Source organism: Shewanella sp. FJAT-52076, from assembly GCF_019457455.1.
Taxonomy (GTDB): domain Bacteria; phylum Pseudomonadota; class Gammaproteobacteria; order Enterobacterales; family Shewanellaceae; genus Shewanella; species Shewanella zhangzhouensis.
This window is the reverse complement of record NZ_CP080415.1, coordinates 470,172-527,842: the sequence shown is the minus strand read 5'-3', so window position 1 is coordinate 527,842 and position 57,671 is coordinate 470,172. Positions and strand designations below refer to the sequence as shown.

At 55.5% G+C, this 57,671-nt stretch carries 50 protein-coding genes (2 of these 50 cut by a window edge); 23 read left to right on the top strand and 27 right to left on the bottom strand.

Translation table 11 applies throughout. From position 1 onward, the window contains the following. The 5 genes from K0H79_RS02320 to hslU form a co-directional block, all read left to right on the top strand. Nucleotides 1–1,595, top strand: partial view of a hypothetical protein gene (locus tag K0H79_RS02320; protein ID WP_220077172.1) — the 3' portion only. Its footprint begins 253 nt before the window's first position; only the last 1,595 of its 1,848 coding nucleotides appear in the window; the start codon falls outside the window, past its left edge; the stop codon is at nucleotides 1,593–1,595. A gap of 498 nt (nucleotides 1,596–2,093) precedes the next feature. Further along, entirely contained in the window at nucleotides 2,094–3,839 is a 1,746-nt protein-coding gene (gene argS, locus K0H79_RS02315; protein WP_220077171.1) for an arginine--tRNA ligase, read from the top strand. A 3-nt stretch (nucleotides 3,840–3,842) separates the two neighbouring features. After that, nucleotides 3,843–4,400 (top strand): SPOR domain-containing protein, encoded by a 558-nt coding sequence (locus K0H79_RS02310; protein WP_220066546.1) that lies wholly within the window; start codon nucleotides 3,843–3,845, stop codon nucleotides 4,398–4,400. 230 nt (nucleotides 4,401–4,630) lie between these two features. Beyond that, complete coding sequence (gene hslV, locus K0H79_RS02305; RefSeq protein ID WP_011758561.1) at nucleotides 4,631–5,155, top strand: ATP-dependent protease subunit HslV; 525 nt, start codon at nucleotides 4,631–4,633, stop codon at nucleotides 5,153–5,155. A gap of 9 nt (nucleotides 5,156–5,164) precedes the next feature. After that, a complete protein-coding gene (gene hslU, locus K0H79_RS02300) occupies nucleotides 5,165–6,490 on the top strand; it encodes an HslU--HslV peptidase ATPase subunit (RefSeq protein WP_220077170.1) in 1,326 nt (441 codons plus the stop codon). Nucleotides 6,491–6,653: 163 nt separating this feature from the next. On the opposite strand, the gene K0H79_RS02295 is transcribed toward hslU, so the two are convergent. From K0H79_RS02295 to K0H79_RS02280, 4 genes are all read right to left on the bottom strand, one after another. Then, nucleotides 6,654–10,109: a S8 family serine peptidase gene (locus K0H79_RS02295; RefSeq protein WP_220077169.1), complete on the bottom strand. Its 3,456-nt coding sequence runs from the start codon at nucleotides 10,107–10,109 to the stop codon at nucleotides 6,654–6,656. 227 nt (nucleotides 10,110–10,336) lie between these two features. Continuing rightward, a complete protein-coding gene (locus K0H79_RS02290; RefSeq protein WP_220077168.1) occupies nucleotides 10,337–12,610 on the bottom strand; it encodes a tetratricopeptide repeat protein in 2,274 nt (757 codons plus the stop codon). Between the two features lies 1 nt (nucleotide 12,611). Next, complete coding sequence (locus tag K0H79_RS02285; RefSeq protein ID WP_220077167.1) at nucleotides 12,612–13,325, bottom strand: response regulator transcription factor; 714 nt, start codon at nucleotides 13,323–13,325, stop codon at nucleotides 12,612–12,614. 109 nt (nucleotides 13,326–13,434) lie between these two features. After that, nucleotides 13,435–14,004, bottom strand: a complete 570-nt coding sequence (locus K0H79_RS02280) for a hypothetical protein (protein WP_220077166.1) — start codon at nucleotides 14,002–14,004, stop codon at nucleotides 13,435–13,437. A 226-nt stretch (nucleotides 14,005–14,230) separates the two neighbouring features. Here K0H79_RS02280 and K0H79_RS02275 point away from each other — a divergent pair, with 226 nt between their 5' ends. After that, the gene (locus K0H79_RS02275) at nucleotides 14,231–14,812 is read left to right on the top strand and encodes a histidine phosphatase family protein (protein ID WP_220077165.1); all 582 of its coding nucleotides are present in this window, start codon (nucleotides 14,231–14,233) and stop codon (nucleotides 14,810–14,812) included. Between the two features lie 133 nt (nucleotides 14,813–14,945). Then, entirely contained in the window at nucleotides 14,946–16,238 is a 1,293-nt protein-coding gene (locus K0H79_RS02270; protein ID WP_220077164.1) for an amidohydrolase family protein, read from the top strand. A gap of 17 nt (nucleotides 16,239–16,255) precedes the next feature. On the opposite strand, the gene K0H79_RS02265 is transcribed toward K0H79_RS02270, so the two are convergent. The 4 genes from K0H79_RS02265 to K0H79_RS02250 form a co-directional block, all read right to left on the bottom strand. Continuing rightward, nucleotides 16,256–16,507: a hypothetical protein gene (locus K0H79_RS02265; protein WP_220077163.1), complete on the bottom strand. Its 252-nt coding sequence runs from the start codon at nucleotides 16,505–16,507 to the stop codon at nucleotides 16,256–16,258. Between the two features lie 16 nt (nucleotides 16,508–16,523). Beyond that, entirely contained in the window at nucleotides 16,524–17,435 is a 912-nt protein-coding gene (locus K0H79_RS02260; protein ID WP_220066537.1) for a sensor domain-containing diguanylate cyclase, read from the bottom strand. A 246-nt stretch (nucleotides 17,436–17,681) separates the two neighbouring features. Next, a complete protein-coding gene (locus K0H79_RS02255) occupies nucleotides 17,682–18,029 on the bottom strand; it encodes a DP-EP family protein (RefSeq protein ID WP_220077162.1) in 348 nt (115 codons plus the stop codon). A 132-nt stretch (nucleotides 18,030–18,161) separates the two neighbouring features. Continuing rightward, nucleotides 18,162–21,386 carry a winged helix-turn-helix domain-containing protein gene (locus K0H79_RS02250; protein WP_220077161.1) on the bottom strand — a complete coding sequence of 1,075 codons (3,225 nt, stop codon included), beginning with the start codon at nucleotides 21,384–21,386 and terminating at the stop codon, nucleotides 18,162–18,164. A 118-nt stretch (nucleotides 21,387–21,504) separates the two neighbouring features. On the opposite strand from K0H79_RS02250, the gene K0H79_RS02245 reads away from it, so the two are divergent. Both K0H79_RS02245 and K0H79_RS02240 read left to right on the top strand, forming a co-directional pair. Next, the gene (locus K0H79_RS02245) at nucleotides 21,505–21,885 is read left to right on the top strand and encodes a gamma-butyrobetaine hydroxylase-like domain-containing protein (protein WP_011758549.1); all 381 of its coding nucleotides are present in this window, start codon (nucleotides 21,505–21,507) and stop codon (nucleotides 21,883–21,885) included. Between the two features lie 273 nt (nucleotides 21,886–22,158). Further along, nucleotides 22,159–24,486, top strand: a complete 2,328-nt coding sequence (locus K0H79_RS02240; protein ID WP_220077160.1) for a M4 family metallopeptidase — start codon at nucleotides 22,159–22,161, stop codon at nucleotides 24,484–24,486. 51 nt (nucleotides 24,487–24,537) lie between these two features. Here the strand turns inward: K0H79_RS02240 and K0H79_RS02235 are convergent, their stop codons facing one another. Continuing rightward, the gene (locus K0H79_RS02235; protein WP_220077159.1) at nucleotides 24,538–25,080 is read right to left on the bottom strand and encodes a hypothetical protein; all 543 of its coding nucleotides are present in this window, start codon (nucleotides 25,078–25,080) and stop codon (nucleotides 24,538–24,540) included. A gap of 97 nt (nucleotides 25,081–25,177) precedes the next feature. Here K0H79_RS02235 and ubiD point away from each other — a divergent pair, with 97 nt between their 5' ends. From ubiD to K0H79_RS02220, 3 genes are all read left to right on the top strand, one after another. After that, on the top strand, nucleotides 25,178–26,659 hold the full coding sequence (gene ubiD / locus K0H79_RS02230) for a 4-hydroxy-3-polyprenylbenzoate decarboxylase (protein ID WP_220077158.1): 1,482 nt from the start codon (nucleotides 25,178–25,180) through the stop codon (nucleotides 26,657–26,659). Between the two features lie 121 nt (nucleotides 26,660–26,780). Next, nucleotides 26,781–27,479, top strand: coding sequence for an NAD(P)H-flavin reductase (gene fre / locus K0H79_RS02225; RefSeq protein WP_220077157.1), 699 nt, complete (start codon nucleotides 26,781–26,783; stop codon nucleotides 27,477–27,479). Between the two features lie 106 nt (nucleotides 27,480–27,585). Next, the gene (locus K0H79_RS02220; RefSeq protein ID WP_220077156.1) at nucleotides 27,586–28,356 is read left to right on the top strand and encodes an ABC transporter substrate-binding protein; all 771 of its coding nucleotides are present in this window, start codon (nucleotides 27,586–27,588) and stop codon (nucleotides 28,354–28,356) included. 12 nt (nucleotides 28,357–28,368) lie between these two features. Here K0H79_RS02220 and K0H79_RS02215 read toward each other — a convergent pair whose 3' ends face one another. Then, nucleotides 28,369–28,659 (bottom strand): helix-hairpin-helix domain-containing protein, encoded by a 291-nt coding sequence (locus K0H79_RS02215; protein WP_220077155.1) that lies wholly within the window; start codon nucleotides 28,657–28,659, stop codon nucleotides 28,369–28,371. 94 nt (nucleotides 28,660–28,753) lie between these two features. On the opposite strand from K0H79_RS02215, the gene K0H79_RS02210 reads away from it, so the two are divergent. Further along, nucleotides 28,754–29,332, top strand: a complete 579-nt coding sequence (locus K0H79_RS02210; RefSeq protein WP_220077154.1) for a nucleoside triphosphate pyrophosphohydrolase family protein — start codon at nucleotides 28,754–28,756, stop codon at nucleotides 29,330–29,332. 133 nt (nucleotides 29,333–29,465) lie between these two features. Then, entirely contained in the window at nucleotides 29,466–30,530 is a 1,065-nt protein-coding gene (gene torT, locus K0H79_RS02205) for a TMAO reductase system periplasmic protein TorT (protein WP_220077153.1), read from the top strand. Here the strand turns inward: torT and ubiA are convergent. Together ubiA and uvrD are read right to left on the bottom strand one after the other, a co-directional pair. Beyond that, the gene (gene ubiA, locus K0H79_RS02200; RefSeq protein WP_408733366.1) at nucleotides 30,481–31,353 is read right to left on the bottom strand and encodes a 4-hydroxybenzoate octaprenyltransferase; all 873 of its coding nucleotides are present in this window, start codon (nucleotides 31,351–31,353) and stop codon (nucleotides 30,481–30,483) included. The two genes, torT and ubiA, sit on opposite strands and share 50 nt — an antisense overlap. A 79-nt stretch (nucleotides 31,354–31,432) precedes the next feature. After that, nucleotides 31,433–33,598, bottom strand: a complete 2,166-nt coding sequence (gene uvrD, locus K0H79_RS02195; RefSeq protein ID WP_220066526.1) for a DNA helicase II — start codon at nucleotides 33,596–33,598, stop codon at nucleotides 31,433–31,435. Nucleotides 33,599–33,747: 149 nt separating this feature from the next. Here uvrD and K0H79_RS02190 point away from each other — a divergent pair, with 149 nt between their 5' ends. Next, nucleotides 33,748–34,641, top strand: coding sequence for a winged helix-turn-helix domain-containing protein (locus K0H79_RS02190; RefSeq protein WP_220077152.1), 894 nt, complete (start codon nucleotides 33,748–33,750; stop codon nucleotides 34,639–34,641). Nucleotides 34,642–35,002: 361 nt separating this feature from the next. Here K0H79_RS02190 and K0H79_RS02185 read toward each other — a convergent pair whose 3' ends face one another. From K0H79_RS02185 to K0H79_RS02170, 4 genes are all read right to left on the bottom strand, one after another. Continuing rightward, a complete protein-coding gene (locus K0H79_RS02185; protein ID WP_258405457.1) occupies nucleotides 35,003–35,977 on the bottom strand; it encodes a homocysteine S-methyltransferase family protein in 975 nt (324 codons plus the stop codon). 316 nt (nucleotides 35,978–36,293) lie between these two features. Next, entirely contained in the window at nucleotides 36,294–37,226 is a 933-nt protein-coding gene (locus tag K0H79_RS02180) for an SPFH domain-containing protein (RefSeq protein ID WP_220066524.1), read from the bottom strand. A 12-nt stretch (nucleotides 37,227–37,238) separates the two neighbouring features. After that, nucleotides 37,239–38,153 carry a slipin family protein gene (locus K0H79_RS02175; protein ID WP_220066523.1) on the bottom strand — a complete coding sequence of 305 codons (915 nt, stop codon included), beginning with the start codon at nucleotides 38,151–38,153 and terminating at the stop codon, nucleotides 37,239–37,241. 18 nt (nucleotides 38,154–38,171) lie between these two features. Then, the gene (locus K0H79_RS02170) at nucleotides 38,172–38,639 is read right to left on the bottom strand and encodes an NfeD family protein (protein WP_220066522.1); all 468 of its coding nucleotides are present in this window, start codon (nucleotides 38,637–38,639) and stop codon (nucleotides 38,172–38,174) included. A gap of 396 nt (nucleotides 38,640–39,035) precedes the next feature. Here K0H79_RS02170 and K0H79_RS02160 point away from each other — a divergent pair, with 396 nt between their 5' ends. Then, a complete protein-coding gene (locus K0H79_RS02160; protein ID WP_011758533.1) occupies nucleotides 39,036–39,788 on the top strand; it encodes an outer membrane protein OmpK in 753 nt (250 codons plus the stop codon). Nucleotides 39,789–39,846: 58 nt separating this feature from the next. On the opposite strand, the gene udp is transcribed toward K0H79_RS02160, so the two are convergent. Then, nucleotides 39,847–40,605 (bottom strand): uridine phosphorylase, encoded by a 759-nt coding sequence (udp, locus tag K0H79_RS02155; RefSeq protein ID WP_011758532.1) that lies wholly within the window; start codon nucleotides 40,603–40,605, stop codon nucleotides 39,847–39,849. Nucleotides 40,606–41,042: 437 nt separating this feature from the next. Between udp and K0H79_RS02150 the strand changes: the two genes are divergently transcribed. After that, entirely contained in the window at nucleotides 41,043–41,258 is a 216-nt protein-coding gene (locus tag K0H79_RS02150) for a YdcH family protein (protein WP_011758531.1), read from the top strand. Nucleotides 41,259–41,343: 85 nt separating this feature from the next. On the opposite strand, the gene K0H79_RS02145 is transcribed toward K0H79_RS02150, so the two are convergent. Further along, nucleotides 41,344–42,519, bottom strand: a complete 1,176-nt coding sequence (locus K0H79_RS02145) for a type III PLP-dependent enzyme (RefSeq protein WP_220066521.1) — start codon at nucleotides 42,517–42,519, stop codon at nucleotides 41,344–41,346. A gap of 306 nt (nucleotides 42,520–42,825) precedes the next feature. On the opposite strand from K0H79_RS02145, the gene ygiD reads away from it, so the two are divergent. Both ygiD and K0H79_RS02135 read left to right on the top strand, forming a co-directional pair. Continuing rightward, the gene (gene ygiD, locus K0H79_RS02140; protein ID WP_220077151.1) at nucleotides 42,826–43,599 is read left to right on the top strand and encodes a 4,5-DOPA dioxygenase extradiol; all 774 of its coding nucleotides are present in this window, start codon (nucleotides 42,826–42,828) and stop codon (nucleotides 43,597–43,599) included. Between the two features lie 141 nt (nucleotides 43,600–43,740). After that, a complete protein-coding gene (locus tag K0H79_RS02135; protein ID WP_220066519.1) occupies nucleotides 43,741–44,589 on the top strand; it encodes a mechanosensitive ion channel family protein in 849 nt (282 codons plus the stop codon). Between the two features lie 27 nt (nucleotides 44,590–44,616). On the opposite strand, the gene K0H79_RS02130 is transcribed toward K0H79_RS02135, so the two are convergent. Then, nucleotides 44,617–45,501: a radical SAM protein gene (locus tag K0H79_RS02130; RefSeq protein ID WP_220077150.1), complete on the bottom strand. Its 885-nt coding sequence runs from the start codon at nucleotides 45,499–45,501 to the stop codon at nucleotides 44,617–44,619. 127 nt (nucleotides 45,502–45,628) lie between these two features. Between K0H79_RS02130 and K0H79_RS02125 the strand changes: the two genes are divergently transcribed. Further along, the gene (locus K0H79_RS02125; RefSeq protein WP_220066517.1) at nucleotides 45,629–45,883 is read left to right on the top strand and encodes a hypothetical protein; all 255 of its coding nucleotides are present in this window, start codon (nucleotides 45,629–45,631) and stop codon (nucleotides 45,881–45,883) included. Between the two features lie 96 nt (nucleotides 45,884–45,979). Here K0H79_RS02125 and K0H79_RS02120 read toward each other — a convergent pair whose 3' ends face one another. From K0H79_RS02120 to K0H79_RS02105, 4 genes are all read right to left on the bottom strand, one after another. Continuing rightward, complete coding sequence (locus K0H79_RS02120; protein ID WP_011758525.1) at nucleotides 45,980–46,297, bottom strand: putative quinol monooxygenase; 318 nt, start codon at nucleotides 46,295–46,297, stop codon at nucleotides 45,980–45,982. A gap of 4 nt (nucleotides 46,298–46,301) precedes the next feature. Continuing rightward, nucleotides 46,302–46,757 carry a GNAT family N-acetyltransferase gene (locus tag K0H79_RS02115; RefSeq protein WP_408733381.1) on the bottom strand — a complete coding sequence of 152 codons (456 nt, stop codon included), beginning with the start codon at nucleotides 46,755–46,757 and terminating at the stop codon, nucleotides 46,302–46,304. A 131-nt stretch (nucleotides 46,758–46,888) separates the two neighbouring features. Next, nucleotides 46,889–48,478, bottom strand: a complete 1,590-nt coding sequence (locus K0H79_RS02110; protein ID WP_220077148.1) for a DHA2 family efflux MFS transporter permease subunit — start codon at nucleotides 48,476–48,478, stop codon at nucleotides 46,889–46,891. A 10-nt stretch (nucleotides 48,479–48,488) separates the two neighbouring features. Then, complete coding sequence (locus K0H79_RS02105) at nucleotides 48,489–49,535, bottom strand: HlyD family secretion protein (protein ID WP_220066513.1); 1,047 nt, start codon at nucleotides 49,533–49,535, stop codon at nucleotides 48,489–48,491. A gap of 99 nt (nucleotides 49,536–49,634) precedes the next feature. Here K0H79_RS02105 and K0H79_RS02100 point away from each other — a divergent pair, with 99 nt between their 5' ends. Further along, nucleotides 49,635–50,576, top strand: coding sequence for a LysR family transcriptional regulator (locus K0H79_RS02100; protein WP_220077147.1), 942 nt, complete (start codon nucleotides 49,635–49,637; stop codon nucleotides 50,574–50,576). A 136-nt stretch (nucleotides 50,577–50,712) separates the two neighbouring features. Next, on the top strand, nucleotides 50,713–51,741 hold the full coding sequence (locus K0H79_RS02095) for a DUF4382 domain-containing protein (RefSeq protein ID WP_220077146.1): 1,029 nt from the start codon (nucleotides 50,713–50,715) through the stop codon (nucleotides 51,739–51,741). Nucleotides 51,742–51,921: 180 nt separating this feature from the next. Here the strand turns inward: K0H79_RS02095 and K0H79_RS02090 are convergent, their stop codons facing one another. The 4 genes from K0H79_RS02090 to zntR all read right to left on the bottom strand — a co-directional run bounded on the left by K0H79_RS02090 (nucleotide 51,922) and on the right by zntR (nucleotide 56,181). Then, the gene (locus tag K0H79_RS02090) at nucleotides 51,922–52,068 is read right to left on the bottom strand and encodes a hypothetical protein (RefSeq protein WP_220077145.1); all 147 of its coding nucleotides are present in this window, start codon (nucleotides 52,066–52,068) and stop codon (nucleotides 51,922–51,924) included. Nucleotides 52,069–52,123: 55 nt separating this feature from the next. Then, entirely contained in the window at nucleotides 52,124–54,097 is a 1,974-nt protein-coding gene (locus K0H79_RS02085; protein ID WP_220077144.1) for a S9 family peptidase, read from the bottom strand. 195 nt (nucleotides 54,098–54,292) lie between these two features. Then, a complete protein-coding gene (locus tag K0H79_RS02080) occupies nucleotides 54,293–55,729 on the bottom strand; it encodes an SO_0444 family Cu/Zn efflux transporter (RefSeq protein WP_220077143.1) in 1,437 nt (478 codons plus the stop codon). Beyond that, nucleotides 55,720–56,181 (bottom strand): Zn(2+)-responsive transcriptional regulator, encoded by a 462-nt coding sequence (gene zntR, locus K0H79_RS02075; protein WP_220066507.1) that lies wholly within the window; start codon nucleotides 56,179–56,181, stop codon nucleotides 55,720–55,722. The genes K0H79_RS02080 and zntR overlap by 10 nt, the downstream gene beginning before the upstream one ends. Before the next feature lie 292 nt (nucleotides 56,182–56,473). On the opposite strand from zntR, the gene purH reads away from it, so the two are divergent. Then, a protein-coding gene (gene purH / locus K0H79_RS02070) for a bifunctional phosphoribosylaminoimidazolecarboxamide formyltransferase/IMP cyclohydrolase (RefSeq protein WP_220077142.1) crosses the window boundary here: on the top strand, nucleotides 56,474–57,671 show its 5' portion. The gene runs 392 nt beyond the window's last position; the window shows 1,198 of its 1,590 coding nt (coding positions 1–1,198); it begins with the start codon at nucleotides 56,474–56,476; the stop codon falls past the right edge of the window.

Below are 57,671 nucleotides of genomic sequence, written 5' to 3'. Positions count from 1 at the left end.
GCATCAGTATCAGCAGCCAACCTGAAGGACAGGTCTGCAGCATCACAGGTGCCAGCGGAACCCTGAGCAGTGCCAATGCCAACGCCGCTGAGGTCAGTTGCGTCAGTGCTCAGGCAGGGCTATTCCTTGACAGTCCGGTCGCTGGTATAGGTTATCGCACCGAAACCCAAAGTGGCCTCACCGACGCTATGGGTCGCTACCTGTATTTGCCGGGCGAAACCGTGGTGTTTTTCATTGGCGATCTGACGTTTCCTGCTGTTGAAGCCACAGGACTGGTTACCCCCAATGATTTTGCCGATGGCGATGCCACCACGGTTTCCAACATCGCCCGCATACTGCAAACGTTGGATGAGGATGAGGACCCAAGCAACGGTATTACATTGTCACAGGCCACCACAGAGGCCTTTAACGGCACGGCACTGGACGTCGGCAGTACCGGCTTCGCCGATGCCGTTACCTCAGTGCTGACCACATTGGATAACCGCACCCTGGTAAGTGATGCCGATGCCAGGGCCCATGTGGAAACCTCTCTCAGGCAACAACTGCTTGGCAGCTGGCTGCTTAAAGAAGGTGAAAGCATGCGCAATATCCTCACCTTTGTGGATGAAAGCCATTATTTGATACTTCACGAACATTCAGACGATGGCGATCAGCTGGCAGGCAGTGCCGAATTGGGTGAGTATGAATGGGACCCTACAACCGGTTCGCTCAGCCTGAGTTTGATTGCCGAGTCTGACAACAGCGGTGGCTTTTTTGATGGTGGCAGCCACGAAGCAAAGTCCATGAAGTTGAGTGAGTCGCTGACCATTCAATTCAGCGAGGACAGCATTAGCCTGACTCGAATAGATGATGGCAGCAGCGCCCTCGTCGGCTCCTGGAAAGTATGGGAAGAAGCCGATGAAAACCTCACCGTGGTGGTGTTTCTCTCTGGCACTGAATACGCTCTGGTGCACACCAACAATCAGGAAAGCTACGCCGACTCCTCGCCCCGGGCACTCTCCGGAGAATTTGGCCAATACCAGTGGAATGGCAGCAGTTTCAGCGTTACCGCAGTCACCGTGGATACCGATGGTCCGGGTGGGCTCTACGACAAGGACAGCTCAACCTCAGGTGACACTCTCGTGCTCAAACCTTTCGGCGAAATCTGGTTCCAGGATGCTGAAGATGGCCGCTACAGCCTGCCTAAACTCGAACGCTTTGCTGCCATGCTGCAGGATTACGACAGCGAACATCCCCTTGGTCAGGTCAGCTTGGTGCGCGCCACCGACGGCTTCAGCGATGCAGATGTACTGACCCAACAGTTCAGTATGAATTTCAAACTTTTCGATGGTGACATGGGTACCTTCCATGTCTATTTCGATGCTGACGGCGTCGGTACCATCTGGGAAGGTGAAGAGCCCAGTCTGGCAATGAACTGGCACATCAATTTGGCTGGTTCCATCGAGATAAACTATACCGACACCAGTGAAACGACGTTTGTGATGGTGCTGGCACCGATTGCAGGGAAACCCAACGCCGTCCTTATCTCTCTGACGTCATCAGAAAACGAAGACTCCCTCTGGCAGAGCCAGATGATGGCTGAGTCCGCCAACTGACCAGACTGAAGTCACCCTCTGCAGAATGCAGCCTCAGGGCTGCATTTTTTACAACCGCTATTTGAATAACAGATAAAAAAATCGCGGCTAAAAAGCCGCGCAAGGTGGGATGTCAATGAGCTCTGTTCACAAAAGCGGGCAAACAGGAGTGAGAAACAGGTGAAAAAACATGGCCACAGAGGACACACCAGAGCAAAGTTACATTTCACTCTGCAGCCTCTGTGAGGCCATAAGTCGCTGGTCAACCTTTCTGCGCTAACAAGAACAAGCTACCCAGCATAACCAACATCCATGTCTAACGAACCATGCTGACACTATGCACCAGTCACCATGAACTCCCCCTTGGCAACGCATGAATTAATGTTCATCTACACAAATCACCCGGGTGCTTTGTGTTTTTGCTCAAAAAGTTCCTTCAGCCAATAGCCAGCCGGGGGGCGCAGAGGCTACAATTCCCGGTTATTCCCGTTAAACCTTGCAGTCAATAGATACAGGCCGATGAAAGAACTCATTCAATCCTTGCTCGAACAAACCCTTGAATCCTTGAAAGCTCAGGGCATAGTGCCCGCCGACTTTGAAGCGCGCATTCAGGTCGACCGAACCAAGGACAAGAGCCATGGCGATCTGGCCACCAATCTGGCCATGATGCTGACCAAGGTTGCCGGTAAGCCGCCACGTGAAATGGCGCAGCTGATCATCGACAATCTGCCCACGTCCGCGCAGGTGGCCAAGGTCGAAATTGCCGGCCCCGGCTTTATCAACTTCTTTATTGACGACAACGCCCTGGCCAACCAACTCAAGGCCGCGCTCGGCGATGCCATGCTGGGCGTAAAAGCCGCAGCACCTCAGACCGTGGTGGTGGACTACTCTTCCCCCAACCTCGCCAAGGAAATGCATGTAGGTCACCTGCGCTCCACCATCATCGGTGACAGCGTGGTGCGCGCGCTGGAATTCCTCGGCCACAAGGTCATACGTCAAAACCACGTGGGTGACTGGGGTACCCAGTTCGGTATGCTGCTGGCCTACATGGAAGAGCTGCGCGCACAGGGCGACGACAAGGCCAACCTGGAACTGTCAGACCTCGAAAGCTTCTACCGCGCCGCCAAGCTGCGCTTCGACGAATCCGATGAATTCGCCACCCGCGCCCGTCAGTTGGTGGTTGAGCTGCAAAGCGGTGATGAGTACTGCAACAAGCTGTGGCGCGAATTTAACGACATCTCCCTGAGCCATTGTCACGACGTGTATGCGCGTCTGGGTGTGAGCCTGACCCGAAACGACGTCCACGGTGAGAGTGCCTACAACGCCGATCTGGCCCAGGTTGTTGCCGATCTCGATGCCAAGGGCCTGCTGGCCATCAGCGACGGTGCCAAGGTGGTATTCCAGGAAGAATTCCGTAACAAAGACGGCGAACCACTGCCGGTGATTATTCAGAAGGCCGATGGCGGCTTCCTGTATGCCACTACCGATCTGGCTGCTATGCGCTACCGCTCCGGTACCCTCAACGCCGACCGCGTGCTCTACTTTGTGGATCTGCGTCAGGCTCTGCACTTCCAGCAGGTATTCAGCCTGGCTCGCACCGCCGGTTTCGTGCGTGACAACATGACACTCGAGCACATGGGCTTTGGCACCATGAACGGCGAAGACGGCCGCCCATTCAAGACCCGCTCCGGCGGCGTGGTGAAGCTGGTTGACCTGCTGGATGAAGCCGTTGAACGTGCCGAGCAGCTGGTGCGCAGCAAGAACCCGGATATGGATGAGGCCGAAGTTAAAGAAATCGCCCGCGTGGTCGGCATCGCCTCGGTGAAATACGCCGATCTGTCCAAGAACCGCAGCAGCGATTACATCTTCAGCTTCGAGCAGATGCTGAGCTTCGAAGGCAACACAGCCCCCTACCTGCTGTACGCCTACACCCGTGTGGCCGGTATCTTCAAAAAGGCCGAAAACATCGATTTGTCCGGCGCCGAGCTGGTGCTCGAGCACGACAAAGAGAAGGAGCTGGGCAACAAGCTGGCGCAGTTCGGTGAAATCCTTGCCCGCATGGTGGACAAGGGTCAGCCGCACATCCTCTGCGGTTACCTGTATGAGCTGGCAGGCGCCTTCTCCAGCTTCTACGAGGCCTGCCCAGTGCTGAGCGCCGACACCGAAACCGCCCGTGACAGCCGTCTGCTGCTGTCCCGCCTGACCGCCGACACCCTAAAGCAGGGTCTGTCGCTGCTGGGCATCGAGACTCTGGAGCGCATGTAATCCATGAGTCGCGATTACGCCAACCGTACGCCGCGAAGCAAAGGTCGTGGCGGTAACAAGAATGCCCGCACGCCGGGGCGAAAGCCCTGGATCGCGCTGATTGTGGTTGTCGCATTGGTGGCGGGCTTCGGTTATTTCCTGTGGACCATCAAGGGCAGTGCTGACCAGGTGGAACCGGCCAAAACCGAGACCAAGGCCAGTAAGCCCAAGAAAGACCCCAACGCGCTGCCGCCCAAGCCGCAGGAAGAGTGGACCTACCTGAAAGAGCTCGAGAATAAGCAGGTTGAGGTGGATGTTCCGCCACCGGAGACACTGCGCTCAACCGGTCCTTATCAGATGCAGTGTGGCTCTTTCCGCGAGATGTCCCAGGCAGAAAAGATGAAGGCGGTCATCGCCTTCCAGGGCATGGAAGCGCAAATTCGCAAGGTGCAGGGTGGCAGCGGCACCTGGTACAAGGTGGTGATTGGTCCCTATGAGCGCAAGCGCGAGGCCGAGCGCGCCCGCCACAAGCTGCAGGCCATCGGCATGAACACATGCCAAATATGGCTGTGGCAAAACTGAGTATCAGCTCAAGTGTTCAGCACCCCATCGAAATGAACACCTGCCAGACATGTCTGGCTGTGACAAACCGAGCATAAGCACACCACACTCAAGGTCGCCTCAGGGCGACCTTTCTTTTGACCCTCATCACTTGAAACTCTTTACTCACTTGAAAAGCGGGTGCGCGACCCCATATAGGCTGTATTCGTCCCCCGAAGGCCCATCCTTCGGACGCTAAAAGAGGATCCATTGTGACTACTATCGTATCCGTGCGCCGTAATAATCAGGTGGTTATCGCAGGTGATGGCCAGGTATCCCTCGGCAATACTGTCATGAAAGGCAATGCCCGCAAGGTTCGCCGCCTGTACCACGGCAAGGTATTGGCCGGATTTGCCGGTGGTACCGCCGATGCTTTCACCCTGTTCGAGCGCTTTGAAGCCAAGCTGGAAATGCACCAGGGCCATTTGATGCGCGCTGCGGTGGAGCTGGCCAAAGACTGGCGCACCGATCGCATGCTGCGAAAACTCGAGGCCCTGCTGGCCGTGGCCGATGCCGAAAGCTCACTCATCATTACCGGTAACGGCGACGTGGTGCAGCCCGAAAACGATTTGATTGCCATTGGCTCAGGCGGGAATTTCGCCCAGGCTGCCGCCACTGCACTTTTGGAAAACACCGACCTTGGCGCCCTCGAGATTGCCGAAAAGTCACTGACCATCGCCGGCGATATTTGCGTATTCACCAACCAGTTCAAGACCATCGAAGAACTGAGTTACTGAGGAATCACCATGTCTGAAATGACTCCCCGCGAGATTGTTCACGAGCTGGACGCCCACATCATTGGCCAGCAGAAAGCCAAACGCAGCGTGGCCGTGGCCCTGCGTAACCGCTGGCGCCGCATGCAGCTGGATGCAGCGCTTCGTCACGAAGTGACCCCCAAGAATATCCTGATGATTGGCCCCACCGGCGTGGGTAAAACCGAAATAGCCCGCCGCCTGGCCAAACTTGCCAACGCACCCTTTATCAAGGTGGAAGCCACCAAGTTTACCGAAGTAGGTTATGTGGGTAAGGAAGTGGAGCAGATCATTCGCGATCTGACCGACACCGCCATCAAGCTGACCCGCGAAGTGGAAATGAAAAAGTGCCGTACCCGCGCCGAAGAGGCCGCCGAGGAGCGAGTACTGGATGCCCTGCTGCCACGCCCCAAAAACGACTGGGACAACAGCAGCGATGACAACTCTGCCAGCCGTCAAATCTTCCGCAAGAAGCTGCGTGAAGGTCAGCTGGACGATAAAGAAATCGAAATCGATATCGCTGGCCCGCATATTGGCGTGGAAATCATGTCACCACCGGGCATGGAAGAAATGACCAACCAGCTGCAGAGCCTGTTCCAAAACATGGGTCAGGCACCTGCCAAGCGCAAAAAGATGAAGATCAAAGATGCACTCAAGCAACTGGTGGATGAGGAAGCCGCCAAGCTGGTGAATCAGGAAGATCTGAAAGAAAAGGCCATCGAACTGGTTGAGCAGAACGGCATCGTCTTTATCGATGAAATCGACAAGATCTGTAAGCGCGGCGAAACCTCTGGCCCCGATGTATCCCGCGAAGGGGTGCAGCGCGACCTGCTGCCCTTGGTTGAAGGCTGCACAGTCAACACCAAGCACGGCATGGTAAAAACCGACCATATCCTGTTTATTGCCTCGGGCGCGTTCCAGATGTCCAAGCCATCGGATCTTATCCCCGAGCTGCAGGGCCGCCTGCCCATCCGGGTAGAGCTGGATGCCCTTACTGCCTCCGACTTCAAGCGTATTCTCACCGAGCCACACGCCTCGCTCACCGAGCAGTATGTGGCGCTGATGGCCACCGAAGGCGTGACCATCGAGTTTACCGAGACCGGCATCGACCGCATCGCCCAGGCCGCCTGGCAGGTGAACGAGCGCACCGAAAACATCGGTGCCCGCCGTCTTCACACGGTCATGGAAAGGCTGATGGAAGATATCTCCTTCGAGGCCAGCGACAAGTCCGGCAGCAAGTTCACCATAGATGCCGAGTACGTGAATGCGCATCTGGACAACCTGGTGCAGGACGAAGACTTAAGCCGCTTTATTCTGTAAGCCATCGGCTTGGGGTGCTTTGTTTGAGACGGCAAAGCACCTGAGCATAGAAAAGGCCGGGATGATTCCCGGCCTTTTTATTTACCTCAGATAAGGTATCGGATAGTCCTCCCTGATTAAGCCACCTGACTGGCAAGCGGCTTAGCAGCGAAGGGACTCAGTGTTACTTACCCTTACCGCGGGTGTTCAACACTGGGGTTACAGTGATGACTTCGGAGCAGATATCGCTGCCTGCTTCACAGACCTGGTAGGCAAAGCTGCCTTCGCTGCTGTTGAAGCGGTCGCTGAAGCTACCACGGTCACGGGTGCTGCTGATCAGCTGGCCATCGCGATACACATCAACGTTGCGGGCAGTAGAACCACTCCAGCTCAGGCTGATGTTCACCTTGTTACCGTCGGTGCTGCCGGCTGCATCAAGACTGATGGCGGCTTTTACAGTGACCTGCTTGCTGATGCTGTGGCTGGCGCCATTGTTGTCGGTCACAGTCAGTGTCACCTGATAGCTGCCACCTGTGGCATAGCTGTGGCTTGGGTTGGCAAGCGTTGAAGTATTGCCATCACCGAAGTCCCATGCCCAGGCAACCACGGAGCCATCGGTATCACCGGAGCCATCGACAAAGTTCACGTCCAGATGATTGACCTGGAAGCTGAACTCGGCGGTAGGCAGTTCATTCACAGGGGCTGCTTCTACTGTCAGAGTCACCAGGGCCTCACCGTTGGCAGCTTCGCTGTCGGCGGCGCTGGCGGTGACAGTGTGGTTACCCACGCTCAGGCTGTTGGTGCTGAAGTAAGCGCCAGAGCCAATCACACCGTCCAGATCCGAGGTCCATACCAGGGTGTTGGTCACATCGCCGTCTTCGGCATCGTTGGCTGAGCCCACAAAGGTCACTGTGTCACCTTCGATAACGCTGCTGCCACCCACTGGGGCATGGATGTTAACCACAGGCGCTTGGTTGTCTGGGGTCGTAGAACCGCCATCATGGGTAAAGCTCAGTGTCCAACGGTTCAGCCAGCCGGAGTTGTTGCTCCACTCATCCTTAATGATGAGCTGCCAGGTGCCCGCTGCCATTTCGCCATTGAACTCAACCGGATAGAAGGTTTTCACCAGGTCACGATAGTATTCGCTTGAGTCTTTGCGATCGAAAATCTCGACCCGGGTGCCATTGGGCGATACCAGATGAATGAGCATATCGTTGGCGAAGCTGTGCTGAATATCAACGAACAGGCTCATGTCCTTGATTTTCAGCCCCAGGGGCACGTCAATCTCGGCCACTACTGTTCCCAGATCCACAATCGGTTGACGGTTCGAGTCCTCATAGGAAACAACGGTGCCGTCACTAACAACGTACAGAAAGAACTCACGGCTGCTCACCACCCCTTGGCTGTCAGAGGCTGATACTGTGATCTGGTGGGTGCCCTGACTCAGGTCTGAGCGGGAGAAGCTGCCACCGGTACCAATCTGACCATCGAGGCTGGAGGTCCACACCAGCGAAGCACGCACATCACCATCTTCAGAGTCGGTGGCGTCGGCAACAAAATTAATGACATCGCCGGGCAGGTACAGGGCATTTTGCAGGTTGGCGCCAATGGTCACCGTCGGTGGCAAGTTGGTGCCGGGCTGAGAGCCACCGGTCACGTCCATGCTCCAGCTATTGAGGGTGCCCACATCGCGGAAACCTGAGTCAACCACGTGCAGGGTCCAGTCACCGGAGGCGTCTTCCAGATCGAAGTCTTCCACCGCGTAGCTGGCCACCAGGTTATCTGCGCTGCCGCCGGTACGGTTGTGCAGGGTCACAGCACGGCCACTTGGCGAAGCGAGGGTAACTGTCAGATCGCCAATGTAGGTGTGGGCGATATCCACATTCACCACCAGATCGGTCAGGGTCAGGTTCATGGGCACATTGATAACACTGCTCACACCAGCGGCATTGTCATCGGGAATCGCTACCGGAATGTCATTGCTGTAAGTGGTGCTGAAGGTACCTGCGGGGTACACCAGCAGGCTCACATCTATGCTCTTGTGGATATCACCGTCAACGGCGTTGATGGTGATGATGTGATTACCCAGAGCAGTGTTGGCATCGGTGGCAACCGTCATGGTGGTGCGACCGTCGGCAGGCACAGTGCTGCTGGAGAAGGTCACGGCTGCATTCAGTCCAGCCGGTACATCGGCGCTGAAGCTGGCGTTGCCGTTGTAACCGCCCACGGCATTCATATCGATATCAAAGGTGACTGAGGAGTCCTGGTTTACCGTGCGGCTGGCTGGGCTCACCAGCAGGTAGTAACCCGGGCCACCGGCACCGGCCATGTTCAGGGCACCTTCCAGGTTCAGGCGCTTACCTGTCACTGTCTTTCCTTCCAGCGCGGCAATGGGGTCGCCGGAGGACATCAGGATGTTCTTCACATCGGCGGTGGTCAGGCTGGGATCGGCGGCCAAAATCAGTGCAGCGGCACCCGCCACATGGGGAGTCGCCATGGAGGTACCGCTCAGGTTGTTGTAGTCATTGCCCGGAATGGTGGAGTACACATCCGAGCCGGGCGCGCCCATATCCACAGTGTTCAGGCCCCACTGAGAGAAGTAGGACATCTGGTCATCACGGGTGGTGGAGGCAATGGCCATCACGTTGGGCACATCATAGTTTGAGGGCCAGTTGTCGTTGACATCGTTGTCCACCGCATCGTTACCGGCCGCGGCCACAAACAGGATATCGGCATTGTTGGCCGCAGTGATGGCATCTTCCAGCGCCTGACTGAAGGCACCACCACCCCAGGAGTTGTTCGTTACGCGGATATTCACGCCACGGTTTTTCAAATCCACCATGTAATCAATACACTGGATACCGTCTGCTGTGGTACCGCCCTGGCTGCCGAGGAAGGAACAACCCACCATGGCGGTATTCCAGTTTACACCTACCACACCTGTACCATTGTTGCCGGTGGCGCCTATGGTGCCGGCAACGTGGGTGCCATGGTAGTGGGTGTCCTGGGGGTTACCGTTGTCATTGATAGCAGAAATACCATGAATATCATCGATATAGCCGTTGCCATCGTCGTCAATACCATTGTTGGGTACTTCGTTGGGGTTGACCCAAACGTTGTCGCGAAGGTCCGGATGGGTGTAGTCAAAGCCGGTGTCAATCACACCAACCACTACCTCTCGTGAGCCCATTTCCATTTCCCACGCCTGCTCGGCATGGATTTTTGGCATGCCCCAGAGCTGGCTGTAGCCTGGGTCGTTTGGCACCACTGAGGGATAGAATCTGTGGTTGAGTTCGGCGTATTCGATGTTTGGATTGTGCTTGAGACGCTCCACCATAAGACGGGGATCCAGCCCCCGGGGCACAGTGAGTTCAGCCAGGCGTCCTTTAGCAATGTTACGGAAACGGTCATCCACACCGTCGTCATTTTTATCTTTAAATGACACACCGTACTGAGCAAGCAACTGCTTGCGGTCCGCTTTCTTCGCGGTTTCTTTGAATTTAACGATAACAGAGGAATTGTCGAAGTCTTGTTTGGGTTCAACCTTCTTGGCGGCCAGCGCCGGAGCGGTAACAGCCATCAGGGAAGTTGAGAGCATGGCCAAGGTCAATCGGCTCAGGCGTGGGTGCAGCTTTCTCATGTGTGGTCTCCTGTGATTAAGAGTGTCCGCTATAATGATTATGTATGCGAACACATACAATCTAGACACACAAGAAACAAAATTCAAACAAAAATGACACTTTTTAGACAAAAAAGATCACCACCTCCTGTCTGAGTGCGCTTTTTATCAGCAAATAGAAGGGGTTCGAGATAAGTGTATTTTTTCGAATACAAAGAAAGTACAGGATGGGTGAACGTGCAAATGCGTCAGCAGGGCCAGATAAGTTCGAAACGGGCGCCGCCCAACGGACTTTCACTCACCCGGATATGGCCATGACCGTTTTCAGCCAAGCGGCGGGCAATCGCCAGACCAAGGCCAATACCACCAGTGGCCCGGGTGCGACTGGGATCCAGGCGCACAAAGGGCTCGAAAATACGTTCCCGTTCAGAGGCTGGCACGCCCGGTCCGTCGTCATCCACTATGATGCAGATGTGTTCCGCTGCTCGCTGGCAGCTGACCTGAACCTGCTGGCGGCTGTAGCGCAGGGCGTTGGAGAGTAAATTATTGATGGCCCACTCCAGATGTTTCTTACTGGCGGTGAGCCTTAAATCTTCATCGATAGCCGCCAATTCCAGATTTTTCTCTGGGAACAGCTGATGCTGGCGTGCCACCAGGGTTTGCAACAGGGGCGCCAATGACAGGGATTCACTCGGCGCACGTCGCGGGCTGCCTTCTGCTTTGATAAGTTTGACAATTTCGCGGATAAGTTCGTCCAGTTCTTCCAGCCCGCGCAGCACCCTGTCTTCCAACTGTGGCTGCTCATTGGCATCGGCTTCCATCAGCATATCGAAGGCCAGTTGTACCCTCGCCAACGGTGCCCTGAATTCATGGGCCACCGCCTGCATCAAGTCCCGCTGCATTTGAATGGAGCGCTGCAGCGCCTGATTGACCCGGGCCTGACTGTGTCGGCCGTAGAGCAGCAGCATGATGGCAGCAACGGCAATCAGCGCCAAAATCCAGAGGTTACGGGCCACCCGCTGCTGTTTTATCACCTCCGCCTGCAGTGCTTTTTCATTCTCAAGCTCGGTTATCTGGCGCTGGCGTTTTTCCGCCTCGAAGGAGCTGCGAAGCCAGGCCAGCCGCTCCTGGGAACTGGCATTGAAAAGGGCATCATTAATGCTTTTGAATTCTTTGTGGCTGGCAAGCGCCTGTAGATAATCCCCTTTTCGCTCATAGACTTGCGAAAGGATGTCATAGGTATCCCTCAGCAGGCTGCGATCGCCGCTGGTCAGAGCCAATTGCTGTGCCTGCAGCGCCCGTTCCCGCGCCACGTCCACCTCACTGGTCACCAGAAAATAATCCGCAAGTCGCAGGCGCCCCTGAGCCTGCAAGGCCACCAGTCCCAGGCGATCGGCAATGGCCAGCCCGCGCTCCAGATAGCGCCTTGCGCCCTGAGTATCACCCATGGCCAGCGACAGCTTACCTAAGCTCATCAGGGCTGTGGCCGTGATATTGCCATCGTTAAGCTCTTCACCATAGGCGAGAGCCTGCTCCATGGAGGCTCTGGCATCGGCATCATTTTTCAGTTTCTGATTGACCATACCCAGGGCTGTGAGCGCCTGCGCCATGCCGGTTTTATCCCCCAGCGCCTCAAACCCCTTCAGCCCCTGCTGCAGCTGAAGCATGGACGCCTTCAAATCCCCTATCTGCTCATAGGTAATGCCCATGTTGTGATGCAGCTCGGCAACGCCGGGCTTATCGTCCAGCTTTTCGCGGATCCGCAGCGATGCCTGCTGATTGGCCAGCGCCTCTCCATAATCCCCGAGGGTGGCATGAATGCCGGCAATATTGTTCAGCGCCGTAGCCAAAGGCCGCTCGTCCCCCAGTCCCTGGTGTATGTCCCGCGCCCGGGTAAAACACTCCAGCGCCAGTTGGTACTCCGCCTTGTCGCTGTAAATAAGCCCCATATTGTTGTAGGTGGTCGCCTCAAACGAGCGCTTATTGAGCCCTTTGGCAACCTCCAGCGCCCGCTGATAATAGGTCAGCGCCTTGTCCAGCTGGCTCTGACGCCAGTAAATAAGGCCTGTTACATTGAGGGGCACCACCAGCATCTCGGGCTGGTGCTGATTCTCCGCCAGCGTTAACGCCGCCTCGCCGTATTTTGCGGCCTCGACAAAGTCTCCCAATAACATCTTGGCCCAGGCTAGGTTGCTGAGCGCCATCACTTCGGAGGCAGGTTCGGGCCTTTCTTTCAGCAGCGTTAATGCCTGACTGCTGTAGTCGATGGTTTTGAGGGGATCGTCATTGCGGGAAGCGGCAGCGAGTTCGAGCAGCGCCTGCACTCTTGCATCACCGCTGATCTCAGCGCTGGCTCTGTCAGCGTCACTGGCCTGATTTTCCCTACAGCCAGAGAGGGACAAGGCCATTATCATTGCCAACATCAGCGCCAAAACGCAGGACGAGAGCGACGACAGCCATGGCATCCCACCCGACGGCAAACGGCGTCCTTGAGGATGGGGTAATGCCGATGGCTGCGTCATTTCAATTCAATGTCAGTACGTAGCCCTGGCCACGCATGGTTTTGATGAGAGCAGGTTCACGGGGGTCGTCGCCCATTTTGCGGCGCAGGTGTGACACCCTGAGGTCGATGGTGCGGGGGGTACTGTCGTAGCCAATTTCTTTGAAGTGGTCGCAAATAGCGTCACGGTCCAGGATGCGGCCAGCGTGCCTGGTTAAGAGCCACAACAGCTCGAATTCGGCCAGGGTCAATTCCAGATTACTGCCGTGCAGCGTCGCCGTGCGCTCAAGCTTATCGAGAATAAGCCCATTGACCACAAGCCGCGATTCGCTGGCAGCAGGTGCTTCCTGAAGTTGGGTATCCTGCAATTCTGAGCGGCGCAGCAAGCTGCGTATGCGGGCAAGGAGTACCCGGGAACGAACAGGCTTGGCGATATAGTCATCGGCACCGGTTTCCAGCCCCGCCACCTCATCAATATCGTCCCCAAGGCCGGTCAGCATCAGAATGGGCCCAGCGTATTGAGAACGCACCTTGCGGCAAATGGACAACCCATCCATGTCTGGCAGCATCACGTCAAGCACCACCAGTCTTGGTCGTTCTTCTATGATGCGTCTTGCCGCGTTGAGACCGTTGGATTCGGTTCTGACCTCAAAGCCGTTCTTGGTCAGAAAGTCACTGAGCAGCTCTGTCAGTTCCTGGTCGTCATCCACCAGCAGGATAAATTCGTTTAAGTCCATGATCGCCTGTTTCCTGAAGCTATGGACTTGATTGTATGTAATTACGTACAAAATTCAAATTCTGTATTCCGGTAGTGACCAAACAGACACTACCGGAAATATCAGTCGCCTAATTGTACTCAGTCACATCCTGGGTAAAGTCAGTGGGCCAGAATTTGTATCCCTGAACCGTGGCCTGAGCGGCAGCGCCCCAGATGGCCGACTGGAACACCTTCACACCACCCACATCGTAGGAAGTATTCGCCGCCACCTGGCCACCATCTTCCTCGTGTCGGGCCGTGGCTTCGGCGCGGGCGCCGGCATCCCAGCCCTCGGTAAGAAAACGCTGCATGGCCGCGGCATCGTGGAAGGTATAGAGGAAGGCCACTTTTTTAAACCCAATTCCCAACCCGGCACCGAGGGACGCGAAGCGATAGTATTCAATCTTGCCGGCGCTGCTGAAGGTACAAACTCCCCCTCCGGTAGAGGCTGCAAACAGGTAACTGTCGCTGCCGGTACACACCAGATACCCCAAACTGGAAGATACCGCAGACTTTGCTGTGGGATGATCTTTATAGATATCCTGCAGCGCTCCCGCGGTTTCTTTTCTGGCATTGGCCTTCTTGGCCTCGGGAGTCGAGCCGGTGGCGCAGCCACCAAGCACTAAGATGAGGGGAATGGCTAAGTATCCAAGTTTCATGGTCGCGTCCTTGTCTGATTGATTAACAGTATAAAAATCAATCAAAACTCTAGTTTGCTGCCAAAAAATTGCCAGTCGCCCCACTATCAAGGGCATTGGACATCAACGACTGCTTTGCTTGCCATGACGTAAGCGGGTTCGGGCTCTGTATGCCAATCCGCTTGCCGCGACCTGTCAGCTCGGCTAGAGTCCCGTCTTTACCGCTGTAATTCGTGAAAGGTTTGCCATGCCCACCGATATTTTTCTGCTTCGCCACGGCCAAACAGAGTTCAATGCCCAAAGGCGACTCCAGGGACACTGCGACTCGCCCCTTACCGCCCTTGGCAGAGCGCAGGCCAGAGCCTACGGGCAGGCACTCAAGCGTTGTGGCAACCTCGACGACTACGCCTTGCTGACGAGCCCTTTGGGTCGGGCGATGGAAACCGCCGCTATCGTGGCCGACACCCTGGGGCGCACGCCTGAAAGCATCATCCCAGAGCCACGCATCAAAGAAGCCGGGTTGGGTGAGTGGGAACAGGAGCATATCCCCGATATCCACAGCAGCTGGCCGGGACTCGAGGCCATGCCGGGCTGGTATATCAAGGGCCCCGGCGCCGAGCCATTGAGTGCACTGCGTGAGCGTCTGCTTCACTGGCTTGAGGACCCGGCCACACCGCAAAAAGTGATTTTGGTGTCACACGGGGTGACCGGCGTGGTACTCAGAGGCCTGCTGCAAAACCTCGGTGATGACGAGATGTGGCGCCAGGATAAACCCCAGGATGCCTTTTATTATTTCAGTCACAATCGCCTGCACCGGATATCCTGCTAAGGTCCCTCACCAGGGCTGAACCCCTTGAAAGTAAAGACTCCTGTCCGGGCGTTGTTGCGTCCGGGTCGCTGAGGTATGCTCAAAAATCTGCCCGCTGCCGGGCCATTTTGCAGAACAACAACGAGAACATCCGATGCGCCATACCTCATCCCTGCCCCGCTTGTCTTATTTGTCACTGTCATTGACTTTGTCGGCGGCCATGCTGCCCTTTTCGGCATTGTCTGCCACCTTTATCAGCGCCGATGCACTGCTGGATGTGCGCAGCGGCAAGATGATTGACTCGCCGCTGCTGAAAATCGAAGAGGGTCGCATCGTTGAGTTGGCTACCCAGGGCAAGCTCGACATCCCAGTTGGCAGCGAGCTCATTGAACTCAAAGGCAAGACCCTGTTGCCGGGGCTGATGGACATGCACGTGCATCTTGGCAGCGATGCCGAGGACAACTTCCTCGAATCGATGAACTACTCAATCCCCCGTCAGACGGTCAAGGCGGTGAAAAACGCCAAAAAGACCCTCGAAGCAGGCTTTACCACGGTGCGGGATCTCGGCGATTCGGGCTACAGCGTGATTGCGGTACGTGATGGTATCAATGCCGGTGAAATCCCCGGCCCACGTATTTGGAGCGCAGGACATGCCCTGTCAATCACGGGGGGCCATTGCGACGACAACTTCAGCGCCCCCGAAATGCACTCGGTTGCCGGCGGTGTGGCCGATGGTCCCTGGGCGGTACGGGCCAAGGCGCGGGAAAATATCAAATACGGCGCCAACACCTTAAAGATTTGCGCCACCGGCGGTGTGTTCTCCAAGGGCACCAAGGTGGGCGTACAACAATACACCGAGGATGAACTCAGGGCTGCTGCTGAAGAAGCCCATCAGCGCGGGCTTATCATCGCCGCCCACGCCCATGGCACCAGCGGCATCAAGGCCGCCATCCGCGCCGGCATCGACAGCATAGAGCACTGCAGTTTTCTCGACGATGAGGCCATCAAGCTGGCCATCAAAAACGGCACTTACCTGAGCTGCGATATTTACAACACCGAGTACACCCTCGCCTTTGGCGCAGCCAACGGTGTGCCTGAGGAAAACATCAATAAAGAAAAACAGGTGTCTCAGGCCCAGCGCGATAGTTTCCGCAAGGCCACCAAGGCCGGTGCCCGAATGGTATTTGGCTCGGATGCCGCCATTTATCCCCATGGTGACAATGGCAAGCAGTTCGCCACCATGGTGCAATTTGGTATGACGCCACTGCAGGCGATTCAGGCAGCCACCCTTACCAGCGCCGCCCTGCTGAAACAGCAGGATGTAGGCGAGCTGAAACCCGGCTTCCTGGCCGACATCATCGCAGTAGACGGCAACCCACTGGACAATATCCGCCTGCTGGAAAATGTCAGCTTCGTGATGAAAGACGGCAAGGTGTTCAAGGGCTGATGACCTTTGTGCCCCTTTCAGGACAGATGGTCAAAATGATTGAGCACTCCGTGTAAATAGGCCTTTTCGCTACCGTCGAGATGGGGTTGCCGGGATAGGTTTTTAAGATCCATGACGATGCACCGGGCCGAAGGCTCGGTGCAAATCCCCTTCCACAGCGACAGCGCCGCCTGCTGGGGCGTGCGGCCATAGCGTTTGCGTTGCAGCTCGAGGAAGGTTTTGGCCCGTTCACGGCCGCAGCCCAGCTTGGAAATCGCCAGCCAGTTCATGGCATCCCTCCCCCGCTCAGTCCGACAGTATTATCTTGTTTCTGCCTTCGCGCTTGGCTCGGTACAGCGCCGTATCGGCCCCCAGCAACATGGCATCGGCAGTGCGAAACTGACCACTTATCTCACAGGCAATCCCCTGGCTGACGGTCAGCAATGCCCCCTGTGGCAAGCCCATGGCGGCAATATCTATGGCTGCTACCGCTTCCGACACCTGTTTGGCTATCAATTCCGCCATGGCCGCATTAAGGCCGGGAAGCAGCAGCACAAACTCTTCACCGCCGAATCGCGCTGCCAGGCATTGGGGTGAAGGTAGAGCAGAAGCCAAGGCAGCAGCAATCTGCCTGAGGCAGTCATCACCCTTTAAATGGCCGTAGAGATCGTTGAACTGCTTGAAAAAGTCCACATCCACAATCACCACACTGATAGGGTGACGACGGGCCAGACACTGTCGCCACTGTTTTTCCAGCGCTTCCATCAGGGTGCGACGATTAGCAAGGCCGGTTAAATAATCGGTGGCCGCCAGTGCAGTGAGCCTTTGCACCTCCGCCTTTTGCGAAGACAAATCCTCAAAACCCACCAGAAACAGCGGCAACAACCCCTGTACAAACGACAGACTCAGCTTCACCCACAAGAGGGCACCGTCCACCCGCCGAAGCTGTACTTCCCTGCCGCCATGTTGCAGACCCTGATATTGCCCTTCGGCGGCAGACTGCAGTTCCCGATAGAGGCCCTGATATCCACTCTCCAGCCAACTTGGCCACAGCTCCCCAATAAAGGTCTCAGCTTCGTCCCCCAGCAATGCGGCTGCGGCTTGATTCACGCAGAGCACCTTACCGGAGGCATCAGCCAAAGCCATGGGTTGCTGAAGGCACTGAACGACCTCGGCAACGGCGGCAAATTCACAATAATTTTCATGGACGGGGTACATGGCTGGCTCCTGACGGTGTGTCCTATGCCAACCACTTTAGAATGCGGCGTCAACTTTAACCTTCCCGCAAGCTTACGACGCAACACACTGATATTAAATGATATAAATAAACCTTACGAAGACTGATTTCCGCTGAAAGGCTATCTTTTGCCACCAAAAATGGCCAAAGCCGGGGCTCCACCCGCCATTGCTGCGCCCTAAAACAAACACACCCGGCACAGGGCCGGGTGTGTGTGACGTACCAAATTACTTCACGTCTTTATTGATGACCTGGGGGTCAGGGCTGCAAAGTTGCAGCGTGCTGCCGGCTATGTTGAACACCAGTCTGAAGCCGGTCTCGCCGACTATGGTATCTGTGTCATAGAGGGCCAGGGTGGTTTCATTCAGCAACTCCACCGCATCTATCACCTGATCAAACGGGGTAGCAAAGGCCGCACCGGCAAAACTCAGGCCTTTACCGGTCTTGTCCTGCAACGAATAAATAATCTGAGTGCCTGATTCGGTCACGACCACGGGTCCTGCCGGCACATAATTAAATTCCGGGGTGTTATTGGCATCGAGAGACACAGTGACCTGAATATTCTGAACTGACATAGATTTTCCTTTATTTTGCTGTCAATGCGCCCCCGCCGCGGGGGCAGCTAAGGCCATACTAACAAGCTTGCCTGAAGGCACCTTCCGGCAAGCTTACGGGATAGTCGATTGATTTTAATTCATAAAATAGAATCAGAAAGTCTGGAACCTAACCCCCTGAGCGGCAAGTGGGCCTTTAAGAGCATCGGCGGCATCCGTCTGCCCCAGACATTCCAACGCCATCACATAGGCACGCACAAATCGCGGGGCCCGTGACACGGCGATAACCGGGTCGAGGCGGGTTTTCACCGACCGGCACATAGCCAACCTTTCCTCACCTTTGCCCTGCGCCGACTGGCTCTGTGCCAACAGTAGTTCGGCATCCGCCATCCGGGCCTTATCTTCCCAGTCGTCGGACACCTGGGCCGCCCCTGCCGACAACACAGCGATTGCCTGCTCGGCCATGGCTTCGGCGGCGGCAAAATGCCCAAGTTGCAACAGCCGTCTACCGGCCGCGAGCGGATACAGCTCAGCAAACTTTTGCTGGCGCTGGAGCGACAAGGTCTCGGCTTCGGCGCTGAGTCGCTGTCGGCTGGCTTCCAATTCAGCCTCGGAGCCGGAACCTATGCCGAGTTCAATCTCGTGCAGACCGGTTATCAACAGGTCGTAGCGCCAGGATTGGTTACCCGGGTCTTTGGCCAGGGCCTGAATGCGAATGGCTTTGGCCCTGAGGATGGCCTCCCTGGCTGCGTCGGTATTGCCAAGCCACTCATACAGACGGGCAAGATTGGCCTGACTGTGGGACAGACGGTCGAGGGCGTAGGCCTCACTGGAGCGCCCAAGCAGGGTGCCGATATCGGTATGCAGTTTCACTGCAAGGGGAATATCCCCCGTGGCCATGGCCGCGCTGGCAAGCCAGGATTGGGTATCGGCCACGTCGGCAATCAGCTGGCCATCGTCGGGGGCGTCACTGAGCAGCTGTAATTTCAGGGCGAGAGAAGCCTCAAACATTTGCTGAGCCAAGGGGTAATCCTGCAGCTTCATGGCGAGACTGCCGAGGGAGTTTTCGGCATAAGAAAGCTCCAAACGCGCATCCCGGCTTTCCGGTGCCAGTTTCACCATGGCTTCACTGTGCTCAAGGTATGCCCCGAACCAGATTTTTACCTCTTCCCAATTGTTGTTGTCGTACTCAATCTGCCCCAGCCAAAACGCATTGGCGCCCAGGGTTTTGTACAGTTCGAGCTGAGGCACATCACGGCCTCTGAGGGGCAATAGCTTATCCCGCGCTGCCAGCAGCGCCGCCCTGGCCTCATCGGGCTTTTCGCGGCTGTAGGCCACCTCCCCCATGGCCTCCAGTGTCTGACCATGGCGGAACAGCGCTGCCACCGACAAACTGGCGTCGGGCGTACTGAAATAATCCAGCGCCTTGTTGCTGACCCCGTCGAGCAAGTCCATACGGCCAATACTGCGCAGCCGGTCGGCGAACTGGCCCACCATAAAACCCAGCAAATCTTCCGCAGCGAGACGCCGCTCGGTGGCAAGGCGCTCGGCCTGCATACTCCTGACGCCCATCACCACGGAAATTAGCGTCAGCACACCAAGCAGTGCCACAGTGCCGCGCTTTATCCAGCTGCGGCGCACATCCCGGGCGAGGGAAGCATGAATAAAGTCACGACTTTGCGCATCCAGCGCCAACTGGCCATCTTCGAGGAGTTGCCTCGCCTCCAGCATGGGCTTGCCCGGCCCGAGCAGGTAGTCACGTTCACGCCCCGCACTGTGCCAGCGGCTGGCCTGATGAAACAGGCGCGACTTGAGCGCCAGCAACTGCCGATGTTCTTCAATCCAGCGTGACGCACGGCGCCAGCGCCGCAGCAAGGCTTCGTGGGCCACACTGAAACTGGGTTCGGCGCCCTCGAGATGGGAGACAAACAACCGGCTGTCCACCAGCGCCTGTACCAGTCGGCGCTCGTCCCCGGTGGAAAGCTCACTGTAGCGGGCACTGCGACTGGTTACCGACAGCTCATCTTCCTTGAGGGTCACCAGCCGCGCCAACACCCCGGGCAGAGCGGCACGGGTGGTGGCGCTCTGGTCGGCAATGGCCTCATCGGCGGCGCGGCCGATGGCGCCTTCGATGCCGCCCAGTCTGTGGTAGACATCGAGTTTTAGCTGATTGGATTCATCCCGGGCCAGATACAGCGCCTGCAACAGGTATTGCAGCATGGGCAAGGCATCCGGACTCTCGGCCGCCTCACGGCAGAGAAGCTCATCCAGCCCCAGGGCGCTGTCTTTATCATGCTCCCAACTGAGCCCCGCCGCCGCCGCAGGCAAACGGATCATTTGCAGCAGTGATTGGCGACTGGGTGGCTCCAGGTCAAAGTGTGCGCCGTTGCCCTTGCCCGCCATCAGCACACTGTGGCTTACCACCAGAGGATAAAAGTCGTTGCGACAGGCACAGAGCACCAACAGGGCGCCACTGCGGGAGAAAGTATCCAGCAACGCCAGAAATGCACTTCTGTCTGCTTCATCAAACGCAGGCGAAGAGAGCAGAACTTCGAGCCTGTCCACCACCAGTGCAAAACGCGGTTTTTCCCAGCGTCCTGAAGGCAACGCCGCCAGCAAACTTTCTGTCACAGACTCGCTGCTCTGGCCAAGCATCAGGGCGAGAGTGTCGGCACTTTCACCCTCAAATACCGGCTTGTCATCGACCTCCCAGTCGAGCATGGCCGATGCCAGCTCCAGCATCAGCGCACCCGGGGCCACATCGGCCATATCCAGCCCGGCGCTGGACACCAGGCCGATGCCATTAACTCCCTGGGGGGTACTGAGGTTGGGCAGAATACCGGCGTGGATCAGCGACGTTTTACCGCTGCCACTGGGGCCAAGCAACAAACACAGGCCCCGGCCACTGCGTACCTGGCGATGGATATTCTCAAGCAGGGTGTTGATTTGCTCCCGGCGGCCGAAAAATACGTCGGCGTCCTGGCTGCCGAAGGGGCGCAGCCCCGGAAAAGGTGACCCCGCCTGCCACACGCCTTCGGCAGCACCCTGTTCATGGCCAGACGGAAAAGAAACAGGCGCCAGGGTGCGGTAACCGCGGCGGCGCAGGGTTTCGATAAATTGGGGATTGGTGGCACTGTCATCCAGAGCACGACGCAGCACGGCGATGGTTTTATGCAGCGGATTATCGCCTGTCTCAAGACCGGCCCAGCAGGCATCCAGCAGTTCATCACTGCTGACAACCTCTCCCTGGCGCTGGCACAGAAACAAGAGTACCTCCATGGCCTTGGGCTCGAGCTGGCGGCTGATACTGCCGCGACTGACGCGGTTGCTTTGGGGCGAAACCTGCCAGTCGCCGAAGAAGAAAATCGTCTCTGTCATCCCTTTGAAGCCCTCTGTGACCTTGGCTGGAAAGCCACACCTTTTTCTGTGTTTCGGGGTTCACAATCATCGCAAAGCGAGCGACCATATCCGGGTTAATCTACGGTCAGGAGCCCCCATGAGCCATCCCCAGGTTGTATCCCTTAAGCTGAAACGAAAATCACGTCTGCTGGAAGTGGGATTTGACGATGGCAGCCAGTATCAGCTGAGCTGCGAATTCCTGAGGGTTTACTCCCCATCGGCAGAAGTTCACGGCCACGGTAACCCGGTACTGGTTACCCATAAAAAGGACGTCAACATCACGGCCATCGAACCCGTAGGTAACTACGCGGTTAAACTGGTGTTTGATGATGGCCATGATACCGGACTTTATTCGTGGCAGGTATTGCATCAACTCGCCACCAATCAATTAAATTTATGGGAACAATATCTGGCGCGCCTGCGTGCCGAAAAAGGCTCCAGAGAGCCAATGATCCCCATGAATATCAGTTATCGCTAGTCTTTGTAACGGCCGGGATAATCGTCCGGCCACCTAGTCGAAAGTAGCATCCCCCACGGACGAAAAGCCGCAAGTATAGTGCATTTGTGCAATTGCCCATCCATTTACAGCTCCATAACATGAGGTTTCGTTCAGGTTAAAACCCTGTAACAGCGGGCCTCAATATCCCGCAAAAACCTGTTGAGCCATGGCCATTCGCCGTTAACCCGGATGATGGCACTAAGGAAGTGCTTCGCGGCAGCTTAGCCGCAACACAACAAGGACAAGTCACCTATGCGCAAGCAACAACTCTCACTCTTGTTTATCGCCGTTTCGGCAACCCTGGGTACATCAGCCTATGCCGCCAACGTAGTGGACGTGGCCAAGATGCGCCACGCCACTGGCGACATCGGCAGCGTACTGCAACTGGCCCCCGGTCACGAGTTCCGTACTGCAAAACAACTGGATCTGGGCAAAGGCCTGAAGAAGGAACGTCTGCAGCAATACTTCCACGGCGTGCCTGTTTATGGTTTCACTGTGGCCGCTGATCGCTCTGAGATGGGGTTCTACAGCAACCTCAAAGGCCAGATGCTGGCGAATATCGACAAGGATGCGGCTTTTGCCAAGCCCAGCCTGAGCAAAGAAAAAGCCCTGGAAATCGCCAAAGCCGCCAAGGGTGGCCACGGTCTCAAGGCCGGCAAGACCCGTAACGACAACGCCCAGCCATGGATCATCCTGTACGGCAAAGCTCAGGAGCCACGACTGGTGTATATCACCTCTTATGTGGTTGATGGCGACGCCCCAAGCCGTCCGTTCACCATGGTCGACGCCCACTCAGGTGAAGTACTGGAACGCTGGGAAGGCCTGAACCATGCTGGCACAGGTACCGGCCCAGGCGGTAACGCCAAGACTGGCCAGTATGAGTACGGCACTGACTTCGGCAACCTGGACGTGGAAGTGAATGGTGACACCTGCACCATGAACAATGCCAACGTGAAAACCGTCAACCTGAACCACGGCACCAGCGGCAACACCGCATTCAGTTACACCTGTCCACGCAACACAGTGAAAGAAATCAACGGTGCCTACTCACCGCTGAACGATGCCCACTACTTCGGTGGCGTTGTGTATGACATGTACGATCAGTGGTATGGCACAGCGCCCCTGTCTTTCCAGCTGACCATGCGCGTGCACTACAGCAACAACTACGAAAATGCCTTCTGGGACGGCAGCGCCATGACCTTCGGTGATGGCCAGAACTACTTCTACCCACTGGTGTCCCTGGACGTTTCTGCCCACGAAGTGAGCCACGGCTTTACCGAACAGAACTCAGGTCTGGTATATGCCAACCAATCCGGTGGTATGAACGAAGCCTTCTCGGATATGGCCGGTGAAGCGGCCGAGTTCTTTATGAAAGGCAGCAACGACTGGCTGGTTGGCGCCGATATCTTCAAAGGCGACGGTGCCCTGCGCTACATGGCTGACCCAACTCTGGACGGCCAGTCTATCGGTCATATCGACGACTACTATGATGGTCTGGATGTGCACTACAGCTCAGGTGTATTCAATAAAGCCTTCTACACTCTGGCGACCACCGAAGGCTGGGATACCCGCAAAGCCTTTGAAGTCTTCGTTATTGCCAACCAGTTGTACTGGACGCCCAATAGCCTGATGTACGAAGGTGCCTGTGGTGTACGCAACGCGGCTTCCGACAAGGGCTACAGCACTGCCGACGTAAACTCAGCATTCGCAGCCGTGGGCATCACCCCCTGTGACGTACCGCCACCACCACCACCACCAGAAGCTGACGTACTGCAAAACGGCGTAGCCGTGACTGACATCAGCGGCGCCACAGGCTCCAAGCAATACTGGACCCTCGATGTGCCCGCCGGCGCCAGCAACCTGGTGTTCAACCTGTCCGGTGGTTCGGGCGATGCCGACCTCTATGTGAAGTTTGGCGCCAACCCAACCAGCACTGACTACGATTGCCGCCCCTATGCAGCAGGCAACAACGAAAACTGTGCCATCAGCAATGTACAGCAAGGTACTTACTGGGTGATGCTGAACGGCTACAGCTCGTACAGCGGCACTACTCTGGTGGGCAGCTTCGATGGCGGCAGCACTGAGCCAAACGAAGCCCCTGTTGCCAGCTTCACCGCTGACTACACCGGCGCCCTGTATAACTTCACCAGCACTGCAACCGACTCTGACGGCAGCGTTGTGGCCTGGAGCTGGGATTTCGGTGACGGTGAAACCGCTACCGGTTCTGCTGCAAGCCACCAGTATCTGGTGAGCGGCAGCTACACAGTGACTCTGACCGTGACCGACGATGACGGCGCCACCGCCAGCACCTCTGAAGTGTTCAACGTGGAAGTGCCTGCTGCCGAGATGGATCTGAGCATCACCAAGGTGAACGTATCACGCCGTGGCAGCGCCCGTATCGGTTTGGAATGGACCGGCAACAGCGCCTCTTACACCGTACTGCGTAACGGTGAAGCCGTAGGCAGCACCAGCGCCAACAGCTATGTTGACCGCTTCACTGCCACTGCTGGCAGCAGCGTCACCTTCCAGGTGTGCAACTCCGATGGTGGTTGCTCCGACATTGAAACCGTAAGCTTCTGATAGGCTGACCGGTTTAAACTGAAAACGCCGTCCAGTGGACGGCGTTTTTTATTACTTACTTTCGCTTGAGGGCACTTGTGGCAGCGGCATGTAACGCTGAGTCTGCCAGTCGAAACTGTATCTCTGCCCCTGCCATTCATACTGAGATTTGCCATCAACCATGATCACTCTGGCGTTTTGCGGCAAAGAGGCCAAGCCTTCAACCTGTTCCCGGGAACGGGTGATCATGGCGGGCGGTACCGGCCTTGGCTGCGTCATCAATCGCTGGCGTTCACGCTCAGCCTGATGCTCACGCTCCCTCTCTCTTTCCGCCCAGGCACTTTCGGCAAATGCCCTCTGCTGCCAATACCCGCTGTCGTTGTAGCGCCAGAAGGGATCCCGGTAAAAGGGATCGCGCCACCCCCAGCCTATGCCGGTGCTCCAATAGGGTCCCGGGTAGCGCCAGTGGCCATAACCGCCGCTGGAATAACTCAGGCCCAAACCATTGTGATTGCCAATCCACACCGAGGTACTTAAATCCGCCAATGCAGGCAAGGGCGCGGTGGACAGGGCCAGTACCGCCACCACAGCCAAAGAACCCCAAGGCTTTGTCATACTCCCCTCCTGCCCGGGGCGCTTTTGATTCCGCCAACGGGGCTTTAGTGGTATAGTGCGCGCCACAAAAGGGTTTTGCAAACAGAGGCATTTCCATATGAGTTTTAAGGATTTACGTAGCTTTATCAGCCACCTCGAAGAGTGCGGCGAGCTTAAGCGCGTCAGCTATCCGGTTGATCCTTATCTTGAAATGACCGAAATCGCCGACCGCGTGTTGCGTGCCGGTGGCCCGGCGTTGCTGTTTGAACAGCCAAAAGGCCACAGTATGCCGGTATTGGCAAACCTCTTTGGCACACCCAAGCGTGTCGCCATGGCACTGGGCAAAGAAGACCCGCTGGCGCTGCGCGACGTGGGCGAGCTGCTGGCCTTCCTCAAAGAGCCTGAGCCACCACGGGGCTTTAAAGATGCCATTGCCAAAATTCCAATGTTCAAGCAAGCGCTTAACATGCCCCCCAAGACAGTGAGCCGCGCGCCCTGTCAGGAAGTGGTGATTTCCGGTGATGATGTCGACCTGACCAAGCTGCCGATTCAACACTGCTGGCCCGGCGACGTAGCGCCACTGGTGACCTGGGGCCTGACTATCACCAAGGGCCCACGCCAGAAACGTCAGAACCTCGGCATTTACCGTCAGCAGCTTTTGGGCAAAAATAAGCTCATCATGCGCTGGTTATCCCACCGTGGCGGCGCCCTGGATTTCCGTGATTTTCAGGAAAAGCACCCGGGCGAAAACTACCCTGTGGTGGTGGCGCTGGGCTCAGATCCCGTGACCATTCTTGGCGCCGTGACCCCTGTGCCGGACTCCATGAGCGAATATGCTTTTGCGGGTCTCTTGCGCGGTGAGCGTACCGAGGTGGTCAAGGCGCTGTCCTGTGACCTCGAAGTACCGGCCACCAGCGAAATCATCCTCGAGGGGTATATCGCCCCCGGCGAGATGGCCGAAGAAGGTCCTTACGGCGACCACACCGGCTATTACAACGAAACCGACAGCTTTCCTGTGTTTACGGTGACCCACATTACCCACAGGAAAGATGCTATCTACCACAGCACCTACACCGGCCGTCCACCCGATGAACCGGCCATGTTGGGGGTAGCACTGAACGAAGTGTTCGTGCCGATTTTGCGAAAACAATACCCTGAAATTGTTGACTTTTACCTGCCACCCGAAGGCTGTTCCTATCGGATGGCGGTGATCTCCATCCGCAAACAATACCCGGGCCATGCCAAGCGGGTGATGATGGGCGCCTGGTCGTTCCTGCGTCAGTTTATGTACACCAAGTTTATTGTGGTGGTGGATGAAGATGTGAACTGCCGTGACTGGCAGGACGTCATTTGGGCCATTACCACCCGTATGGATCCCACCCGCGATACCGTGATGATAGATAACACCCCTATCGATTACCTCGACTTTGCCTCACCGGTCGCAGGCCTCGGCTCCAAGATGGGCCTGGATGCCACCAACAAGTGGGAAGGCGAGACCAATCGTGAATGGGGCACGCCCATAGTGATGGACGAGGCAGTGAAGCGCCGGGTGGATGACATGTGGGACGAACTCGGTATCGACCAGTCCCCAACCCTCTAGTCCCCAGCTATACCCAATACCAAAATCCGGGTGCCGCACAGCGGCACCTATACTAAAGACACAGTAAAGAGAAACCCTTCACAGAAAGGGAAAGCATACCAAGAGGTTTCAAAGAACACAGATGAACAGCATTCGTTGTAAAGTCCTCAGTATCACGCCGTTCAATGACGCCGTGTATCAGGTTAGCCTGGCCCCGGAAACGCCTGTGGAGTTCAAGGCAGGCCAATACCTGTGCGTGGTGATGGGTGAGAAGGACAAGCGCCCCTTCTCCATCGCCTCGGCCCCCGGCAATGACACTCTGGAGCTGCACATAGGTGCTGCCGTCAGTGAAAGCTACCCCATGCAGGTGGTGGAACGCCTCAAGGCCGAAAGCCACATCGACATCGAAGCCCCCGGCGGCGACGCCTTCCTGCGGGAAGACAGCCACCGTCCACGGCTGCTGATTGCCGGCGGCACGGGTTTCTCTTACATCAAGAGTATTGTCGAGCAGCAGATAGCCCTGGGGCAGAAAGTGGAAACCACCCTCTATTGGGGCTGCCGTACCCAGGATGCCATGTATTACGAGTCCATCGCCCGCCAGTGGCACCAGGCTTATCCCTGGCTTCACTTTGTGCCTGTGGTGGAAGAGGCCCCCGAAGGCTGGGATGGCAAGACCAATAACCTGCTGGCGCAAATCAAGGCCGATTTTATCAGCCTCGTCAGTTACGACATCTACATTGCTGGCCGCTTTAATATGGTCGGCGCCGCGCGGGAGCAGTTCCGCGAAATGGGTGTGGATGAAGCCCACCTGTACGGCGATGCCTTCGCCTTTATCAAGTAACTGCGCACCAACGACCCTATGCAAAATCCCGGCAATTGCCGGGATTTTTTACGCCCGCGTCCGGGAGAACTACACTCAAAGAATCCGGGCATTGAGGGCTTTATCCATGCATCACGCCATCCGGCTTCTGCTGCTGTTCCTGACTGTGTTGCCCGGCATCACTGCGCCCCTGGCCCAGGAAAAATTGAGCTCCTTGTCGTTTCTGACCGAAGAGTACCCGCCTTTCAATTTCACCCGCGATGGCAAGGTGCAGGGTATCGCCGTGGATTTGCTGCTGAGCGCCGCCGCCCTGGAGGGGCAAAGCATCAGTCGCGAATCCATCCGGGTGTACCCCTGGACCCGAGCCTACGCCATGGCATTGCGCGGCCATAACATGGTGCTGTTTTCCACCACCCGCACCGAGGAGCGGGAACCCCTGTTTCACTGGGTCGGCCCCATAGCTCCGATGCGAATCGTGCTGATTGCGCTCAAGCAGCAACATATCCACGTTGAGTCGTTGGCAGACTTACAAAATAAGCAAATAGGTGTGGTCACCAACGATATAGGCGAAGAAGTGCTGACACAGCTTGGCCTGGCGGACCAACTTCAGCCCAATGCCAGCGCCGACTTGCTGCTGAAGATGATGGCCCGTGGCCGCATCGACCTCTGGGCCTACGAAGAAACCGTGGCGAAATGGCTTATCAAAGAGTCGGGTATGAGCTTTGATGACTTTGAGGTGGTGTACCTGCTAAGAGAAGCAGAGCTCTACTACGCCTTCAGCCGCGATGTGCCCGAAGCGTTACGGGTACAACTGCAGCACGCCCTGGATACGCTCAAAACGCCCCTGGCAGACGAAACCAGCAGCTGGGCAACCATTACCCAGAAGTACCTGCACTGAAAAGTCCCCCGGTTAAAGCTCCGGCCACAGGCGTTTGCGCTCGTCGGTGTAATGCCACCAGGGCTTGGGAGCTTCCCCTTCACTGAAGGCCACCAGAGACATAAACACATCCAGTACGCAGGGATCATGGCGCTCGCCGGTCAGCTCACATAATTTCAGATACAGAGCCATGGGCTCCTGTCCCTTCAGACCATCCACAGTGTGAATTCCCAAAAGCACCAGGTCCTTGGCGGTGGCAGGTCCCACATTGGGCAAATCGGTGAGCTTACGTAAACGGTTTCTATCGACCTTGTCCGGGTTCATCTTTCTCCATCCTTACCTGGCAGCTTTCTTTGCCTCGGGCGAGGCAATTCTTTATCATCCCGAGTCTCACGTAATTTCCGCAAAAAGGCGAGCCATGAAACTGACCATGCTGACTCCGGCACTCTATGAAAAGCTGTACCGGGATATCCACGAATTTCGCACCACCTTTGATTTACCAGTGGAAGACACTGCCAGCCTGGATGCCAAAGCCGATACCCTGCACTCTTCATTGATCATTGAAGAGCTGACCGAACTTGCCGAAGCCGGTTGCAAGGTTGAGCAGGCCGACGCCATAGTGGACAGCGTTTATGTGCTTATGGGCCGCGCCGTCCATCTGGGCGCCAAATCTGCCGATGCCAGCCTGGAAATCAGCTACTTTATCGATGTGCTGCTGCATGTTGCCGCCAACCGTGGCATCAATTTCGAAATCTGCTGGGATGAAGTGCACTCCAGCAACATGAGCAAGGTATGCCGCACCGAGCAAGAGCTGGCCGACACCATCGCCCACTATGCAACACAGGGGGTAGAGATCGTGGGCAGTCGTCAGGGGGACTTCCTGATTGCCAAGTGCGCCAAAGACGTTGAGCTGGAAGGCAAAACCGTGCGTCAGGGCAAGGTGCTTAAATCTGTGTACTACCGTCCCGCCAACTTAAGTGCACTGGTCGCTGGCTGATACACCTTTCAATCCCCAAAGCCCCGTCAACGGGGCTTTTTTATTGGAACCGTGGAATTTCTGTTTCAGCTGCTGTCAATTCAAGAACCCCCGACTAGGCTTAATCAAAAGGACGTCTGTCATCCAAGGGATCATGAATATCTTTCTGCTGCTACTTAGCCTTATCGCCTTTCCCGTTTTAGCAGAGGGCCCCGCGCTGGAGATGAATGTCGACGGTAAGGCAGGGCTCTTTCAAGCGCCGGATAAAGCTACCCGCCCGTGGCGCATTTGTGCGCTGCTGCCCCATGGCAAAGATCATTACTGGTGGGGCGTTGCCTGGGGATTGTCACAGGAAGCGGCACGGCTGGGGGTAGAAATCGGCATCTATGATGCCGGGGGCTACGACAAGCTGGCCGAACAAAAAAGGCAGCTGAAACACTGCCACCGCCTCAAAGCCGATGGCTATATTATCGCGGCCATCGCCGCCGATGGTCTGTCGGCCGAAGTGGATCTCTTGATGGCCGATGGCATTCCTGTAATAGACCTTGTCAACGGCATGAACAGCCAGGTGAGCAGCCGCTCGCTGGTGTCCTTCGCCGATATGGCCGCAGCTGCTGCCCAGTACATGCTGACGACCGAGCCCAACCGCCCCCTCAATCTTGCCTGGTTTCCCGGCCCGGATGGCGCAGCCTGGGTAAGGGATGCCGAAACCGGATTGGCTGAAGCCATAGTGGGGGAAGATGTCAGGCTGGTGCACGGCGGTTACGGGATGACGGAAACCTTTGTCCAGGCGGACCTGGTCCGTGGTTTGGTCAGTGGCATTCAGCCAGAGTACATCATCGCCAACGCGGTGGCGGCCACTGTGGCAGCCAAATATTTTGGAAAGCGGGGCAAGACCAAGGTCATTGCCTTTTACTCCAACCCCCAGACCATAGAGCTGGTCCGGGATGGTACGCTGCAGGCCACGGTCACCGACTCGCCGGTACTGCAGGCCAGGGTGTCGGTGGACCTGGCGGTGAAATGGCTGGAACAGGGCAGCGCACCCCGGCTTGTCAGTCCGGTTATTCAGGTACTGACCAGTGAAAATCTGGCAGAAGCAGATTTAAGCCTGACACTGCCGCCGGAACATCAGTGGATGATCCATCAGGATCTCTCCCCCATCGGCGGCGCTACAGCGCTGCAAAGGCGTAATCAGCTCCAAGAGCCAAGAACAGACTGAGTCCGGCCCAGTTGTTGTTCAAAAAAGCCTTGAAACAATCACTCCGCTCGCGACCATAAATGAGCCTTTGCTGATAGGCTGAAAAGCCAACAAAGGTCAGCACACCCAGACCATACAGCAGGCCGCGATCGCCACTCCAGCCCGCCGCAATAAAGCAGCCCAGGGCTGCAAGCTGAAATGCGCCTATGATTTCACGGTCAAAGCGACCAAATAAAATCGCGGTGGACTTGATCCCCACCTTGAGGTCGTCATCCCGATCAACCATGGCATACATGGTGTCGTAGGCCACTGTCCAGAACCAGTTAGCCGCAAACAGCCACCAGGCCGAGGCAGGCACTTCACCGGTTTGTGCTGCATAGGCCATGGGAATGGACCAGCTCCACACCACCCCCAAAAACATCTGCGGCATATTGGTCCAGCGTTTGGTGAAGGGGTAAATGATGGTCAGGATAATGCCCACCACCGAGAGCTGCACCACCAAAGGGTTGAGCAGCAACACCAACGAAAAAGCGAACAGACCCAACACCACAAACAGGGTCAGGGCCTCGGCAACCGTGACCTCACCACTGGCCAGAGGCCGCGATCTGGTGCGGGCCACATGGGAGTCGAGCTTGCGGTCGGCATAGTCGTTGATGATGCAGCCACAGGCGCGCATCACCACCACCCCAATGATAAAGATGATAAGCACCCGTAAGTCGGGCATTCCGTCAGCGGCCAGCAGCAGCGCCATCAGGCAGGGCCACAGCAGCAGCATGGTGCCTATGGGTCTGTCGAGTCGCATCAACCGGTAATAGGCATCCCACTTTTGCGCCATTTTGCTCATTGTCTTTCCTTGTCCCCGTTTGGGGTCATCGCGCGGTTGTTATCTTGTGTGTGTTGCTCTGGCATCTTTGCCATCGGGCTCACAGGGATTCCAGCTTGGCGTAGCTGACCACCAGCCACTTGCTGCCGAAATCATCAAAATGCACCTGTACCCTCGCCTGTGGGCCACTGCCCTCGTAGTTGGTGACAGTGCCTTCACCAAACTTAAAATGCCGTACCCGGCCGCCAATCTTTAAGCCTGAATCATTAAAGGTTTGCTGGGCATGGGCAAAACGGTTGGCTACCAGTGGCGCCGATACCTGCGCCTTGAGGCGAATTTCTTCCACATACTCGGGGGGGATTTCGCGGATAAAGCGCGAGGGTCTGGCATAGTCTTCACGGCCATAGATACGTCGCGACTCGGCATAGGTGATGTAAAGCTTTTGCATTGCCCGGGTCATGCCCACATAGCAAAGGCGACGCTCCTCTTCGAGGCGGTCGCCCTCCTCCAGCGCCAGCTTACTGGGGAATATGCCTTCTTCCACCCCGGCCATGAACACCATGGGGAATTCCAGTCCCTTGGCGGAGTGCAGTGTCATCAGTTGCACAGCATCTGTGTGGGCATCGGCCTGACCTTCCCCCGCCTCCAGTGCCGCATGGGACAAAAAGGCATTGAGCTCACCCATGTCTTCCAGCTCTTCCGGCATCTCAAAGCTGCGGGCTGCCGTGACCAGTTCTTCCAGGTTTTCCACCCGGGCCTGGGCGTTTTCGCCCTTTTCGGCCTCGTACATGGCCTTGAGCCCCGAATGCTGAATCACATGATCGGCCACGCGGTACAGCGGCAACTCGTCGGTGTCACTTCGAAGCTGCACTATCAAATCCAAAAATCCTTTCACCGCATTGGCAGCGCGGCCCGACAGCACCTTTTCCTCGAGCAGACGCAGCGAGGTCTGCCACAGGGTCAGTTGCTCTTTGCGGGCGGTGCTGCGCAAAATATCCAGCGTGCGCTCACCTATGCCACGGGCCGGCGTATTGACCACACGTTCGAAGGCGGCATCGTCGTCGCGGTTGGAGATAAGGCGCAGATAGCCCATGGCATCCTTGATTTCCTGACGCTCGAAGAAGCGCAGGCCGCCATAGATACGATAGGGCATGCCCTTGTGGAGTAAGGCTTCTTCCAGCACCCGCGACTGGGCGTTGGAACGGTACAGAATGGCGCACTCACCGAGCATGCCGCCCTTGTCCTGCCAGTCGCTGATGCGGCCGACAATAAAGCGGGCCTCGTCCATCTCGTTAAAGGCGCAGTAGAGGGAAATTGGCTCGCCATCCTTGTCTTCTGTCCACAACTCCTTACCCATACGGTCGGGGTTGTTGGCGATAAGTTCGTTGGAGGCCTTGAGAATATTGCCGGTGGAGCGGTAATTCTGCTCCAGGCGTATGGTATTGGCGCCGGGGAAATCCTGCAAAAAGCGATGCAGGTTTTCTATCTGGGCGCCGCGCCAGCCGTAAATCGACTGATCATCGTCCCCCACTATCATCACATTTGCCGTGTTGCCTGCCAGAACCCGGATCCAGGCGTACTGAATGGCGTTGGTGTCCTGAAACTCGTCCACCAGAATATGGCGGAACCTGTCCTGGTAGTGGGCCAGCAGATGGGGTTTATTAAGCCAAAGCTCATGGGCGCGCAACAGAATTTCGGCAAAGTCCACCAAGCCTGCCCGGTCACAGCTGTCCTGATAGATACGGTACAGTTCCAGCAGCTTTTGCTCCATGGGGAATGGACCTGCGTCTATATGGCCTGGGCGCAGCCCCTGGTCTTTTTTACCGTTGATATACCCGGCAACCAGGCGCGGTGGATACTGTTTTTCGTCCAGATTCATGCTCTTGAGAATGCGTTTCAACAGACGCTGCTGGTCGTCTGAGTCCATGATCTGGAAGCTTTGTGGCAGGCCTGCATCCTGCCAGTGGGTACGTAGCAGACGATGGGCCAGACCGTGGAAGGTGCCTATCCACATACGGCCGGTATTGTGGCCAACGATTTTCTCGACCCGCTCACGCATTTCGGCGGCGGCCTTGTTGGTGAAGGTTACCGCCAGTATTGAATAGGGACTCTGGTTTTCCACCTGTAACAGCCAGGCGATACGGTGAGTTAACACCCGGGTCTTGCCACTGCCGGCACCGGCCAACACCAGCATGCTGGACTGGGGAGCAGCCACGGCTTCGCGCTGCTTATCGTTCAGGCCATCCAGCAAAAAAGAAACGTCCATTCATGCCTCCCAAAAGTCGAGGCGGCATTATATCAGAAGCCTGCGGCAATGGGTGGAATTGCCCCTGAGAGTTGGGCTGGGCAAATGCCTGCAACTGTGGCTATGATAGAGCTGTAAATGCCAATCATTGAGATGAACCTTTCGCCAAGATGATCTATTCACTCGATCCACTCACATTGGATGTGCAGGGACGCAGCCTGACGTACAAAGGACGCAAGCTTCAGTGCGATGAACGCACCCTGATGCTGTTTCAGCTGCTGATTGAATCCTATCCTGAGCCCCTGGAAGCCACGCTTTTGCTGGAAAAACTGTGGCCAAATACGGTTGTCAGTAGCTGGTCGGTCGCCCGGCTTATCTCTGACGCCCGTAAATTGCTCAAAGATGCGGGCATGGAAGACTCTGTCATCCAAACCCTCCACGGCAGGGGGTATCGCCTTGAGCCCGAGCTGGCCGCCAGACTCCAAAGTCACGTCCAGGAGGGTAACACCGGCGTGACTCGCGTACCCAAAACCCGCCCTTTGGCCTGGGCTTCATTGACAGCCGCACTGATGGTGGCCGCGATTGTGCAGTATGTGGGCCAATCTCCCCGGGGGTTGTTGATAGGTGAACCTGCCAATGTCAAAGGCCGCCTTCTTTGGGTGGATGATCATCCTGAAAACAACTCTGCCGAAATAGCCAAACTCAGGGATGCCAATATCGCTGTCTATACCACCCTGGATACTGAAGAAGCCCTGATGTTATTGTCCATGTATCGCTACGATGCGGTGATTTCAGACATGGGGCGTGCCGACGATTCCCTGGCCGGACTCAAACTGGTGGAAAGCCTCAGGCAAAGCGGCGACCAAACGCCATTTTTTCTGTACACCATATTACCGTCCGATGCCCAGCGACAATTGGTGCTGGAACACGGCGCACAGGGCGTGGCCGTGGATGAAACAGCCCTGTTTGCCCTGCTCGAACGGGTCAACTGGGGCATAAAATCGACAGCGCCGCGTGAGGACGAACGAAGCACCCCGCTCACTCAAATCGATTCAAACAATTGATTTAATAAAAATTCAAAAACATTCACAAAGTTTCAAACCCGTTTCTGCAACAGCGAATGCTATAACCTTGGTGTCCGACATCAGCGCCTCTTACAGGCGTTGTCCCGGCGGAAAGGGTATTGGGAGATCCCTTCAAGATGGCGCCCGCAGTGGAAGAAGTTCTGGAGTCGAGCCAGCCTTCAACCATGGTCATGGATGACCAGGGCGCCACCAACCCACATCCTCATCCCTGATTTTGGGAGGCGCTTGCTATGTTGTTGGCACTGCTGTTAATCATCCTTATCGCCACCAGCCTCTATCTCTTGTTTCAGCTCAATAAATAGCTATCTGTTTGTACAGGAAATTGCCAAGTACCCGACTGTTATCCGGGGTTAATACAGGCCTTGGCTATCTGCTCCAAATGACGATGATCTGTACCACAACAGCCACCCAAGACATTCAGCCCTTTAAGCCGGGTCGACATCAAACTGGCATACTCCTGCCCCAATTGATGGGGATCGCCATCATCCAGGGTCGTGGCATCGTTTAACTCGGCATGGCTTAGGGATGATGCATTGGCACGAAATCCTTTCACCCTGGCAAGCCAGGGTGCTTCATCCGGCACAGCCTCCAGATGACTCGGGTGAGCACAGTTAATCATAAAGTAGGCGGCATAGCCTGCAGTTGCTTCATCCACCTGAACCACAGCTTCACCCAGACTTTGACCAGTGGGCAAGCGGCCGTCGGTCTCGAGGGTAAATGAAATCACCACGGGCATCGCCGCTTCCCTCGCGGCGTCCACTATGCCAATAGCTTCTTCAACACGATTCAGTGTCAGGGCACAAATCATGTCCGCCGGGGTGGAGGCGAGAGTCTCAATCTGAATGCTGTGGTAATGCCTTGCGTCCTCTGCCGTCATGCTTTGGTCAGGCAGATAGCCGTCAAAACGGGGGCCGATACAACCACTGACGACTATAGGCAGGCGCCCTGAATGTGTCTGACGTATGGCTTCAAGCAGCGCTATCGCATCCCGGTTCGCCTGGGCAAGGGCCTCAGGGGTGTAACCCAATAGCGCACCCCAATCGCTGCTGGCGCGCCAGGTTGGGCTTTCGAGAATAAAACCTGTGTGAAATTTCCCGGCCAGCTTCACATAGGTCACAAAGTAGTGAGTCAGGGCTTCTCGCCCCTGGGGCGTTTTCAGCAGCTCAAAGGCCGCAAAGTAAGGCAGTTCAAACCCCTCATGGAACATCAGCGTGGTTTCGATACCACCATCGGTGAGAAACACGCCGCCACCAAGCTGTGGCAGTTGGGTGCGATAGATACCCATAGACACCTCTGAGAAAAAGGACAGGGTCATAGCCCGCTGTCCAAACTGCCACTGAGCGGCGGTTCGTTGCGGGTCGTTGGCTGTCCTTTGCCTCGGATGCGAAGAGGGTTCCCATAGAGGATGTTTTAAAACAGCTATGAGCCATTGATTTTGCCTGATGACGCCAAGTATCTGTACCAGTGGCCAAATGCAGCGCACTGCTCGCTGACTTCTTTATTCACTATTCCTTAACTATAGGTCCCAAATAAAAAAGGTCCTCCCCGGGGAGGGAGAACCTTTATCTCATTTACTACTCAGCGCCTTTATTTCAGCGCTGCGCTTTTATTTCAACGCTGCGCCTTCAGGGTTAACGCTGCTCTTTCAAGCCCATGGCGTCCATCCACTGGTCGAAGTTCACCATATTGGCGGGTACCACAACACGGCTGCCCTGTTGCCCCAGCCCTTTCAGCTGCGTCAGGTACTGCTCACCCAGTTGTAAACGCAGGGCATTCTGGCCACCGGGGGCGGCAATCACTTCGGCAAGGCGTTCAATGGACTCGGCGGTGGCCCTGGCGATGGCGAGGATTTCCTCGGCCTTACCTTCGGCTTCGTTGATGCGTTTTTGCATCTCACCCTCAGAGCGGTTAATGGTTTCGGCCTTGATACCCTCGGAGCGGTTAATCTTGGCCTGCTTGTCACCCTCACTCTTGGCCAGCAAGGCACGGCGCTCACGCTCGGCATTCACCTGCATTTCCATGGCGTTTTTCACGGTTTCGGGTGGCTGGATGTTTTTGATCTCATAGCGGTGCACGCGGATACCCCAGAGAGCACCGGCCTGATCCAGCACTTCCACCACCTTGGCACTGATAACATCACGCTCTTCGAAGGTGCGGTCCAACTCCAGGGTACCAATGACAGAGCGGGTGGTGGTTTGGGCTAACTGGATAGCCGCATAACGATAGTCGGTCACGCCATAGCTCGCTTTCACAGGGTCCACCACCGAGATATAGATAACACCATCGACCTCAACCTTAACCTCATCGCTGGAGAAACACTCCTGAGGTGGCACGTCGATAGTTTCTTCTTTCAGGTCATGAACATAGGCAACCTTGTCCACAAAGGGGATCAAGGCGTGAAAGCCTGCATCCAGGGTTGAATGGTATTTGCCCAGACGCTCGACTATGTAAGCCGACTTGGTTGGCACCAGACGAATAGACTGGAACAGCTTGATAATAAATATAAAGAAGATAAGTCCCCAAATCGCCATCACGATCAGGTCTTCGTTCACTGCTAGTTGCATCTGTGGTCCTCCTTATACCTTGCCATTCAGCGCGTGGCTGACTTTATCCATGCCTTCGAAAAAGCCTTCCATTTTCGCCAGCTCCGCCGGCACCACAGAGACTTCGGCATTTTTCATTACTTCGCCTATCTGTTTGATGAACTGCTCTTTGAGCTGCATGTTCATGGCTTCGGTTCCGCCCTGAACCGCCAGTGCACTGGATACCATGCCCATGCCTTCGGCCTTGGCTCGGGCGATGATGGCGATTTCAGCCGCGGTGCCTTTAGCTTCGTTGATACGCTTCTGCTTTTCCCCTTCGGAGAGGTTGATGGCTTCCTGGCGCTCCCCTTCGGAGAGATTGATCATCGCCGCCTTTTCGGCGTTGGCCAGGGTAATCTCGGCCCGCTTACGGCGCTCGGCTTCCATCTGTTTCTCGAGGGTGTGGATCACATGCCTCGAAGGAGTAATGTTTTTAATCTCATAACGCAGTACCTTGATGCCCCAAGGCTCAGAGGCTTTATCGATTTCGCGCACTATGGACTCGTTCAGACGGTCACGCTCAGAAAAGGTTTCGCTTAGAGTGAGCTTACCTATTTCCGATCTCATGGTGGTTTGAGCCAGGTTTACTGCAGCGAGGCGATAGTCTTCGATACCGTAGCTCGCCAGCTTGCCGTCCATCACCTTGAGATACACCAGGCCATCCACCTCCAGCTGGGTGTTGTCCTTGGAGATACAGCTTTGGGCAGGTACATCCAGCACCTGCTCACGGGTGTCATGGCGGTAGGCCACCCGATCGACAAAAGGGATCAGGAAGTGAAACCCGGGCTCCAGCACGGTGCGAAATTTACCGAGACGCTCAATCACGGCCACTTCCCGCATTTGAACTATCAGCATCAACTTATACAAAATGAAAAGTATAAAAAGAAAAGCTATGGTTAACAGCAACATGGTTCCCTCCTTGCAAAATCAAACATTGTGCTGCGCAGGAAGCGCCTCAACAATCAAAGAAATGTTTTCCCTGCAGATCACCCGTACCTGGGTGCCACTGGGGATAAGAGTGCCATCCCCCAGTGCAGGCCAATCGGCTCCCTGAAACTCCACCCTGCCGGCCTTTTCACCCGGCCCTATGTCGGCCTTGACCAGCGCAGTCTGGTTATAGATGTCCAGCGCCTCATCTGTGTTGTCCACATGGGAGTCTCCCCCCACCAGACGCTGGGTAATATGACGAAAGCCAAGCAGCAATACCATGGACGCGATAAACCACAGCGTCATGCTCTGGATGAAACCGTCCACCAGGCCCAGTCCCAACGCCCCCGAAACCACCAAGCACGCAGCCCCGAGCAGTATCACTATGCCACCTGGCACTATGACTTCGGCCAGCATCAGCACTACGCCAATACCCGCCCATATCAGTACCGGATTAGAAAACTCCATCTCCCCCTCCAATGCAGAGCATCCTTGTGCCGACTATAACAGCAGATTTGTTGCAATGCGACATATTATGTCAACTGAGGCTTTTTGTCGGTGGATAAAATGGGACACTGGAGGGAGCAAGGTCACAAAATCAAGAGTTTATCCCGAGTTCCACCAAAAGCCATGCGCAAAAAAACACCGAAAAATCGCTTATAAGATAATAATTTTGTTAAATAAAATGGAGAAAAAACGGCCGACCTTCACGGTGAAAAAAGGGTTTGAGCCCGAAGGACTTTTTCCCTATATTGCCTTGGCTTTTCGACCCGGACCGGACACAAAAATGCCGGAGGCCATCACGCACTCATGTATGCCGGGCGAATGCAATCTGCATCTGCCTCTACCCAAGGGAAATGAATAATGAAAAAAACCTGTCTGTGTCTTGCCCTGCTGCTGTCGCCCCAGGCGTACAGCAACGAATTGGTTCAGTGGTGGGACGCCAGCGTCACCGCACTCTATGGCACCAATTACGATTTAGCCCCCTCAGATGAACAAACCACTATCACCCTGGAAACCGCCGGCGGCTGGAAGTACGGTGATTGGTTTGCGTTTCAGGACTTTATTAACTTTAACGGCCACAATGGCGGTAAAGACAGCACCACCTACGGTGAAATATCCACTCGCTTCAGTGCCGGTAAAATCCTCGGTAAGTCCGTCGGCTTTGGTCCGGTAACCGATATGTCACTGGCGCTGACCCTGGAAGAAGGCGAAGGCCCGGTGGAGACCCTGCTCTATGGCGTGGGTATGGATTTTAAACTGCCGTTTTTCACCTATTTCCAGCTCAACACTTACCGCCGCGACGCACAAAACAGTGCCAATATCAGCGATGGTTGGCAGTTGACCCCGGTATTCCGGATTGATATTCCGGCCGGCCGCAGCAAAATCGTCCTCGATGGCTTTATCGATTGGGTATTTGTCGCCGATGAAGACGGCTATGAAGAAAACTTCCACTTCAACCCGCAAATCAAATACGACCTGGGCGCCACTCTCTTTGGTGATGCCAGGAAAGACCATTTGCTGGTCGGTATCGAATACGACTACTGGAAAAACAAATACGGTGTGGACGGTGTAGACCAGAGCACCTATTCCATCATCGCCCAGTACCATTTCTGATAAGCTGGACCACCCATAAAAAAGGCGCCCCGGGGCGCCTTTTTTTATTCATTGACCATCAAGCCAAGAGTTTGCGGGCTGCAGCAACCACCACAGACACAGCGCTGACTTCGGTATTTTTCATGGTTGCCTCATCAGGGATTTCCTGCTGAGTACGGTTTACAATCACACCCGCCACGCAGGCAGCGCGCCAGCCCTGTGAAGCACACATGGTAAACAGGGTCGCCGACTCCATTTCATAGTTCAGCACGCCCATTTCCTGCCACTCTTTCATGGAACCTTCGAAACGGCGGGTCACGCGACCTGATACTGTGTCGTAACGCTCCTGACCGGGATAGAAGGTATCACTGGAAGCGGTCACACCAACATGGGGCTCAACGCCGGCATCACGGCAAGCCGCCACCATGGCAGTGGTACACTCAAAGTTGGCTACCGCCGGGAACTCCATCGGGGCAAAATGCAGGCTGGCACCATCCAGACGCACTGACGCCTGGGTCACAATCAGGTCACCTACGTTCACATGGGGCTGGATCGCACCTGTGGTGCCTACACGCAGGAAAGTGTTGATACCCAGCTGCGCCAGCTCTTCCACAGCGATAGAGGTGGAAGGACCACCGATACCGGTTGAACAAACCACAACAGGCTTGCCATCCAGATACGCCAGGTAACTGGTAAATTCACGATGGCTGGCCAGGAAGGTTGGCTTATCCATCAATTCGGCAATACGTTTCACACGCTCTGGGTCGCCAGGCACAATCGCCAGCGTGGCACCATCCAACATGTTTTTTGTTAAACCCAGGTGAAATACATCAGCCATGGTGAAAACCCCTTTCATTTTTGATAATAAAATTCTAATAGCTTCGACTTTAACCTAGTATCGAAGCGGATAAGGTTAACTGGATCACGAATTTTCCGCCAAGCTTTATGGCAAAAAACGTAATCCAATTACCAATACGGTTACGAATACCGCGTTGAGACGCTTAAGCCTTGTCCCGGCCACTTTTCAGCCCGCGAAGCACGCTTACTGACTATTAAGATAGCAGCCATGGGGTGTTACGCCATGGCCCGAATGACGGATTAACAGCAAGACAAATCAGGACTTGGATCCGCAAAGTGAAATAAGATAATTTAAATAAAAATCAAATAGATAAAATATGCGTATCGACTTAGTGATCCGGATCACTTTTATCCCATGCAACTGGGCGTAGGGTTGATTTGAACCCAGGAGAAAACGCACAGCAGAAGGAAGAATAGATGTTTCCAGAATACCGGGATCTGATTACCAGATTAAAAACCGAAGATGCGCATTTTTTAAAAATATTCAACGAGCACAATGAGCTGGATAAAGAAGTAAAGGAGTTGGAAAAACACCTTTCCAGTGATGCCACCCCAGAATTAAAAGTTTTGAAGCAAAAGAAGCTGCACTTGAAAGAGGAACTGCAACAGATCCTCAAGTCATACGACAACTGATGTCACACTGCCAGCTTGCTTCAAAAATAAAGGGTGCCTGAATGGCACCCTTCTTTTTGCGTTACAGTTTTCCCTGAAACGCCGATTACAGGTAGTAATCCTTGAGCGGCGGGAAACCGTTGAAGCACACTGCTGAGTAAGTGGTGGTATAGGCACCGGCGGTCAACCAGTACAGGCGGTCACCGATGGCGAGATCCGATGGCAAACCATAGGCATAGTGCTCATACATGATGTCGGCACTGTCGCAGGTTGGTCCGGCAATCACACACTTGTCCAGCTCACCCTTCTTTTCGGTGAAGATGGGGTATTTGATGGCCTCATCCATGGTCTCAATCAAACCTGAGAATTTACCCACATCTGTGTATACCCAACGCTCAAGCGCTGTGTGAGATTTACGGCTGATAAGTACCACTTCAGAAATCAGCACGCCGGCGTTGGAAATCAGTGAACGACCAGGCTCCAGAATGATTTCAGGCAGCTCATCACCAAAGTCTTCCTTAAGGAAGTGCTTGATTTGCTGAGCGTAAACACCGAGTTGATTGGTCTTGTCGATGTAGTTGGCCGGGAAACCACCACCCATGTTAATCATCTTAAGCACAATACCGTGATCTTCACGCAGACGGTCGAACAGTACCTTCACCTTACCGATGGCGGCATCCCAGGCGCCGATATCGCGCTGCTGAGAACCCACGTGGAAGGATATGCCGTAAGGATCCAGACCCAGCTCTTTTGCCAGCGCCAGCAGCTCATAGGCCATTTCATTCTGGCAACCGAACTTGCGTGACAACGGCCAGTCAGCGGTTTGCGAACCTTCCGTCAGGATCCGCACATACACTTTGGAGCCCGGGGCTTCTTCGGCAATCATGCGCAAGTCGGCTTCAGAGTCAGATGCAAACAAACGCACGCCACGCTCATAAAAAGCACGGACATCTTTGCGTTTTTTGATGGTGTTGCCAAAGCTGACGCGATCCGCAGTCACACCGACTGCCATCACCATATCCAGCTCATAGATAGATGCGATATCAAAGTTGGAGCCTTTGTCTTTCAACAGGGTCAGGATCTCCTTGGCGGGATTGGCCTTAACTGCATAATAAACGTTGGCAAACGGGAAGTTGGTCACCATGTCATCGTATTGCTTCGCGATGATATTGGTATCAATCACCACAAAAGGGGTTGCCTTGTCTTTGGCGAATTCCTGAATTCGTGCAAAGGTTTCACTATCGTAAAAATCAGCAACGTCAATAGATTGAAACTGGCTCATTGGCCTTGGTTCTCCTGTACTTAGCCCGAGTGGATGGCATCAATGTGATGGTAAAAAACGTGCGAAGTAGACGCTATTTTCGCTGAAGATGCAACGAATTTTTATGCCATAAAAGCAAATTTTTATTCCACTCATTTTCCACTTCGATGACTGCAATTTTTTACCAATTTAATCAGTAGCTTGAGTATCAGTTTACCTGTCTCTTTTACTGTTCGATTTTCTGAGCAGATTTGACGAGAATTTTGCAATTTTCCTGATGGATGTGTCGGATTATGCTGGACCGACAAACCAACCAATGGAGTCCCAATGTCAACCTTACCCATGCCTGCCCTTTTTCTTGGCCACGGCAGCCCAATGAATGCGCTCGAACATACTCCCATCAGCCAAAGCTGGCGCAAGCTTGGGCAAACCCTGCCCAGACCCAGGGCCATATTGATGATATCGGCCCACTGGAACACCCGTGGCACTTTGGTTTCGGCCGCTACCCAGCCCGACACTATCCACGACTTCGGCGGTTTTCCCGATGCCCTTTATGCCATGCAGTATCCAGCGCCGGGGGCGCCTGAGCTGGCGGCGCAAATATCAGCGCTGATACCCAACAGTCGCCTGGATCACTCGCGTGGTTTGGACCACGGCGCCTGGTCACTCCTGGTTCATCTGTACCCCGAGGCAGATATTCCGGTATTGCAGCTGAGCCTGGACATGCAACTCACGCCAGAACAAGAGTATGGCACAGGACGGGCATTACGGACGTTGAGGGAGCAAGGGGTGCTGATTATCGGCTCGGGTAATACTGTGCATAACCTGCGAGCGCTGGTTCCCGGCGACAGTGCTTATCCCTGGGCATCAGCGTTCAACGAAGCAATAGGCCAACGGCTGCTGGATAAGACCGATGATGCCGTATTGGATTACACCAGTCTGGTCAATACCGATACCGCCAGACTCTGCCATCCCACGGACGAGCACTTAAGGCCACTGTTTTACCTTTTGGGCACAGGCTACCCGGATGAACCCAGAACCCTGTTCAACAACCAGTTGACCATGGGTGCCATCAGCATGCTGAGTCTGAAACTGGGCTGAGGAGAAGTCAGCCTCCTTCTCCAGCCGCCACACAGGCATTCTCTTTCCCATCGCCAACAGGCAAAATGTCAGGATATTTGAAGCAGATGTTGATACCTCAGGGTGAATTCATCGGCAAATGAAGGAAGATGCGGAGGAAATATGAATAACACAGGTCTGGAGCAGGGACTGCAACAGGAATTGGCTCAGCTGCAAAACGTCTATGACCTCATCACCGAGTTTTTGGTGCAATACAGTTTTCAGCTGATTGGCGCCCTGCTTATCTTTTTGCTCGGCCTTTGGCTTGCGGCCAAGGTCGCCGGCATGGTCAACAAACAACTGGAAAAGTACCGGGTCGATATCACCCTCGCCAGCTTCGTCACCCACCTGGTACGCATTCTGATTATCATCATGGTGGCCATAGTCGCTTTGGGTAAGCTTGGGATCAGCGTCACTCCCATGGTTGCCGCCATCGGCGCAGCCTCACTCGGTGCCGGTCTGGCCATTCAGGGGATGCTGTCAAACTATGCCGCCGGCATCACCATCATAGTGACCCGCCCCTTTGCCGTGGGTAACACCATCAGTGTGCGCGGGGTGACCGGGGTGGTGAAAGACATAATGCTTGGCATGACAATTCTCACCAATGAAGAAGGCGAACAGATCAGCATTCCCAACAAGCACATAGTGGGAGAAATCCTGCATAACTCCTTTGAATACAAGCTGGTAGAAAGCCAATTCAACATCTGTTATGACCAGGATGCCGATGCCGTTATCGCCTTGGTCAACAAGGCGCTGCTTGGCAGCGGAAAGCTTCATGCCGAGCAGCCTCCCCAGGTGGGGATTAACGGGTTTAACAATCTGGGTATTGAAATTGGCCTCAGATACTGGCTGCCCACCCAGAGCTATTTTCAGGACAAATACATCACCCATCAGGCCATTCACGGGGCGCTGAAAGCCGCTGCCATCAAGATCCCGTCGCTGAGCCGGGAAGCCCACCTTATCGGTGAATAAACAGGCCGGAGGCGCTCCACGAGCGCCTCACAGTCCCCGCTGCCATTCCTGCCTCAGCGGCACGGCGCCCGGCGAGTCCAGCGCCAAACGCACCTGCGACAATAACTTGTCTTTGTCCCGCCCCAGAACGCCCTTGAGCACCAGATAATTCGACGCATGATCCGAGCGAAACACTGTCTGCGACAACTCAAGGTGCGTCAGCAGGGTATGCATTTCTTCCAGCAACCCTCGCTGCTGGGGCAAGCGGAAGTCCTTGTCAAAGCCTTCATTCATGCGTGCCTTGCCCAGGGGCAGCGTAACCACCAGGGTACTCAAATAGTCCGGCTGGGCGGCATTCATCAGCCGGGCAGAATTCATGGCATGTTGCTGTGACAAATGTATGCCGCCAAGACCGGTTAGAATCATCACCGAGGACTTCATCCCGGCAGCGCGTATTTTCTCAAGTGCCGCCAGGGAGGAAGCAAAGGTTTCACCCTTCTCGACTCGGGCCAGTACTTCATCATCGCCACTCTCGCAGCCCACATACATGAGGCTGAGTCCCAGCTCTCTGAGGCGGACAAGCTGCTCCACCGACTTGTTGCTGAGGTTTCTTGGCAGGCAATAGCTGCTAATCCGGCTCACGTCGGGCAGGTATTTGTGGATAAGCAGCAAAATGGCTTCCAGGCGGGCAAATGGCAGTGTCATGGCGTCACCATCGGCCAGAAACACCCGTCTTATGGGCACGCCTGATGCGGCGGCCTGTTTCAGGTCAGCTTCTATTTTGTCTTCTTTAAAGGCGCGGAAACGCTTTTGTTCAGCGGTGTACATGTCGCAAAAACGGCAGCGGTTATAACTGCAGCCGTTTGTCACCTGCAGGATCAGCGATTGCCATTCAGAGGGTGGACGAAATACCGGAGCTATGTAATTGAGCATGAACAGGAACCTTTGACTATTCAGTCATAAGAAATGCTTACAAATATGCGCCAGCGCAAATTTTAACCATACAACTGCTGTTAAAATGCGCGGCAACTGTGCCAGTTTTCACCTAAAAAGGCGAGTCATGATGAATCAAACCGCATTGGTGGAGCAAGACAGGCGAGGGAGCGCCCCAACATTTCAGCAGCATTGGAATATCATGACTGCCGAACAAAAAATGAGTTTTTACCGCTTACAGGCCTGGGGATACAGGTTGTTGTTTGTGCGCAGCATGCCAAGGGGACCGCTGGCGGTGATAGCGCAGGATCAAGAGTTGGCAGCCCTGACTGCCGATGGCGAATTGGATACCAATCCGCAAATAGTGCTGCGCGGCCAATAACAGATAACTACCGCCGGTTTTCAGCATTAAAAAAGCCCCTGTCAGGGGCTTTTTAACGTCTGTGTTACTGCTGCCTGCTGCCAAATATCAACCGACTCAGACAATGATCTCGTGGTAGGTTTCCACCTTGAAAGACTCCACCAGTTCGGGCATCTGCTGATGAAAATAGTGCTGAATGGCATCCTTGGCACAGTGGCTGTCGAACGCCTCCACATCCACGAACTTTTCGATAAAGGTAATGCGCCTTGGCTCGTCGCGGCTCTGGTTCAGCTCGTATCGGATGCAACCCACTTCCCGGCGGGTATCGGGAATAAGCGCACCCAGGGCCTCAATCAGGGCTTCTTCTTTACCGGGAAACGCTAAAAAGCTCGCCACACACACCAGTTGGCGACGGTTAATCACATAGTTTGTCATCTTCTCATGTCCTTTGATGAAAGCGCATATCCAGATGGGGGATCCCATCTTCAAGGTAAACGTCGGAGGCTGGTGTAAAACCAAGTGAGGAATAAAAACCCTGCAGGTATTCCTGCGCCCCGATTTGAATGCCGGCGTCAGGCCATGTTTGCAGGGCATGTTCAATGGCTTTGTTCATTAACGCTCTGGCCATGCCACCGCCGCGCACCGCTTCGGAAACAGCGACCCGGCCGATACTGGCTTCGGGGTAACTGAGTCCCGGCGGCAATATGCGCGCATAGGCGACCAGCGAATCCTGTTGCCAACCCAGCAGATGCATCGCCTGCGAATGCAAATCTTTGTCGTCGAGTTCGGGATAGGGGCAATGCTGCTCTACCACAAAAATATCCACTCTGAGCTTCAATAAACGGTACAACGTCAGGGCATCGAGGTCGGAAAAAGCCTGTGTTTGCCAGCGGATCATAGGGGCCTCCGGGTAATTGACCGCGGTCAGTCTATCACCGCCATCGGCCCCTTGCAGCCCCGCTTTGGACGATTAGACGCCATCCCGCTGCTGCCAACCAAGACGCCTCGCCCCACAAACGCCTTGCCTCAGTGCCCGGCACCGCTGCCATTCCCGGCCTGAGAAGAAGGTCTGATAAGCAATACGGCCACTACGGCCACCAGCAGCAGGCCCCCTATGGCAAAAAACACATCGTTATAGGCCTGCATGTATGCTTCCCGCACCAGGGTATCAGACAGCATCTTGCGGGCCATCGAATCGGCCGCCATGGGATCGACCCCGGCCGCAAACAGGCTGCTTGCCTGCTGTTGCAGGTAGGTGTGCGCCTGCTGACTGACCGCGGGCAGCGACTCTTTCAAATAGGCCAGATGCTGGCGGAAGCGGTTATCCAGCATGGTTGCCACCAGCGCAATACCACAGGCACCACCGAGGTTACGGATAAGATTCAGTAGTGTAGAGGCGCTTGGGGTATCTTCCTGACGCAAATGCATGGTCGCTATCATACCAATGGGCACCAACACGAATGGCTGCCCGAGCGCCCTGACGATTTGCGCCAGAATCATCTGCTCACCGGCATACTGAGCCGTCATATGGGCATTGAGATAGTAACTCAGGGCAAACAATAAAAAGCCCCAGGCCGCCAGATAACGTGGGTCCAGCTTTTGGGTCAGTTTCGGCACCAGAGGCAGCACCAAAAGCTGTGGAAACCCCATCCACATGATGACCTTGCCGATTTCCAGCGCCGAATAGTTATGGATCTGCGACAGGTAAAGCGGGATCAGGTAAATGGCGCCAAACAACCCCAGCCCCAACAAAAAATACGACAGCGACGACAGCGCAAAGTCCCTGTGGGCCAACAGACGCAGGTTCACCAGCGGATTGCGGCTCCTCAGCTGCAAATAGACAAACAGCACCAGGTTGATGGCGGCAATGATGGCCAAATCACGGATAAAGTCGGAGCCGAGCCAGTCTTTGCGGTTCCCCTCTTCCAGCACCACCTCAAGGCAGCCAAGCCCGAGCGCCATGGTGGCGATGCCACCCCAGCTCACCTTGCCAAGCTTTGCCCAGTCGATGGGGCCTTTTGGCAGGCCATATGCCAGCATCCACAGCACCAGGAGTCCGGGTGGTACATTGATATAAAACAGGAAATGCCAGCTGAAATGCTCGGTCAGCCAACCACCCAGGGTAGGCCCGATGGAGGGCGCAAAGGTGGCCGTGACGCCAAAGAGCGCCATCCCCATGGCACGCTTCTCAAAGGGCAGGCATTCCACAATCAGACGAAACGCCAGCGGGATCAGGGCGCCGCCAAAAAATCCCTGCAGGGCACGAAACGCAATCAGCGAGTTCAGGTCCCATGCCATGGAACACAGCAGTGAGCTGATAATAAAGGCGGTGGTACTCCACAGCAGGTAACGGCGCACCGACAAACCGGTACTGAGCCACCCCGACAGGGGGATGGCTATCATTTCAGCAACCAGATAAGCGGTCGAAATCCAGGAACCTTCTTCAAGGGTCGCCCCCAGACTGCCCTGGATTTCCTTCATGGAAGCATTGGTGATCTGGATATCCAGAATCGCCATAAAGGCGCCGATAAGCCCGCCCATCACGGCAATCCAGGCGCGGCGACTGCCTACACCGTAATCCACCTCGGTTTGCGGCAACGCAATACTCGCACTCATGCCCGTCCCCTCAGCGACCGGCGGTCACTGTCAGCTCAGGCGTAGCGGCCGTATCCACAGACACCACAGCGCTGAGCCCCGGTACTACCTTTTGCTCTCCGGGTGGCAGCTCAAGGCGGATACGAACGGGAATGCGCTGTACAATTTTTGTGAAATTGCCAGTGGCATTTTCGGCGGGCAATAAGCTGAATTTGGCGCCGGAAGCCGGTGACAGGCTGTCGATGACTCCATGGAAATCATGGTCGGGAAACGCGTCGAGTGACACTGCCACCGGCTGGCCCGGAACCATGGCCTGGATTTGGGTCTCTTTAAAGTTCGCCGTAATCCACACAGTTCCGTCCGGTACCAAACTGAAAAGCGCCTGTCCCGGCTGCACATATTGGCCGACAAAGGCACCGCGCTTGCCCACTATGCCGTTAAAGGGTGCGCGAATTTCGGTATCTTGCAATTGAAGCCGGGCCAGCTCCAGCCCCGCATTGGCTTCGGCCCTGGCAGCAAACAGCTGCTCGCGCTGGGCCTTGAGCACCCCCAGCTCCTGCTCTCTGGCAGCCAGTGACGCCCGGGACTCGGCGAGTCTGGCGGCAGCGCCATCAAACTCGGCGGTCAGACGGTCAACATCATCCTGGGAGCTGTAATCGCGACGACGCAGCTCGGTGGCGCGTGTCAGTTGTTGCTGTACCCGGCGAACATCGGCCTCACTGGCCTGCACTCCCGCCTTGGCCTGGGCAATCAAAGATGCCTGCAGCAGCAGCTTGGCTTCCAGGGTCGCGAGCTCGGCCCCTACGCTGGCCAATCTGGCTTCACTTTGCAGCACTCTGGCGCGAAACTCGCTGTCATCCAACTTCGCCAGCAGGGTGCCCGCCGTGACATATTGGTTGTCCTGCACCTCAGATTGCACAACCAGCCCAGGCACTTTCACGCTCAATTGGGAAATATCGGCTTCAACGTAGGCATTGTCTGTGTGTTCAATAAATCTGAGGCTGTGCCACAGATAAAAGCCACCACCGGCCAGCACCAGCAGTACGGGTAACAGCACCAGGGCTTTTGACTTGCTCATACAATAGACTCCTTATTCAGTGGCTGCTATTGTAAAACTGTCTCTTTAATATTATTAGTCAGTGGAAATTCAACCCACTGTTTCACAGGTGTAACAATAATGGATTTGAATCGGGTGCAGATATTTGCGGCCGTGGTGGAGCATGGCAGTTTTACCGCCGCAGCCACCGCACTGGGGATCACCAAGGCCACAGTGAGCCGCAAAGTTGCCGAGCTGGAAGAAAACGCCGGTGTCCAACTGCTGTTTCGCACCACCCGCGCGCTCAAGTTAACCGAAGCCGGCAGCAACTATTACCACAGGGTCAGCAGGGTACTGTCGGAGCTGCAGCAGGCCGAAACCCAGCTGAGTGCCAGCCAGCAAAGCATCCGCGGCAAGCTGAAGATTGTCTGCCCCATAGAGCTGGGCCAGCTGTTTCTTGGCAGTATTCTCGCCCGCTTTTTAAAGCAATATCCCGACATCCAAATCAATACCGAACTCACCAATCGCCGGATCGATGTGATTGAAGAAGATATCGATATGTTGTTTCAAATCGCCGAACCCAAGGACCCCCGCCTCACCTGCCATGCCATGGTCAAGGCAGACAAGATGCTGCTGGCCTCCCCCGAGTATCTGGCACAGTTTGGCACACCAAAGGCACCGGCCGATTTGGCACATCACAGGGCTATTCGGCTGGTATCGGCCCATATCGACGGCGTCTGGAAGATATTTGATGGCAAGCAGTGGCAGATATACGAACCCGTGGCCCAGCTCACCGTCAATAATGTCACCCTGGCAAGGGAGGCCGCCATCGAGGGGCTGGGTATAGCGACTGTGCCAACCCTCATCGCCAGCGAGGCCCTGGCCTCAGGCAAACTGGTCCCCGTTCTGGAAGACTATCCCATGCATCAGGCGAAAATTACCCTGAGCTACCCTCAAAGCGCGTACTTACCACGGCGATACCGGGTATTTATCGAGTTTATTTATCAGCACCTGGTGGCCCAATTCGGCGATCAGGTGCTTGAAATACCTGACTTCATTAACATCAATTCATCTCAGGTTTAATGGGCGAAAGATTGCGTTTACCGCATGGTTGCTTATCCTTTCAGGCAAGCCCTGACAGTCAGGGCTGGGGGATCATGGAAGAAGACAACCTCAAAAAAAGGGAAAAATGGAACTCTGAATAACAAAAAGGTGCAACATGAAACTCACCAAAACGCTTATCGCCGTCACCCTGACCTCGTTGCTTGCAGCCTGTGGTGGCAGTGACAATGACTCAAATCCACAACCTCAGATGGGCAGCTTCAGTCTGGGCGTATCTGACAATCCAGCCGATGCAACCCAGGTCAACATTGCCTTCAAACAGGTAGTGCTGAAAAACGCCGATGGGTCTCAGTCTTTCAATGTGTCTACCGACGGCAACGCCAAACAGGTTGATCTGTTGGCATTTCAGGGCAGCTCGGCCGAAATCCTGGTAGAAGGCGTTCAGGTACCGGTTGGCGAATACCAAATGTGTATCTACATGGAAAACCGTGAAACCGTGGATACCACCAGCTCATTCGTTAAAACCAACGATGGCAACGACCACGGTCTGGTGACCAACAGCAACGGCAGCTGTGGTGGCGTTGGCGCCGATGAGGCCGATACAGGTCGCCTGTTCTTCAACAAGTCTTTCACCATTGCAGCCGGTGCCAACGATTACGTGGCTGAGTTTGACCTCGCCCGTGGCATCCAGGCGCCCCATGGCAACAAAGACTACTGGACCCTGAAGCCTACCTCGGTGCAACTGGTAAACCGCGCCGAAGTTGGCAACATCAGCGGCCAGGTCAGCGACGAGCTGATGGCTGCCTGTGAAACTGCCGCCGGTGGCAGCGAGTTTGCCCCCGCCGTGTACCTCTACCCCGCCGCAACTCTGCTGGACAACATGAGTGACATCCGCCCCATGGTTACCGAACCCATGGTGGCTCCGCTTGCCGTTGCCCGCGTAAACGAAATCACCAATGCAGAGGAAGCCGTAATCGGTCATGACTACGAGTTTGGTTTCGTGGTTACCGGTGATTACGCACTGGGCTACACCTGTGTCGCCCAGAACGACGATCCGGAAGCCGACAACTCGCCAACCGATGTTGAAATGCCTTTCTTCATCCATGCCGATGAGCAGGATGTAACAGTGACCAAAGGTGAAACCACCATTCGCCACTTCCCCGGTGACTTTACTCCCGCCAGCTGATAATCAGCGTCCAAAGCCCCTGTTTCAGGGGCTTTTTTGTGCCCCCATTTTGCCAGTACGACCAGCTAGTATTTGTCGATATAAGCAATGTTGGCTTAGCTTAAAATAATCTATCCACGCCAATTTCAATTCTCTATTCTGGTTCTTGCCGAACAAAAAATGTCCTGGCAAACGTTCACATCAATGCAGGAAGCCACCATGAGCAGAGATCAGAAAAAACAGCCCCAAAAATCCATGAAGGAAAAGCGCGCCGCCAAACAAGCCAAAAAGCAGGTTGTCAGCAGCGGCAAGGTTGAAAACCTCGGCAAAAAAAGCAAATAAGGTCATGACCTTATCCAATAAAAAAGGCACTCAATGAGTGCCTTTTTTGATTTTCTTAATCTCAGGGTTTCAGGTAAGTATCCAGAAACTTGAGGTACGCCTCGGATGCGGTGATCCGATTGGCTTTCTTGGTAAAGCCGTGGCCTTCGTCATCGAACAGCACATACTCAACCGGCACGCCATTGGCCCGGACTTTTTCGACCAACTCATCGCTTTCCACCTGCAGTACCCGCGGATCGTTGGCGCCCTGAATGACCATCAGGGGGCGAACAATTTTTTCGGCATGGAACAGCGGCGAAATGGCCTTGTGCCGCTCGGCATCGGTGGCGGGGTCGCCCATCTCGTCGTACAACGACTTACGGAAACTCTCCCACCAGGGCGGGATGGAGTTCAGGGTACGCACCCAGTTGGTAACACCGAAAATATCTATCCCCACCTTGAACTCTTCGGGAGTAAAGGCCAGTGCGGCCGCCACCATGTAGCCACCGTAGCTGCCACCCATGATGCCGATACGCTCCTTATCCACCCAGTCCAGGCTCTGGAGGTATTTCTTGCCCCACACCATGTCCTTCAGGTCGCCATCACCGTGGTTTTTGTCATCCAGATGGAAGAAGGTTTTGCCATAACCCGAGCTGCCGCGGTTGTTAATGGCAAAGACCACGTAGCCGTGATTGACCAGATGTTGGATGGCCGGATTGTAACCACTGCGGCTCTGGCCGCCGGGGCCACCGTGTACATAAATAACCGCAGGGGACGGACTGGCGGCGTGGGCCAGCTTGGGCCGATACAAAAGCCCAGGGATCTCCAGACCATCAAAACTCTTGAACCTGACCACCTCAGAAGGCACCAGATTGGCGCTGTCCATGGCAGGACTAAGGGCCTTGGTGAGACGTTTTACCGAAGGCTCACCTATCTGCCAGACATACAGCTCAGACGGTGAAATATCTGAATTCAGATAAAACGCCATGGTTTTATCGTCTTTGGAAAAACTTACGCCACGGAAATCCCCCGGTGGCAAAGGTGGCAGGGCCAACGCCTTGCCGGTTTGGGTGTCTGTGATGGTGACCTTGGTGCTGGCATCGGCATTCACCGCCATGGCCTGATAGCGACCACTGTCCGAAAAACCGTAATAGCTGACATCCCAATCACGGCTGGCGATAGGTTTACGGGTGCCGGAAGCGATATCATATGCCCACACCTCGTTGAACTCGGATTTGGCATCGCTGCCGTAATACAGGGTTCGGCCATCGTGGGAAAAGCTGAATACCTCCTCGGCAGCCTCAAGTCCCGGTTCGCTCACCATCACGGGTTTGAGGGCGCGGCTTCGAAGGTCCAGCAGATAGATGTCGATATCCTTGTTACTGACCGACTTATTCAGCGCCACGAAGCGGCCACTGCGGTCTATATCACCCAGTGAATAGCCTTCATCGTTTTGAAAAACCAGGGTGCGCTCATAGGTCCTGGCATCGTAACGATACAAATCCATAAACTTGGGATTGCGCTCATTGGTCTGCACAAAAAACACCGTGCCATCACCACTGAATCCGGCAAAGCCAGCCCGGGTGTTATCGCCCGGAGTCAGGTCTTTCACGCTGCCATCCAGCTCACGCACATACAGGTGGTTCAGCTCATTACCGCCCTTGTCCTTACTCAGCAGCACCCTGTCATCCCCTGGAAACCAGCGCACCGGGAAGGTACTGTCTTCAAAGTTGGTCAGCTGAGTTTTGCTGCCATCGAGCAGGCTAAGGCGATACAGGTTATAAATACCTGATTCATCCGACCCCACCAGCACGGCGCTGCCGTCGGCAGAAATGCTCGACCCCGTGTAGGAGGTGGTATCAAAAAAGGTTTTGGCATCGTACCTGGGGTGTGCCAGCAGCAAGGGTTTGGCGTAGGGCTGCTTGGCCGTGGCGGCATCCTGATTATTGGTGGCGTTGGCAGTCGCCGCTGTATCCGCCCCCTGATTGGATTGGGTCGATTGGCAACCGGCCAGCGCCAACGTGGCCAGGCTGAGTGTCAGCAGGGTCTTTTTCATGTGTATCCCTCTTTGTAATAAGGTCAGTCCGTTACTGCAGGAACTTCCACATCATTCAACGCCAATGCCGGGAAGACAAGTCTATTTTGTAAACAAATACAATAACCAACGGCAAGTTCAACCTCGCCTTCATGGCATCAACGCCAATAAAAAGGCCCCGCTGGTGCGGGGCCTGGTGATGCTGTGCCGTGAACCTTAGCTGCAGCAGCTGCCGGTTCTCTGTTTGCGCGGCAGCTTTTGCCACAGCACCCGCCCCATCAGGACGGCGAGCAGCAACCCGGATGAAGCCACAAGCCAGTCTGGCAACATGGCATGCTCTTCACCAATCTGCGGCGCCACTTCAAAGCCGAAGGTCGCCACCAGATAGTTCACCAGCACACCAAACACCAAGGCCACCCCCAGCACACCGCCGAGGTAGCCAAACAGCGCCCGCTTACCCAGCTCCTTGGTCACGACTCCCAGGGTTGCGATGTTGGTGGCTGGGCCTGCCATCATAAATACCAGCACAGCCCCGGGTGAGACACCGGCCAGCAGCAAACCGGCCGCAATCGGGGTCGATGCCGTGGCGCAGATATACATGGGAATGGACACCAGCACCATCACCAACATGGCGAGAATGCCGTTACCCCATTGAGCCAAAAAGTCTGCCGGTACATAGGTTTGCACCAAAGCGGCAAAGAAAAGACCAATCAGCAGCCAGATAGCGGTATCGCGCACCAGGTCGGTTGAGGCATACACCAGCCCATCCCAAATTCGCTCTATCACAGAGGCAGGCTTATCCGCCGGGTGAGCATGCTGTTGTGTGCTGCCACAGCAGCCTGCATCAGCAGCTTTGGCTGTGGGTGTGGATGAAGAAGCGCAGCAGCTCGATGCCTCGGGCACTGCGGCCTTGGGGCTGCAACAGGAAGTCGTTTCAGCGGCGGGCTTGGCGTCGCAGCAGGAAGCCGCAACCGCCTTTGGCGTGCAGCAGGATCCCTGTATGGGTTCGGGCTTGGACTCAGCTTCGGCTTTGCCGGAGCAGTAGCTGGCGCCAGTCTTTGCCGCTGTTTTTTCGGTAACTGGTTTGAAACTCACCGCCGGCGCCCCAGCCAGCTTGGCGCCGGTTGGGGTCATCAGAGGGCTGCCTGCTGCAACCGGTTTGAAGCTCATGGCTGGCTTGGCCACTGGCTTATCAGAAGGCTTATCAGACTGCTTTTCAGGCGATGCTTCTTTGGATTGGGATCTGTTATCCGGCTCATCTTCATCTCGGCCCACCAGCAGGCCTGCCACTATGGCGCTGGTCACGGCGGCAATGGGGCGCACTATGGCCATAAAGGGGCCTAGCAGCACATAGGAGACGGTCACTGAATCGACGCCTGTCTCAGGAGTGGAGACCAAAAACGAGGTGGTGGCCGCCTTGGAGGCGCCGCTGCGCCGAAGGCCAACGGCCGCCGGAATCACGCCGCAGGAGCACAGCGGCAAGGGCGCACCCAGCAGCGCCGCCTTCACCGTGGCCTTAAAGCCGTGACCACCGAGCTGCCTTTGCATCCACGCCATGGGCACAAACATTTTCAGCATACCGGCCAAAAACAGCCCCAGCAGCAGCCAGGGGGCCGATTCCAAAAACAAGTGGAGAAAGTTATTCAACAACATGAGTCATCATCCTTATGCTGCGCGCTGCCGTGATGTTCCGGGCGCACCTGATGATTGGTTTCCAAGGCTTCCAAAATGGAGCAGTGTTCGGCACTTTCGGGGCCGCCGCAGCAGGCGTCTGACAAACGCTGTAAAGAATCGCGAAACACCGTCAGTTCGGCGATTTTGGCACTCACCTGCTCGAGCTTGTCATCCACCATGCCCTTTACATCGGCGCAGGCCCACTCGGCCTTATTAAGCTCAATGGACAAAAGCTCGGTGATTTCATTCAGGCTAAAGCCCACCGCCTTGGCACGTAAAATAAACTTGAGCCGGGCGGCATCGCCCTGGCTGTAAAGCCGGTAGCCCGAATCGCTGCGCATTGAGGGCGCCAGCAAGCCGTGCTTTTCGTAAAACCTCAGGGTATCGGCTTTCACCTCACAGAGGCTGGCTAACTCACCAATGCGATACATGTGTCTATTCCGAATTTCAACAATGGCGCCAGTATAAACCTTGGAGTTTAATCCAAGGTCAAGAGTCTGTATTGCCTTGTGTGTCGTTCGCAGAACGATATTGTGAAATCACGCAGAAAAAACAGCGCCGGGCAGTGTTTTACGGTAGAATACGCGCCCATAAAAAGGTGTCTTGGCAGACAAATAAACTCGCGTAAGGGGAACGCGAGGGGCTTTTGGAAAATAAAACCTTGATGTTGTTTTGTTTTCCGAAAGATCCTTGAACCCTTAACAGCGGAAAACTGTACCCAAAATGAATAATGCCAGACCCATTCGCCGCGCGCTGCTGAGCGTGTCCGATAAAACAGGTATCCTCGAGTTTGCCCAGGCACTGCATGCACAGGGCGTAGAACTTCTGTCCACCGGTGGCACTGCCAAGCTGCTGGCCGATAACGGCGTACCTGTGATCGAAGTTTCTGACTACACAGGTCACCCTGAGATCATGGACGGTCGGGTCAAGACCCTGCATCCCAAGGTGCATGGTGGCATTCTGGCGCGTCGCGGCCAGGACGAAGACGTGATGGCTGCCAACAACATTGGCCCTATCGATCTGGTTGCCGTTAACCTGTATCCCTTTGCCGCTACCGTTGCCAAGCCTGGCTGTACCCTGGAAGACGCCATCGAAAACATCGATATCGGCGGTCCTACCATGGTGCGCGCTGCCGCCAAGAACCACAAAGACGTGGTGATTGTGGTTAACGCCAAAGACTACGACCGCGTGCTGGCCGAAATGAGCGCCAACGGCGGCTCTACCACCCACGCTACCCGTTTTGACCTGGCCATTGCCGCCTTTGAGCACACTGCTGCTTACGATGGCATGATTGCCAACTACTTCGGCACCCAAGTGCCTGCTCACAGCAGCGACGAGTGCCACGACGACTCCAAATTCCCCCGCACCTTCAACACCCAGCTGGTGAAAAAGCAGGACCTGCGCTACGGCGAAAACAGCCATCAGAGCGCCGCCTTCTACGTGGATTTGAACAGCGACGAGGCCTCTGTGGCCACCGCCACTCAGCTGCAAGGTAAGGCCCTGTCTTACAACAACATCGCCGACACCGATGCCGCCCTTGAGTGCGTAAAAGAATTCGACGCCCCTGCCTGCGTTATCGTCAAGCACGCCAACCCCTGTGGTGTGGCCCTGGGCGACAACCTGCTGGACGCCTACAACCGCGCCTACAAGACCGACCCAACGTCTGCTTTCGGTGGCATCATCGCCTTTAACCGCGAGCTGGACGGCGACACCGCCGCCGCCATCGTTGAGCGTCAGTTCGTGGAAGTGATCATCGCCCCAGTGGTGAGCCAGGCTGCCCGCGACGTGGTTGCCAAGAAAACCAACGTACGCCTGCTGGAGTGCGGTCAGTGGACCGAGCAGACCAAGGGTCTGGACTACAAGCGCGTCAACGGTGGCCTGCTCATTCAGGACCGCGATCAGGGCATGGTGACCGAGGCTG

Coding starts and splice junctions, on each gene's coding strand:
- argS (WP_220077171.1), top strand. CDS start 2,094: ATGAAAGAACTCATTCAATCCTTGCTCGAACAAACCCTTGAATCCTTG.
- K0H79_RS02310 (WP_220066546.1), top strand. CDS start 3,843: ATGAGTCGCGATTACGCCAACCGTACGCCGCGAAGCAAAGGTCGTGGC.
- hslU (WP_220077170.1), top strand. CDS start 5,165: ATGTCTGAAATGACTCCCCGCGAGATTGTTCACGAGCTGGACGCCCAC.
- K0H79_RS02295 (WP_220077169.1), bottom strand. CDS start 10,109: ATGAGAAAGCTGCACCCACGCCTGAGCCGATTGACCTTGGCCATGCTC.
- K0H79_RS02290 (WP_220077168.1), bottom strand. CDS start 12,610: ATGACGCAGCCATCGGCATTACCCCATCCTCAAGGACGCCGTTTGCCG.
- K0H79_RS02285 (WP_220077167.1), bottom strand. CDS start 13,325: ATGGACTTAAACGAATTTATCCTGCTGGTGGATGACGACCAGGAACTG.
- K0H79_RS02280 (WP_220077166.1), bottom strand. CDS start 14,004: ATGAAACTTGGATACTTAGCCATTCCCCTCATCTTAGTGCTTGGTGGC.
- K0H79_RS02275 (WP_220077165.1), top strand. CDS start 14,231: ATGCCCACCGATATTTTTCTGCTTCGCCACGGCCAAACAGAGTTCAAT.
- K0H79_RS02270 (WP_220077164.1), top strand. CDS start 14,946: ATGCGCCATACCTCATCCCTGCCCCGCTTGTCTTATTTGTCACTGTCA.
- K0H79_RS02265 (WP_220077163.1), bottom strand. CDS start 16,507: ATGAACTGGCTGGCGATTTCCAAGCTGGGCTGCGGCCGTGAACGGGCC.
- K0H79_RS02260 (WP_220066537.1), bottom strand. CDS start 17,435: ATGTACCCCGTCCATGAAAATTATTGTGAATTTGCCGCCGTTGCCGAG.
- K0H79_RS02255 (WP_220077162.1), bottom strand. CDS start 18,029: ATGTCAGTTCAGAATATTCAGGTCACTGTGTCTCTCGATGCCAATAAC.
- K0H79_RS02250 (WP_220077161.1), bottom strand. CDS start 21,386: ATGACAGAGACGATTTTCTTCTTCGGCGACTGGCAGGTTTCGCCCCAA.
- K0H79_RS02245 (WP_011758549.1), top strand. CDS start 21,505: ATGAGCCATCCCCAGGTTGTATCCCTTAAGCTGAAACGAAAATCACGT.
- K0H79_RS02240 (WP_220077160.1), top strand. CDS start 22,159: ATGCGCAAGCAACAACTCTCACTCTTGTTTATCGCCGTTTCGGCAACC.
- K0H79_RS02235 (WP_220077159.1), bottom strand. CDS start 25,080: ATGACAAAGCCTTGGGGTTCTTTGGCTGTGGTGGCGGTACTGGCCCTG.
- ubiD (WP_220077158.1), top strand. CDS start 25,178: ATGAGTTTTAAGGATTTACGTAGCTTTATCAGCCACCTCGAAGAGTGC.
- fre (WP_220077157.1), top strand. CDS start 26,781: ATGAACAGCATTCGTTGTAAAGTCCTCAGTATCACGCCGTTCAATGAC.
- K0H79_RS02220 (WP_220077156.1), top strand. CDS start 27,586: ATGCATCACGCCATCCGGCTTCTGCTGCTGTTCCTGACTGTGTTGCCC.
- K0H79_RS02215 (WP_220077155.1), bottom strand. CDS start 28,659: ATGAACCCGGACAAGGTCGATAGAAACCGTTTACGTAAGCTCACCGAT.
- K0H79_RS02210 (WP_220077154.1), top strand. CDS start 28,754: ATGAAACTGACCATGCTGACTCCGGCACTCTATGAAAAGCTGTACCGG.
- torT (WP_220077153.1), top strand. CDS start 29,466: ATGAATATCTTTCTGCTGCTACTTAGCCTTATCGCCTTTCCCGTTTTA.
- ubiA (WP_408733366.1), bottom strand. CDS start 31,353: ATGAGCAAAATGGCGCAAAAGTGGGATGCCTATTACCGGTTGATGCGA.
- uvrD (WP_220066526.1), bottom strand. CDS start 33,598: ATGGACGTTTCTTTTTTGCTGGATGGCCTGAACGATAAGCAGCGCGAA.
- K0H79_RS02190 (WP_220077152.1), top strand. CDS start 33,748: ATGATCTATTCACTCGATCCACTCACATTGGATGTGCAGGGACGCAGC.
- K0H79_RS02185 (WP_258405457.1), bottom strand. CDS start 35,977: ATGACCCTGTCCTTTTTCTCAGAGGTGTCTATGGGTATCTATCGCACC.
- K0H79_RS02180 (WP_220066524.1), bottom strand. CDS start 37,226: ATGCAACTAGCAGTGAACGAAGACCTGATCGTGATGGCGATTTGGGGA.
- K0H79_RS02175 (WP_220066523.1), bottom strand. CDS start 38,153: ATGTTGCTGTTAACCATAGCTTTTCTTTTTATACTTTTCATTTTGTAT.
- K0H79_RS02170 (WP_220066522.1), bottom strand. CDS start 38,639: ATGGAGTTTTCTAATCCGGTACTGATATGGGCGGGTATTGGCGTAGTG.
- K0H79_RS02160 (WP_011758533.1), top strand. CDS start 39,036: ATGAAAAAAACCTGTCTGTGTCTTGCCCTGCTGCTGTCGCCCCAGGCG.
- udp (WP_011758532.1), bottom strand. CDS start 40,605: ATGGCTGATGTATTTCACCTGGGTTTAACAAAAAACATGTTGGATGGT.
- K0H79_RS02150 (WP_011758531.1), top strand. CDS start 41,043: ATGTTTCCAGAATACCGGGATCTGATTACCAGATTAAAAACCGAAGAT.
- K0H79_RS02145 (WP_220066521.1), bottom strand. CDS start 42,519: ATGAGCCAGTTTCAATCTATTGACGTTGCTGATTTTTACGATAGTGAA.
- ygiD (WP_220077151.1), top strand. CDS start 42,826: ATGTCAACCTTACCCATGCCTGCCCTTTTTCTTGGCCACGGCAGCCCA.
- K0H79_RS02135 (WP_220066519.1), top strand. CDS start 43,741: ATGAATAACACAGGTCTGGAGCAGGGACTGCAACAGGAATTGGCTCAG.
- K0H79_RS02130 (WP_220077150.1), bottom strand. CDS start 45,501: ATGCTCAATTACATAGCTCCGGTATTTCGTCCACCCTCTGAATGGCAA.
- K0H79_RS02125 (WP_220066517.1), top strand. CDS start 45,629: ATGATGAATCAAACCGCATTGGTGGAGCAAGACAGGCGAGGGAGCGCC.
- K0H79_RS02120 (WP_011758525.1), bottom strand. CDS start 46,297: ATGACAAACTATGTGATTAACCGTCGCCAACTGGTGTGTGTGGCGAGC.
- K0H79_RS02110 (WP_220077148.1), bottom strand. CDS start 48,478: ATGAGTGCGAGTATTGCGTTGCCGCAAACCGAGGTGGATTACGGTGTA.
- K0H79_RS02105 (WP_220066513.1), bottom strand. CDS start 49,535: ATGAGCAAGTCAAAAGCCCTGGTGCTGTTACCCGTACTGCTGGTGCTG.
- K0H79_RS02100 (WP_220077147.1), top strand. CDS start 49,635: ATGGATTTGAATCGGGTGCAGATATTTGCGGCCGTGGTGGAGCATGGC.
- K0H79_RS02095 (WP_220077146.1), top strand. CDS start 50,713: ATGAAACTCACCAAAACGCTTATCGCCGTCACCCTGACCTCGTTGCTT.
- K0H79_RS02090 (WP_220077145.1), bottom strand. CDS start 52,068: ATGACCTTATTTGCTTTTTTTGCCGAGGTTTTCAACCTTGCCGCTGCT.
- K0H79_RS02085 (WP_220077144.1), bottom strand. CDS start 54,097: ATGAAAAAGACCCTGCTGACACTCAGCCTGGCCACGTTGGCGCTGGCC.
- K0H79_RS02080 (WP_220077143.1), bottom strand. CDS start 55,729: ATGTTGTTGAATAACTTTCTCCACTTGTTTTTGGAATCGGCCCCCTGG.
- zntR (WP_220066507.1), bottom strand. CDS start 56,181: ATGTATCGCATTGGTGAGTTAGCCAGCCTCTGTGAGGTGAAAGCCGAT.